The organism is Streptomyces sp. NPDC055287 (assembly GCF_053646035.1).
Window position 1 is genome coordinate 1 of the sequence record NZ_JBSHNE010000039.1, and the last position, 43,333, is coordinate 43,333.

The following is a 43,333-nucleotide window of genomic DNA, read 5'->3' on the forward strand; positions in this document are numbered from 1 at the left end:
CTCCGGATACGGAGACTTGCGTCCCACCTGGACATCCCTCCCTGGACCATCAAGATCCATTGTCAGGGTGTCCACTCCAAAGGATCAGCCTCACTTCCCCTCGGTGAGCAGCCGGTGGACGAAGCCGTAAGACCTGTGGTGCATCTCGGCGATGGCCCGGATCGTGGCACCGCCGTCGTACTCCCTCGCGACGTCTGCGGTGAGCTTTTCGCGTGCCGCGCCGGTGATGCGCTTGCCCTTGTCCATGATCTGGAGTCTCCTTCGCATTCGAGGGGTTTCTGTCCGGTAATCATTGCTCGGGAAGCGGCCAAGTTCATGACGTCGCGAATCCCTGCGACTCCACGGCCGCCACGGCCGGATCCTCCCCTCTGGGAGTTGATGACCGGCCAGGTGGGGTCTTTGGACAGCCACGCCCTGGTCGCCTCCTGGCCCGACGGAACCGGCACCATCTCGCCGGCTCAGTTCGTACGCTGCGCCCCAGTGCTGCAGATGCCCGAGGACGTACTTCTCGCATGCCTTGGCGGCGGCCGCGACCGCTACTACTGGCCGTTGCCCCAGCCCGATCCGGACCGGCTCGGATCCGGCGGCTGAAGCAGGATGGAAGAGCCGCAGGACGTGGCGGCCGCCGGTCAGCAGGCGCGTACGGGGAAGCCGCCGTGGCACCCCGTGCGCGGCGGCGGCTCGTCGTCGGCGAGCTGGACACCGGCGATCGCCGCGAGCGCGAACAGGCCGACCGCGATCGCGCCCCGGGTACTGAGCCTGAGGCCGTCCCAGCGCGCCCGCAGAGACGAGCGTGACGGCTGCGCTGCGAAACCAGGAGCGGCCGGCCGTATGCGCGGCGCGTGCCGGGTGTTCGCATGGGTGAGACCGACGTTCGCGTGTCCCGCCTCTTTGGCGTGCGCGGCGGCCGACCGGATCTCGCGGCCAGGCTCGGCCCATACGGACTCGCCGCACAGCGTGCAGACGTAGGCAGGCATCCCCGCTCCACCCAGGTGACGCAGACACGCCTGCCGTGCCGTCGCGTACGGCGGAAGAGCCCGAGCTGGCCGACGGCCCGCCCAGTTGGACACTCAGTCGCGACCGGCCTCGCGCGAAGCAGCGCCGCATCGTCCGCCGACAGCGGCTTCGTGAGGCGAGTGCGCTCGCTGGGCACCTCCGGCTCGGCGTTCTCCGCGAGCGCGACGAGCAGCTACACGTGCGGCTCGTCGTCGGTGAGTCCGTGCGTCCCGGTCTAGGCGATCACCTCATCCGGGATCGTGACGCCGGCGTATCCGGGTTCCACAGCGCGGATATACGGAGACTCGCCGCAGACGACGAACCAGACGGCGGAAGCATCAGCATTCACAAGAGGCTCCAACAGGCTCCAGGGTGTCGCCGAGCTGGTGCTCGGGCCTCCGCCGATCTCTCGCAGTTTCCGCAGAAGCCGCTGGGTGAGGAGGCCATGGCCGAGCACCGAGGCGCCGACTGCCGCCCCTACCCCGAATATCACGGTGGCGGTGGATGGTGACGGCCGCGACGTCCGTGCCCGCTCGTTCCGGTCCTCGCCATCGGTTCGGCGATCCTCGGCTTGGGCATCTCGGTCGGTGCCGTTGCAGGGCAGCTTGATCGGCTACGCCATCGCCGCGGCGCTCTTGGTCCCGGGGGAGATTTGCTACAGCGTGGCCATCGGCGCTTACATCTCCACCGCGGCCCCGGAAGGCGCCACTGGCCGCCGGTACCAGGCAGTGCTCACTGCGGCGGCCGCGGTGGCCTCCCTTCCTCCGCTGGGCATTGCCCTAGCCCTGGAAGCCGGCGGACGCCCCTTGGTTGCTTCGAACCTCACCGCCTGCGCCCTCACTGCGGTCCTCGCCTGCCGCCCGCCTGCCCGTTCGCTGCGCCGCACCTCGGCCAATTCGTGAGGCGCTGCGCCTTCTGCTTCGCGACCAAGGGCGCGTCGTCGCGGCAACGGGTCTGTCGCGACAAGCGGGCCGCGTACGCATCATGGCGGGACGAACTCTGGCTAGAAATAGCGGCGGGTCGGGGCGGTTCAAAGTATGGGCGAAGAGATTCCTTGGCAAGTCCAGACGTGTTGCTCCAGGAGCGCGCAACCATCGTCAGACGCGGCGTTGACTCCGCGTCGTGCGGACTGCACGGGAAAGGTGAACCGGGCAGCAGACACGTGCCCCATACCGTACTCATGCCGCTTTGGTCGTTTTGCTGTTGCCGGGCTCGGTCCGCTCCTACAGTAAGGCGCCGGATAAGTCGGGGGCGGAGGCGGCATGGCGCGCGTCGTGGGTGTGCACGGGGTGGGAAAGCAACTACTCGGCGAAGAGGGTCTGTTGAAGGACTGGCAGCCGGCTCTTACGGACGGACTACGCAGATCGGGCGGCCCGGCGTTCGGCACGGGGGACATCGTGATGGCTTTCTACGGGGACCTGTTCCGGCCAGCTGGCCGGATGCTGGCGGTAGGTGACCCGCTATACACGGCGGCCGATGTGCAGGCCGGGTTCGAGCAAGATCTGCTGTTCGCCTGGTGGGAGGCGGCCGCGGCCCAGGACGAGCAGGTGGTGCCGCCTGACGAGGACACCCTGGCGCGCACCCCGCGGTCTGTGCAGAGTGCGCTACGGGCGCTGTCGCGGTCCCGGTTCTTCTCCGGGCTTGCGCTGCGGGCGCTGGTCTCCGACGTGAAGCAGACCCGCCGCTACTTGTGGGAGCCGCAGTTGCGGCAGGCTGCCCGGGACCGCGTTGGGGCTGCGATCGGGGAAGACACCCGTGTGGTGGTGGCGCATTCGCTGGGGTCGGTGGTGGCATATGAAGCGCTGTGCGCTCTTGACGGGCACGGGGTGCAGGCGCTGGTGACGATCGGGTCGCCTCTGGGTACGCGAATGGTCTTTGACCGGCTGCAGCCAAGGCCGGGGCCGACTGGGGCGTGGCCGGGCGGCGACAATCTGGTGTGGACGAACGTGGTCGACCAGGGGGATGTAGTGGCGCTGGTGAAGGACCTACGACCGCTGTTCGGCGACCGAGTGCGCGGTGTGGTAGTGCACAACGGTACGCATGCACACGACGCAACGGCGTACCTGACCGACGTCTGCACCGGGGCAGCCGTCGCCGCAGGTCTTGATGCTTGGTGAGCCGGGGCCAGGCCGGTTCCTGATCGCCACCGCAGTCACCCGCTACCCGAAGGCACCCAAACACCTGAGGTGGGACCGTCCTGGCCTATCTGACGCCTGCGACCGCGTCATCGGCCTGTTCACCGGGCAGCTCGGCTACCAGCACGCTTCCGCTCTTGGCCTGGACCCGACCGCTGGGCAGCTGACCGAGCAGCTGCGGGCGTTCTGTACATCGCCCGAGCGCCACCCCGAGGACTTGATTACCGTCTACATCGCCTCACACGGGGAAATCCTGGAGGATGGCGAGCACGTCCTACTCACCTCCGACACCGACCCGCAGGACATCGACGATGCCCTGCCGACGCTGACGCTGGCCCGAAAGATGCTGCGCGGTACCAAGGTGCGCCGACTGCTGCTGTTGCTGGACACTTGCTTCTCCGGGCAGGGAGGCAACGAGCTGGCGGCCTCTGCACTGACCCGCATGAACCGGCAGTGGGGCGCCGAGCCCGGAGCTGGATTCGTCGTCGTGACCTCCGCCCAACCGAACGAGCAGGCCGACACCGGGGCTTTCCCTCACCTGTTGGAGCAGGCCGTCAGCACGCTAGCCACCGCGGGGCACGGCCCTGAAACCTTGGCCCTGAGCACCGTGGTGCAGCAGATGAACGACCATCACGACCGGCCCGGCTACCAACGCATCGGCTGGAACGCCATCGGCCTGACCGGCACACTGCCACCCTTCCTGCCCAACCCCCGCCACGATGCCCGACTAACCGACGTCGACTTGGCCCTCCAGCAGCGGTTCGAGTGGGAACAGCAGGCCGAGCGCCGTGAGGTCGAATACCGCACCCGGCTGCTGGTCCGCGCAATGGGTCACTCCGACCCGGAGCGCCTGGGCTGGTGGTTCTGTGGCCGTCACGAGGCCCTGGCCGACATCACCGACTGGCTCAGGTCGGCCCCCGCCATGAAATCGGGTAGAGAGCCCGCCGTCCTGGCAGTTACTGCCGGTCCCGGGTCGGGCAAGACGGCTGTCCTCGGTCTGCTTGCCACCCTCACCGACCCTGAACGGCGGCGCACTGTCCCGCTGGGCAGTATGGGTCTGCCCCACCGCATCGTTCCCCCCGATGGCGCCCTCGACGTCGCCGTCTACGCCCAGAACCTCACCGACACCCAGGTGCTGCAGGGCATCGCCGCTGCCGCCCGCGTCAAAGCCTCCACCGCTGGTGAGCTCCTGGACGCCCTGGTTGATCGAACCTCCGACCGCGGCCACCCCTTCACGGTGATGATCGACGCCCTCGACGAGGCCGCCACGCCCGAAACGCTATGCAGCCAGCTCCTGCGCCCCCTGATCGACCACCATCAAGGCCGCATCCGGCTGCTGTTGGGCACCCGCCCCCACCTGCTGCCCCAACTCGGCCTGACCCGCGACCAGCACATCGACCTGGACGTAGACCGCTACGCCGACCCTGCCGCCCTCAGCCTCTACACCGTCCGCAACCTCATCGAAGCCCACCCCGACTCCCCGTACCTCACTTGCCCCCGCCCCCAGCGCCAAGCGATCGCCAACCAGGTCGCCACAGCCGCCGGCCGGTCCTTTCTGGTCGCCCGGATCACCGCCGGAACCCTTGCCGCCACCCCGGAGCTGCCCCACCCCGCCGACCCGGCCTGGCGTGCGAGCCTGCCCCGGCTGGCTGGCGAAGCCATGCACCGCGACCTCACCGAGCGCCTCCGCCACGACGCCGACCGCGCCGCCGACCTGCTCCGCCCTTTGGCCTTCGCCGAAGGCCAGGGCCTGCCCTGGGAAGACCTATGGGCACCCCTGGCCAGCGCCCTCTCCGGCTACCCCTACGCGGATGAGGACCTACTGTGGCTGCGCCGCCAGGCAGGCGCCTACATCGTCGAAGCCACCGAAGCCGACCGCTCCGCCTACCGCCTGTATCACCAGGCCATGGCCGAGCATCTCCGCAAGGAGACCGACCCCGCCGCCGTCCAATCCGCCTTCACCCGCACTCTGATCGCCCGCGTCCCATACCGCTCGGATGGCACCCGCGACTGGCCCCGCGCCCACCCGTATACCCTTCGCTACCTCGCCAGCCACGCTGCCCACGGAGGCTTGCTGGGAGGGGTAATCACTGACCCCGAGTACCTCGTCCATGCTCATCCCGACAACCTCATGCCTCATCTGCACACCATCCAGAGCGACCCCGCCGGGCTCCCCGCCACGGTCTACCGCACCTGCATCGGCTCCCATCGGCACACCATCCCGGCAACTCGCCGCCAGGTCCTCGCACTGGGTGCCGCCCGCTACAACAGCCCACCCCTGCTCACCGCCCTCAACGATCAGGCCGACAACCACGCCTGGATACCGGTGTACGCCACCGGCGGGACGCTTTCCCCCGCGCTGCGCAACACCTTCGCCGGCCACACAGGCCCTGTGCGCGCGTTGGCGTGCACGACCCTGGACGGCCTACCCGTGGCTGTCACGGGCTCTGCAGACCGCACGGTGCGGGTCTGGGACCTCACCACTGGACGCCAAATCGGCCACCCCCTCACCGGTCACACCGACACGGTGAATGCGTTGGCGTGCACCGAACTGGACGGCCGTCCCATCGCCGTCACCGGGTCCGACGACCGTATGGTGCGGGTCTGGGACCTCACCACCCGGCAACCCCTCGGCCGGCCCCTCACTGGCCATGAGCGCTCGGTTAATGCGGTGGCGTGCACGACCCTGGACGGCCTACCTGTGGCTGTCACCGGGTCCGACGACCGTACGGTGCGGGTCTGGGACCTCACCACCGGACGCCAAATCGGCCGGCCCCTCACCGGCCACACCAGCAGTGTGCGCGCGTTGGAGTGCGCGACGCTGAAAGGTCGGCCCGTCGCCGTCACCAGCAGTGGGGATCAGAAGTTGCGGGTCTGGGACCTCACCACTCAGCAGCCCCTCCGTCCTCACAGGTGGGGCCTGTGGGACTCCGCTGGGCAATTCCTCAGCTGGGAATACGGCACGGATTTGGCGTATACCACCCTAGAAGGTCGCCCTGTCACCGTCACCGGCAGTTGGAACCACAGGGTGCGGGTCTGGGACCTCACCACCGGACGCCAAATCGGCCACCCCCTCACCGGCCACACCGACACGGTGAACGCGGTGGCGTGCACGACCCTGGACGGCCTACCGGTCGCCGTCACCGGCTCCGCGGACCACACAGTGCGGATTTGGGACCTCACCACCCGACGCCAAATCGGCCACCCCCTCACCGGCCACAGCAGCACGGTGATCGCGGTGGCGTGCACGACCCTGGACGGCCTACCGGTCGCCGTCACCGGCTCCGCGGACCACACAGTGCGGATTTGGGACCTCACCACCAAGCAACAACTTCCGGGCAATCCCTCTACAGGACATACCGGCCAGGTGAACACGGTGGCGTGCACAACCGTGGACGGCCGGCCCATCGCCGTCACCGGCAGCCGGGACCACACGGTGCGGATCTGGGACCTCACCACCAAGCAGCCCGTAGCCCGACCCCTCACCGGCCACAGTAAGAAGGTGACGGCAGTCGCGTGCACAACCGTGGACGGCCGGCCCATCGCCGTCACCGGCAGCCGGGACCACACGGTGCGGGTCTGGGACCTCACCACCAAGCAGCCCGTAGCCCGACCCCTCATTGTCAGTTCCAGTTGGGATCGCACAGCACATGTCTGGGACGTCACCAGGCAAGTCCTCGACGGGGGGTTCGTCTCAGATACCAGCAAGGTGACCGCAGTCGCGTGCACCGTGCTGGATGGTCGCCCGGTCGCTCTCATCGCCTCTCACGGTCACGCGGTGCGGGTCTGGGACCTCACCACTGGACGCCAATTCGGCCACCCCCTTACGGGCCACACCAACACGGTGAACGCGTTGGCGTGCACCGAACTGGACGGCCGTCCCATCGCCGTCACCGGCTCCGACGACAGTACGGTGCGGATTTGGGACCTCACCACCAGGCAACTCCTCGGCCGACCCCTCACTGGCCACAAGAGCTTGGTTTCGGCGGTGGGGTGCACCGAACTGGACGGCCGACCCATCGCCGCCACCGGCGGCTTGGACCGGATGGTGCGGGTCTGGGATCTCACTACCAGGCAACTCCTCGGCCATCCCCTCGCCGGCCACACCAGTCCGGTGAATGCGTTGGCGTGCGCAACCGTGGATGGCCGACCCATCGCCGTCACCGGCGGCCATGACTGCACCATGCGGATCTGGGACCTGGAACGTCTTGCCCCCATAGGAGTTCTGTACCTTCCGCACCCCTGCTCGGCTGTATCAGCCACGGACGAGGGACTCCTGATCTGCTGCTTCGGCAACGATGTCGCCGTGTTCTCGCAAAGACTGGTTGAGTAGGCAAGAATCAACTCAGCCCAAGCACAGGAGACCGCCGAGTTTGCTTCTATCCCCCTCTGCGCTCCGCCATAGCGTGAAGTTCCCCCAAGGCCGGGTAGTTACTGACTTCGGCTTGTCAGACCGCCGAGTTTGCTTCTATCCCCCTCTGCGCTCCGCCATAGCGTGAAGTTCCCCCAAGGCCGGGTAGTTAGGGCTTGCCGGGAAACAAGCCGTCGCTTCCGGCTCCGAGGCTCGTTGCCATGGTATGGGGAGTCCGGAGGGGATCGAGGCGGCTTTGGCCGCGAAGTTCGCGACGCTGTTCCCGCATCTCGACGAGCGGCAGCGGCGGCTGGCCATAGGAGCAGAAGCACGGTCGCTGGGCCATGGAGGCATCAGGCTCGTCGCTCGTGCGGCCGGAGTCCGGGAGGGCACCGTATCGTGCGGGGTGACGGAACTGGATGCCGGCGAGGCGCCGTTGGGACGGGTGCGCCGGTCTGGTGGGGGCCGCAAGCGTGCGGTGGACCTTGATCCGGGCCTTCGGCCCGCGTTGCTGGCCTTGGTGGAACCGGACGTACGCGGGGACCCGATGTCGCCACTGCGCTGGACGACGAAGTCGACCCGGCAACTGGCTGCCGAGCTGACCCGGCAGGGGCACCGGGTCTCCGCGGACACCGTGGCGGCCGTGCTGCGCGAGGAGGGCTTCAGTCTCCAAGGCAACACCAAGACCATCGAAGGGGCCCAACACCGGGACCGCGATGCGCAGTTCCGCTATATCAACGACCAGGCCAAGGACTTCCAGGCCGCCGGAGACCCGGTGATCAGCGTGGACACCAAGAAGAAGGAGTTGGTCGGCAACTACAAGAACGCCGGCCACGAGTGGCGTCGCGAAGGTGATCCGGTCCGGGTTCACACCCACGACTTTCCCGATGCCGATCTGGGCAAGGCGATCCCATACGGGATCTACGACCTGACCGCGGACACGGGCTGGGTCAACGTCGGCACCGACCACGACACCGCAGCCTTCGCCGTCGCCTCCGTCCGCCGCTGGTGGCACGCGGTCGGGCGCGACACCTACCCGCGGCTCGCAGCGTCTGCTGATCACTGCGGACGCGGGCGGTTCCAACGGCTACCGCATCCGGGCCTGGAAGTTCGAGCTGGCCGCGCTGGCTGTCGAGACCGGCCTGGAGATCACCGTGTGTCACTTTCCTCCGGGCACATCTAAGTGGAACCGAATCGAGCACCGACTGTTCTCCCACATCACGATGAACTGGCGGGGCAGGCCGCTGACCAGCCATGAAGTCATCGTGAACAGCATCGCAGCGACCACCGCCCGCACGGGACTGACCGTCCGCGCCGCACTCGACACCGCCATCTACGAGACCGGCGTCCGCATCAGTGACGGGCAGCTGAGCGCCCTGCCACTGAGCCGCCACGACTGGCACGGCGACTGAAACTACACCCTCCACCCCCAGGAACACCGCCGGGACGGCGTCCTTCCGATCCCGCCCCAGAACGAAGCCGGCCCCGGCCGCGACTGGCTGACCCATCCCGCCCTCACCGGCATCCCGCACGACCAGTGGGACTCACTGGTCACCGAGTTGGCGGCCGCCCGGACGGCTCAGCGGGAAGCAGACCTCCATCAGCGACGCGGCGGCGACCGGCAGAAGACCCCTGCCGCCGGCCTCTACACCGGCCGGCGCCCCGGCCTCACCCTCGTCGACCGGCTCCTGGCCACCATCCTCTACCAGAGGTTCAAGCTCCCCCAGGTAGTCATCGCCCCGCTCTTCACCGTGACACCCGTGACCCTCAACCGGGCCATCAGCCAAACCCGCCAGCTCCTCCACGACATCGGACACACCATCGAACCCGCCGAGACACAATTGGCCACCCTCACCGATCTCACCGACCTCACCGCACACCTCGGCATCCCCAAACCGGAGATCAAGACAGCGAGTTATTGATCGGCAAGCCCTTAACTCCGTGGCCTTGCGTCGATGCCGCGGTTCTTCAGCTCGGTGAACACGTGCAGCCAGTACTTCGCGCCCTCGCCGCCATCGTCGGCCCAGATCCCCAGGATGTCCCGGGTGCCCTCGGTGGTCACGGCCATGACGACGTAGATCGGGCGGTTCGCGACCTGGCCGTCGCGGATCTTGACGTGGATGGCGTCCACGAACAGGACCGGATAGACGCGGTCCAGCGGGCGGTTGGACCATTCCGCCATACCCTCCATCACCTTGATGCTCCTATCGTCGGTCAAGCAGCAGTGAGCCACTGGCGGTAGGCATCGGCGAAGGCGTCGTCGCGGCGGAGGCCGCGTTCGATGTTGGAGATGACGGCGGGCCACACGCCGAAGTGGTTGGCGGCGGCGGTGAGAGTGATGTTCTTCGTCTGCCGGGCCGGACGGAGGTCCGCGATCTCGGGGACTTGGACCTGGGTGGTCAAGAGCCGGAAAACCTCGCGGGCTATCGCGCGTTTGAGCAGCCGGATGATCTCCTTCTTCGTGCGTCCGGCGCCGGTCGGTCGGGCGACGAACTCGCGGGTGCGCCGGCATCGGGCCATCCTCACGAGCGCGATGCGGTAGAGAGCGGCGTTGGCCGCCCGGTCGCCGCCCCGGGAGAGCCGGTGCCGGTTCGTCTTCCCGCTCGACGCGGGGACGGGCGCCGCGCCGCACAGGGCAGCGAAGGAAGCCTCCGTGCGAAGGCGGGCCGGGTTCGCGCCAGCGGTGATCAGCAGCTGGGTGGCGGTGTCCGGGCCCACCCCGTAGGCGGCGCGCAGGCCGGGGTTGAGGATGGTGACCAGTTGGTCGAGCTCCCCGGTCAGGGTCGTGTGTTCCTCGGTCAGGTTCTGGACACGCTTGGCCAGCGTGCGCAGGGCTGTCAGGAGCGGGGCGTGCGCGGGGTCGCTGGCCGGCCGGAGCCGGGCGAGGGTGGTGACGCGCTTGTCACCGGACAGGGCGGTGTACTTGGCGCGGATAGCGTCGGGGGCGGTGATCAGGAGGTGCGTGATCTGGTTGAGCGTCGCGGTGCGAGCCTTGATCGCCGAGCGGGCGGCGGTCTGCAGGGCGCGTATCCCGACGATGGCCCCGTCCTTGGGAGCGCTGGTCGCGCGTCCGGAGACGACGGCGCGGGCCGCGGCGTAGGCGTCGATCGGGTCGGACTTGCCGATCCTGCGGCGTTCGGCCTTGTCGGGCCGGTTGACCTCGACGACGGCCAGGCCGGCCTGCCGGGCGGCTTGTGTGAAGCCGGAGCCGTAGGAGGACGTGCCTTCCACGCCGACGGCAGCGACGGTGCCGTGGGCCTGCAGGAAGGCGATCGCGGCGGCGTATCCGGCAGCATTGGTGGGGAATTGGGCGTCGGTGAGGTGCCCGCCCCGGTCGGTCACCACGGCGACGTGGATGGTGTCGGCGTGCGAGTCCACCCCGCCGACCACGACTTGGTCCCTCGTGTCCGCCGCCTCTGTGCCTGTCATGCTGGAGATGCCTTCCTTGCCGAAGGTAGCTCCGGCCGGAAAGGGCAGACAGGACAGTCAGGGGGCCTCTTGCCAGGCTCCTATGAGGTCATGCTCCGCCCGGCCGGAGCCCTGGGAACCGGGCCCCGGCGGTCGGACAGATCAAAGCAAGGACAGCCCAGCAGGACGTCAGTCAGTGATTGGGTCACGACCACCGGGGACCCGTGTACCACTATGACTGTCAGTGATCGTCGAGATGGTCTGCTTGGAGATTTCCGCGCCGTAGACCTCGGCCAGGTGCGCGGAGATCTCCCCGTGCGTGAGCCCCTTCGCGGACAGCGACAGCACCATCTCGTCCACGCCGGTCAGGCGCCGCTGCCGCTTCTTGACGATCTGCGGCTCGAACGTGCCGGCCACGTCCCGGGGGACCTTCACCTCGACCGGGCCGACGTCGGTCAATACGGTCTTCGCCCGGGTTCCGTTCCTGCTGTTGCCGCTGTTACGGCCCTGGGCGTCGTGCTTCTCGTATCCGAGGTGATCGGTGATCTCGCCCTCCAGGGCGGACTCCAGCACCCGCTCGGTCAGCATCTGCAACAGGCCGCCCTCGCCGGTCAGCTGCAGCCCCTCGGACCGGACCCGGTCCAGGAGCATCGCGACCAACTGCTCATCCGACGCGGCCGGCACCGGCGTGACCGCCGGCTTCTCCCCGGACTCCTGCTCGACAACGGTCTCGGTCATCTCTGGCGTCTCCTTGATCATCAGATCCGCCGTTGATTAGACACTCCCGATCAGAGCCGGGCGCGGAGGCTCAGGGTTGCCCGGTGCCTGGGTTTTGCGTGATCCCTGAGTACGGGCACGCCTTGGGAGACCAAGGCCGACACCTTCACCGTGGGTGCCCGGATCACCGGCCGCGAGAAGGGCCTGAAAGCCGTCTGCAAGCAATCCGGGAGCGGTGTGATCGGGACCGGCAAGGGCGAGGGCAGGCCGGGCGTGAACGGGACGTCGGAGAGCCACAACGGCGTCGGCATCAAGGGCGAAGCTCACGACGGCGCATCGGCCTTCGGTGTGCGGGCCCGCTCGCAGGAGGGCTATGCCGGCTTCTTCGACGGGAACGTCCACATCACGGGCGATTTCGAAGTGGAGGGCCAGCCACAAGAGCGTCGCGTTCCGGATGGAGGACGGGACGCACCGGCTTAAGTACGCGGTGGAAGCCCCGAAGAGCTGGTTCGAGGACCTCGGCTTCGGCAGGCTCGTCGACGGGCGTGCCCAGGTCACCCTGGACCCGGAGTTCGTCGCGGTCACCGAGGACGCGCCGTACCACGTCTTCCTGACGGAGTATGAGGCCCCAAGCGGGCTGTACGTGACAAATCGGACCACCACCGGCTTCACCGTCTACTCGACCGCCAGCGGCGAGACGCACAGCGAGTTCAGTTACCGGGTGGTGGCCCGACGCCGGGGCATCCAGCCCGAGCCGTTCGCGGTCCGGCGCGACCCATCGAAGCCCAAGCCGGTCGAACCGACGTGAGGCAGCGCTACTGGTGTCTCTCCTCGAGCGCGGTATCCCGTGAGGCGGCCCGGGCGACGAGTGCGGAGAGGGAACGGTCCGTCGGCTGGCCGATCAGCTCGGGGTGCACGAAGAACCCCTTCTCCTCCGCGGGCTTCTTCTCGTCGGTGGTGAGCGGGTTGGCCCGGGCCCAGCTGTCGCAGCGGACTCCGGTGATCTGCCAGCAGACCTCCAGTCCCGCCCCGCCCCCCGCGATCGCGAAGGTGTGATCGGCGAGGGGGCGGCTGACGTGGAGATCGGGGGCCGGGGCGCCGACGGCGGTGAGCTGATAGCGGAAGCACTCGTTCAACGACTCGAACCAATCGGGCAGTTCGACTGTCGCACGGCCGTCCTCGTCGAGGACGGCCGTGCCGTCGTAGACGTTCTTCAGCTCGGAGGAGGCGACCGACGCGTGGACCAGATAGCGGTCTTCGGGCTGGATCGGGTGGTCGATCCTCATGCGGCTCACGCCTTCGAACACCGTTCCGGTGATCTCGACGTCGCCCTCCAGGTAGGCGGCTCGCGAGGCCCCTTTCGCATACAAGCCGATGGCTCCGGCGGCTTTGACTCCGTAGCCCTGGGTGCTCTTACCGGAGACGCCCGGACCAAAGGTGCAGGTGCCTTCGACGCCGGGATTTTCCCCGCCGCCCTTGCCGAACACCCCGGCGTTCCCCGTACTGCTGCCGGACAGGCCGGGCCCGGCACCGCCGGTGCCCTGTACGCCGGGATTCGTGCCGCCGCCCTTGCCGGACACTCCCACGCCCTGCGTACTCGTGCCCGAGACACCGGTGCCCTGTTTGCTCGACGCGGAGACACCCGCGCCACTCGTGCTGTCGGCGAGGACGCCCGCACCGCTGGTGCTGATGCCCTTGAGGCCGGCGCCGCCGCTGCCGGTGCCGAGGACTCCGGGGGAGCCCCCTCCGCCGGTCCCGGTGACGCCGGCGCCCTGCGTACTGGTGCCGGACACGCCCGGGCCGGAGGTGCCGGTTCCCTCCACGCCGGCGCTCGCACCGCCGCCCTTCCCGGTGACGCCGACGCCCTGCGCACTGGTGCCGGACACCCCGGCGCCCTGAGTGCTCGCACCGAGCACTCCCGCGCCGGACGAGCCGACGCCTTCGACGCCGACGGAGGTCCCACCCCCGGTGCCGCGGAGACCGACGCCACTGGTGCTGGTGCCCGAGACGCCCGGTCCCGCGGTCGCGCGGCCCGTGACGCCCGCGCCCTGCTCACCGGTGACGCCGTGGCCCTTCGTGCTGCTGCCCGAGACGCCGGGGCCGTCGGTGCTCGTGCCGGACACTCCGGGCCCGCCCGTGGCCGTCCCGTCCACGCCCGGCGACCTACCGCCTCCCTGGCCGAGGACTCCGGAGCCTTGTGTGCTCGTTCCGGAGAGGCCGGGACCGGCGGTGGCGGTGCCGACGACGCCCGCGCCCGTGCCGCCGCCCGTGCCCGTGACACCGTCGCTGTGCGCGCTGGCCCCTTGGACCCCGGGGCCGGTGACACCGGAGCCCGTGACGCCCGGGCCGGAGCCCCTGCCCGCTCCGGAGACACCGGGGCCGCCGGAGCTCGTGCCCGACACACCGGGGCCGGCGGACGAGGATCCGAGCAGTCCTGCTCCGGCACCGGTGGTGATGCCGGACACGCCCGCGCCCTGTGTGCTCGTGCCCTCTACGCCGGGGCCGTCGCTGCCGGTGCCGGTCACGCCGGGGCTGCCGGGCCCGCCCTTGCCGGTCACCCCGGGCCCTTCGGCGCTCGTGCCTTCCACGCCCGGGCTTTTGGCGCCGGTGCCCAGCACCCCGGCGCCGGATCCGTTGCCGATACCCGACACGCCGACCCCAGCGACGCTGATACCCACGACGCCCGTGCCGCCCAGGACGTGCTGGGAGCGACCCACGACTCCTACGGCGCCGTCCTTTTTGGTGTCGCCGAACACGCCGCCGACCGGCGCCGCCGACGTGCCCGTTTTCCCGGTGCTGCCGATGACACCACTGCCCGCCAAGCTGTCCCCCCACACGCCGAACTGCTGCGGACGCGTATACGTGCTCTGGACATCCTGTCCCTCGACCTGTGGCATGGCTGTCTCCTCTCGGTGTACCGAAGTGCGTTCCGGACGGTCACTGATAGGAGAGCTGGACGCAGAAGACTTGCACCGTGCTGGCCGCATCAGCGCCGTCCAGGTCAACCGTCACGTAATAGCGGTGCGTGTCATTCAAGATCTTCACCTCGGCCTCCGGCCGAGCAGCAGTGCCCAGCGTCGTGGACTGGATGCAGAAGTCGGTGCCGCCTCCGGCTTTGTTGATGTTGCGGGCCACGAGGGACACGTGCAGCGTGCCTTTGCTGGAATTATTATTCCCGGTCGCGAGCAGCGACCGCACGAGGGCACCGTCCGGCAGCACGATGTTCATGAAGCCGTGCGCCTGCTCTATCCCCGGCGGCTTCTCGACCATGTCGATGCCCTGGAACCAGGGCGGCACCTCGCCTCCGGCGCTGATGCAGCGCATCAGGGCGGGGGTGAGCGTGAGATGTGTCGTCGACGCGCGCGAGTCGATGATCGGGTTGATCTGGTTCTCCGCGAGCCCGGCGAACTCGTTCTCCAGCAGATGGAAACGGTGGTTGAGTCCGTCCCTACCGCCCGCCTGGACGCGGTCCTGGTTGTCGATCCAATCCTTGTGGCTGAACTGGGGCTTGTAGCGCTCAATCATGGTGGTCGTCCTTGCGCAGGTGGATGAAGGGGGACGAGAAGGGATCCGCGACGTGGTAGGTCGGGAAGGTGTGCAGGCGCGGCCGTTCCGTCTCCTCGTGGTCGAGACCGGCCAGGGCGCGCAGGCGGTCGGTGCGGCATTCCACGCCGAGGGGGTGGAACCAGTTGAGGACGTTGAGGATCCGGTCGAACTGCTCCTTCGTGACGGCCGCATAAGGATTCGATTCCAGCGTGCATTTGAGCCGGACCTCGCACTGATAGGGCCGCAGCCCCTCAGCGGGGAGATACGTGGCCCGGATCGTCACCCGTCCGGGCGCGACGCCGACGACCGTGCACACCGGGGCGTCGGGCGTCGACGGTTCGGCGGTGCCGTGGCCGTCCGGGGTGCACGACCATGCGAGCACCTCGCCCATACCGGTGCCCAGCGGCAGCTCGGCGTCGAGCCGCGGCGGGCCGGGCGGGTCCTCGGCGAGAGGTGCGGGATCGGCGAGGAGCACGGTGCCGCCGTGCCGCGGAGCCATGACGAGGCAGGGCGGGTACGGGGCGCCGGAGGGGCTCGCGGCGAGGGCGGGCCCGCCTCGTCCCGGGCTGAACACCTGCGGCAGGCGGACGTCGGTGGCGACGTCGACGAGGTGCACCCGGCCGACCGCCGAGGGTGAGCCTTCCGTCGCGACGTAGAGCAGCTTCCCGTCACCGCTGAGGCTGAGCGCCACCGGCTCGGCGCCTGCGGGGAGTCCGTCGATGGAGGCCGTCGGATCCTGGCTCGGCGGGCGGTAGACCAGGATCCTCGCGCCGCCGACCGGGCCCGGTCCGGGGCAGATGACGTACAGCTTCTTCCCGTCCGCCGTGACGGCGACGGAGTGGGCCTTCGGGTCGCCCGTGTCGACGGTCTCGCGCAGGGTCAGCGTCGCGCGTTCCACGCGGCACCATCGGCCGTCGTCCAGGACGGCGTACAGGGAGGGGCTGCCAGGGGCGACCGCGAGGGACCTCGGTGCGGCGGGCAGTTGCAGCGGGGGCGCAGGCTCGCCGGTCGTGAGGGCGAAGGCGCGCAGGGTCTTGTCGCCGCAGCCGACGTAGAGCCGGTCGGTGCCGGTCGCCAGGGCTGTCGGGCGGGGGCAGACGATCTCCGGTGAGGTGGTGGCCGGCATCAGGTCCGCCGGGTTGAGGACCGCGATGCGGCCGAGCGGCTCGTGCGCGACGAAGAGGTGTCCCGCGCCGAAGGCGAGGGCTCCGGGAAAGGGTTCCACCCTGCGTGAGGTGTCCCAGCGGATCCGGGGAGCCGGGCGCGGGGGAACCGCCTTAAGGGCGAAGGAGGTGATCTGGTGCGTGCCCGGCTCGGCGAGGAAGACCTTTGAGCCGTCCGCGGCGAAGCAGGCCGCGGTGGGTTCGGCGGCGGGGATGACCTCGACCGGGACGGACTCGCCGGCGTCGACCTCGCTCGGGCCGGTCACCGTGAGCTGCTCGCCGGGGGCGACGGCGACGCGTACGGTCTCCGGACCGCCCGGGTCGGTGGGCGGGGGCGGGTCGATCCGGATGTGGTCGAAGCCCGCCGCGAAGGCCCGCGCCGCGAGGGCCGAGGCGGTCAGCGTGGAGTGACGGAGCCGCAGGGCCCGGCCCTCGGCGTGGAGGGCGGCGTCGGGGTCGGTTTCCGTGGGCTCGCCCGGGGGCGGTTCGCCCTCGGCCTTCAAAATGTACGACACGAGCACCATGAGCTTGCCGGCCGTGCCCGCGAGCAGGTCGAGCAGCCGGTCGAGGGCGTCCGCGGTGACGCGTTGCATCATCCGGCTCTCGAGCTCGGTGCGGTACTCGACGAGGCGCGGCGGCCGACTCAGGTCGTCGGTGCGTACCCGCAGCGTGCTCGGGTCGAAGTCGTCGGTGGGCGGGCCGGCCGCGGCCACCTCGTCGGCGTCGAGGCGACCGGTGCCGCTGATGCTCTGTCCGGCCGTGAGGGAGGTGTCGGACAGGCCGATCCGGATTTGGCGGGTGCCACTGCCGACGTGGCCACGGCGCACGACCTCGACACGGACCGAGACGTCGCCGGCGGCGAGGGCGTGCAGGGCACCCGGCTCGCGCGGCCGGAAGACGGCGTCACCGGATCCCGAGCGGAGGACGGACCACCGGATCTCGGCGTCGGTGAACGGGGAGGGGTCGGGCTCGATGCCGAGGACGAGCACGCCTTTTTCCGTGATATCCGGCGGGCCGGGGGAGTCGTCCGTGGTGGCCGTGGTGATGCGGAAGGCCTCGCCTCGGGGCTGGGCGGCGTAGATGTGGCCGTCCCTGGTGTGGTGGACCCAGCCGAATCCGGCCGCGTGGGCGAGCGCTCCCAGCCGTTCGGGGCCGATGGTCGGCTCGTGGGTGAGGAGGACGGCGCGGCCCACGCCGTGCAGGCCGGTGGCGGTGGCGTCGTACGCCTTGAGGACGTGCAGTGAGCCGGTGGCCGTCGCACCCGGATCCGCGGGGTCGCCGCCCGTGGGGCGGTCCAGTCCGGCGAGGCGGTCGCGGAGGGCGTCCAGGGTGTCGACGACGACGAGTTGCATCCTGCGGCTGTCCTCGTCGTCCGCGAAGGTCAGTCCGGGCCGGTCCGGGTGGCTGATGAGCCAGGCGGGGTCGAAGTCGGGTTCGTCCCGGGCGGCGCTGCCGACGGCGGCCTCCTCGGGCGTGCCGAATTCGCCTGCGGAGGTGACGGACTGACTCACCAACAGCTTTGTCGGCAGGACGCGCAGGGGCTGGCCGCCCGTGGCCACGGTCTTGGTCGGCCGGTTTGTCGCTGCGGCCGTGGCCGCGCTGGTCGATGGCGATCGCCCGGTAGCGCTCCGGGTCTGTTCCCGCACCACGAACGGCTCGAGGTCTTCCGGGGCGACGGTAATCGCTCCGGCCGCCGTGTTCACCGCGGCCTGGAGTCGGTCGGGGGTGGGCAGGAGCCAGCGGTGGAAGATCTGGAGCCGGCGGCGGTACTGCTTGTCGGCTTCGCCGGTCACCGGGTCGAAGGTGTCACGGGCCGCGCTGGAGACCCGTACCTCTTCGATCAGACCCGTGTACTGTGCGGCGATGGTCTCGTTTCCCCGGACCTCCGTTCCACTGCCGATCACGAGGTTGGCGGTGCTGGTCAGCGCGCCGAGGGGTGCGTCGGTGACGCGGGCCACCTCCTGTCCGTCGAGGTGGAGCAAGACGGTGGAGGTGCCTCCCTCGCGGGCGAGCGCGCCGGCGATGTGGTGGAAGGCTCCGTCGCCGAGGTCGCGGTCGGCGAACAGGTCGACCTCCGTGCTGCCGTCGGAGAGGGAGTAGCGGAGGTTGTGGTCGATACCGCGGAAGGTACCGACGGTCAGGGCCCAGCCCTTGTCCTCGCGGGTGTTGAGCTTCTCGCGTTTCGCGACCACGGCTCCGGTCGTGGCGATCCGGTCGGGCCGCACGACCGCTTCGACGGTGAAGTCGGCGTCGGCCGGGAGGGCGAAGGCCGTGGCGTTGTCGACGCTGATGAAGCTCTCGTCCGGCCCGAAGCCGAAGCCGAAGGCGTGCGCGAAGCGCCCCGTCCGGCCGCTGCGGGCGCCTGTGTTGTCCCCCGGGCGGGTGGGCGCGGCGGCGTCGACGACGGTGGTCACCTCCGCGTCGGGGTCTGGGACTCCGTCCTCGTCGGGCGGGGGGACGTCGTCGAGGTGGAAGAGCGCGATCGTGGCGCCGTCCACCGTGTGCGGACGGGGCGGGAAGCGGGGTGCACCCAGGTCGAGGCCGAGGAGGTCGAGGCTGACGCCGTGGGCGGTGTCGGTGTTGCGCTGTGCCGTCACGTCCCGGAGGTGTTCGGCGATGAGTTCGTGTTCCGCGCAGATGACCCAGAGCAGTTTGGCCAGGTTTCCCAGCAGCGCGGTGACCTCCCAGGTGACGGTCCCGAAGGTACGGGTGGGGGCGACGGGGGCGAGGCCAACGAGCTGCAGCTGGTCGGTGACGTCGGCCGCGCTGCCGGGGATCGGGACCGTCACGGCGCGTCCGGCCGGGTGGCCCGCCGGGATCCGCACGTCCACGTGCTCCGCAGGCGCGTCCTTGACCCGGGTGAAGGAGACCCGGACGGTGAGGGGCTCGGTCACGTCCTGCCGGGGGGCGAGCAGATAACGGGGGGAGGCGGGCGGCTGGCCGTAGAAGCGCTCGTAACGGTCGAAGTTGTAGTCCCGGACGGTGACCGCCGCACCGCCCTGTGCGGTGCAGAGCGGAACGGTCATGCGCTCCATGCCCCGGTCGTACGTGGCGGGGAGGGCGTCCCGCATGACGGCGAGGGCGCCGCCCGCCAGCGGGTCGCGGAAGCGGGGACATCCGCAGGGTCGTGTCGTGCTCATGTGACCACGACCTGGAGGTCGGCCATGGAGGTGTCCACGGAGAAGCGGGCGATCTCGTCGGGGGCGAGGTCCAGGTTCTCGCCGACGGACAGTTCCTGGGATCCGCCGTAGGTGCCTCCGCCGTAGGAGGTCTGCCCGAAGGCGGGGGCGAAGCGGCGCAGTCGCAGGTTCTGCACGTCCACCACGCCCGCGGCGGTGCGGGCGCTGAGGACGATGTCGGAGTGGAGCACGCCGTGTCCGAGCCGGAGCCGGTTGACGGAGGCCCGTACGGCGTCGAGGATCGCGCCTTTGACGGCTTCCTCGTCGTGGCCCGCCTCGACGACGAGGGTGGCGCGTATCCCGACGTCGACCTGGTTGGCCGCGAGGATGTCGGGGAAGATCGACACCGGCCGCCACTGCCGTACGGCGTCGAGGACCTCGTCGTACACGCCGGATATGAGCGCCTCGCCGTTGTTCCACGGCCAGCCGGGCTCGGCGGCGACGACGATGTCGAAGAAGTAGGGGGAGCCGGTCTGGTGCTCCCTGGAGAAGGCGCGGCTGCCGAAGCGGAACGTCCCGAAGGCGCGACGGGTGGCCTCGACGCCGCCGAGCGGGTCGAAGATCGCCGCGTCCCGCACGCCGTTCACGTCGAGCACCTGGGCGAGCAGCGCTTCCTGGGTCCACACGGTGCGGGGGACGCCGAGCAGGCGTGCCCGGTAGACGGCGTCGGATTCGCCGACGTCACCGTCGTGGAAGGTCTGTTGCGCGACGGCCTTGACCTCGGCGGCACCCAGGTTGAGGTTGTGCCGGGCCCATTCGGGGTCGAGTCGCATCTTCGTGCCGGCGGAGATGTTCCCGTCGTCACCGCGCGCGACGGCCTCGACCTCGATGGTGGCGGTCTTCTGCTCCGTGGAGAGGATGGCTGCCCGTGTGCTCCGGAAGGCCAGGACGGGCTGGTCGGCCGGGGGCTCGGTCACGATGACCGTGCCCTGCGGGAGGGCGTAGGGGCGGTCGGGATCCTCCTTCCCGGTCGTGAGGAAGACGGGTCCGCGGGCCCGCAGTTCGCGGCGGCGCAGGCCCAGGTCGCAGCCGAGCAGGTCCAGACTGCGGCCCTGGGCGGTGGTGATGAAGGTGCCGTAGTACTGGGATTCGAGGGCCCGCCACAGTTCGTGGGTGTCGAAGGCCACGGCGTCCAGGACCTTGCGCAGGGCGCTGCCCGAAGTGAGGTCGACATCGTCGCCGAACATGGCTCGGGCGCGGGTCTGCTGGTCGGCGATGATCCGGTCGATGCCCTTGACGACGAACCCGTCCTCGGCGACGCCGAACCGTTCCTCGGAGGTCATGGGGTCCCCCTTGCTCGGAGGGTGACAGTGGTGTTCGCGACGGTGTCGACGATGGCGTAGACCGCGTAGACGCGTGCCGCGTGCGCGGCGGCGACCTCCCGGCGGTGGGTCTCGTCGTCGAGTCCGGGCAGCAGCTCCAGATAGCGCGGGTCGTCGTCGAAGAACACCTCGCGCACGTCGGTGACCCGAAGGTCCGAGCTGAGGCAGCGGACGAGTTCCATCGTGAGGAACTGTTTGCGGGTGGGCAGGTCGTGGGCGTAGGCGCCGATGGCCAGGCGGTCGAAGCCGAACTGGGTGTTGAGCCGGTCGCTGCCCTTCTGGGTGGCGACGCCCAGCTCCAGTGCCTGGCTCAGGGCGTCGGCGCCGATGACGAGGGCGAGGTCGTGGGAGCGTCCGTCGAGGACGAGGTCCCCCTCGTCAAGGGCGAGGCTGCGGCCGAGGCTCGGAGCGCCTTCGGGCGGGGCGTCGCCGGAGACGTACGTGCGCATCGCGGCGTTGGCCAGCTCCGATCCGGCCGACGAGACACGGAAGGCGGTCGCGAGGGGCGTGGCGGGGGGTGAGGGACCGGCCCTCAGGGAGTCTCCGGTCTGTCCTCCGGGCCGGTCTCCGGGCAGGAGACCGGCTTCGCCACCGCCGGCGGGACGGACGTCGCGCGGTTCCAGCGGTTCGTTCCCGGACATCAGCGGCTCTCCAGCAGGATCTGGCCGGGGTCGGCCACCGTCCACCGTCCGGGGCCCTGCCCGCTCACGGTTACCCCGGAGGCCGTGGCCAGCAGCACCGGGGTGCCGCCGACGGTCAGCTTCTTCGACCATCCGTCGGAGGTCGCCGGTGTGATGGCGCAGGGCTGGGGCACCCCGGCGGGAGTGGTCGCGGCGCAGGGGGAGACCATGCCCGGTACGGGGGTGGCCGCCGAGCCGAACACCAGGCCGTTCTCCTTCCCGGCGAGGATGACTCCCTTGCCCTTGACGGAGACCTGGAGGTCGCCCGCGGCGAGCTTGAGCCTGCCCTGGTGGGTGCACTGGATGATCGCGCCTTGGACGAGTACGAGGGACATCAGCTGATCGCCACCTTTCCCTTGCCGATCGTGAGGGTCACTCCCTCGGACTTGAGCACCACGTTCTGCGTTCCGCCGTCGACGGTGACGTTGCCGTCGGAGTCGATCGTGACGGTGGTCCCCGACTTGTGGGTGAGCAGGAAGACTTCGGCGTCCCCTTCGGTGGGCCGCTTGCCGACCGGTGAGCAGACTTCGTCGCCGATCGCGATCTTCAGCCCGATCGCCTCGACGACCCGGCGGCCGTCCGCGGTGATCAGGTCGTTGGCGCCCTTGCCCGTGGGCTTGGGCTCATTGCCGATGGTGAGATCGGTGGGCAGACAGAGCCACCAGTCGCCATCGTGGGACTCGGGACGTTCCATCTCGGGATCGTTGGCCCACAGGAAGCCGGTCACCACGGCGTCGTCGGGGTCGTCCCTGACCTGGTTGAGGAGGGCGCGCATGCCCGGGTACACCGGGACCGACAGACCGACGTTGTGCCAGGCGAACGGCGACGCGACGGGCCTGTCGTACCGTTCCCCGTTCCCTCCGGTGACCGGCACGTCCACGCCGGGCGACGCCTTGGCGTAGTCGGACCGCTGACCGACGGACACGCTCGCCACCCGCTGGTCCGGCTTGGCCTTGTCGACCTGGCCGACGTCGACGGAGGGGGTGGCGGCGGCACGCTCATGGGCCTTGCCGGCGATCAGGTCCGCGATCGAGTACGGGGTCGCCTTGCGGGCGAGCTCGCTGCGCCGGTGGTTGCCGCCCACGCCGCTGAACTCCACGGCGCGGCCGGTGCAGGTGTACCCGGTCCGCGGCGAGAACGTGTGGGTCAACTGGAGGACACGGAAGTTCATGATCGGCTTCTCGTAGCCCTCCACTCCGGCGGCCACCATCTGGCCGGCTCGTAGGGAGGGGACGCCGAGCACCGTGAAGTCGAAGAGCTCCACCTTGTTCGGGTCCGCCTTGTCGGTGACCACGGCCTGTTTGCCGACCGCTTCCAGCTGGGTGGGTTTGAACTCGGCCAGCCGGGCCACGGTCATCGTCTTGTACTCGACGAGACAGTCCTCGGCGAGCATCGCGGCCGCGAGCAACGCGTCCGGGGGAATGAAGGGGAACCTGCTCTCGGTGGGCGGATGGCTGAGGGTCAACCCGCACTGGACCGTCCCGTCCTGGACGAGGATCTCGTAACCGAAGTCGGAGGCCATTCCCTTGAGCAGCGCGAAGGAGTTCTTGCCGGACCTGTTGATCGGGCGTTCGGGGGCGTCGGGTTCTTCCGGCCCCACCAGGTCGACTCCGGCGAGCCCGACGATGTACTTCGCCGCGTCGTAGGGCGTCGTCTCGGACTTCGAGATGGCGGCCATGGGCGGTTTGCTGCCCGGGTCGGTGTGGTTGAGCAGCCGGTACGCGGCCTCCTCGAACCCGGTGAGGCGGATGCCGAGCGGAGGGAACCGGGTTGCCGACTTGATCGCGTCGACCCTGCCCGACAAGACCACTTCCCGCCCGGAGGGGTCGTCCAGGTAGCCGAGGTGGATGTCGACGTCGACTCCGCCGTCGGGGCCGGGCTTCTCCGCGAGCGCGCTCGTCAGCGTCTTATGGACGGCGAGCGGCAGGTTCTCGAAGGTGATGTCGAACGTTGCCGGTTCACCGATCCCGTACTTGATCACGACCTCGGCATCGGCCAGCACCGATCCGCTGCGGACGTCGTTCGAGATCTTCTGCCGCAGGATCGGGAAGTCGAGCTGGTACCAGAGGATCACTCCCATCGCCGTGCCACCCCGATCACGATCCGGGAGCCGAAGTGGCCGACTCCGTTGAGGTTGCCCCGGGCCACCGTCGCCTCAACGAGCTTGACGGCCAGCGGGCCCGCCACGTGGACGAGATCCGGCTCGGGCACGAGCTTGCGCAGGAGGAGGACACGCGGGCCGTCGGGGCCCGGGCCGATCACCCTGAGCACCAGGTGGCCGGGGGGTACGGGCTGGAGGTCGGGGTCGATCGGCTGCGGGAGGCGGCTCCACGCCGCGAGGTCGTACAGCGTCTCGGGAGGGTCGTCCTCGCCGCCGTCGAAGTTGGCGTACAGGGCGAAGTCGTAGGTGGTCTCACCCACCGGGCACCGGAAGAGCTGCGGAAGTCCCGCGTCGGGCTCGACCGGCAGTCGTTGGAAGAGCAGTTCGGCGGTCACAGTCCACCTCCCAGCTGGCGGGACGGCGACCCCGTCTCGCTCACGGTGGGGATCGCGACGGAGCCGGCGGCGAGCGCGAGGTCCATGGCTTCCCCGAGCACCGCGGTCAAGCTGGAGCGGGGGACCTGTTCGAGGCTGATGGTGACGTCCACGGCGTCCCGCTTTTGGTTTGACTGGGTGAAGCGCAGGCTGGTGATCTGCATATCGAGGCTGACGGTCATCCCGCAGACGACCGGCAGCCCGGCCACCTTCATCAACGGCGCCGTGGAACCCGCCAGCGCACGCGAGGTGAGCGCCATCGTCTCCAAACCCTTCTTGGACGGGAGACGGGTCCTGCCGACGAGTACGGCCTCCACGCTGATCGTTCTGGTCGTCGGCGCCACGAGCTGGGTGAGACGGCTGCCGGCGATCCTGGCCACCTGGTACCCCTCGCTGAGGGACAGGCTGGTGACCGTGAACAGCGGCACCGCGCCGATCAGGACGGGAACGTTCACACCGGCTGGCATGGCCCGCACCTACCTTCCCTGGTCATCTCCCCGGCCTCCTTGCTTGTTCGCGCGCTTCTTCTTCCGCTCCGGCTTCGGCGCGTCCTCGAAGACTTCGTACAGCGGTTCGCCCAGCACGTCTTCGTCGACTTCGGGGGCGACACGGGTGGGGGGAGTCGGGTCGACGCGGTAGCGCGGTTTGGGCTTGCGACGCTTGCGCGGCTTGCGGTCGACCCGGATGCGGGGGCCGGCCGTGGCTGCCGCCACGGGGTCGTCCTCGATGTCGATCCGCGTGCGTACGTCCGGCTCGGGCAGGGGCTCGGGCTCGGGCGTCGTGGTCGCGGGCTCGGGCTTGACCTCCGGCTTGGGCTCGGCCTTGGGCGTGGCCTCGGTCCTGGGCTTCACCTCGCGCTGGGCCTTGGCCGTGGCCTTGGGCTTGACCTCCGGCTTGGGCTCCGCCTTGGGCGTGGCCTTGGCTTTGGCCTTGGGCTTCACCTCGGCCTCGGTCTTGGGCTTCACCTCGGGCTTGGCCTTCGCCTTCTCAGGGGGCCGGTGCTGCGGTGCCGCCTCGGGTACTGTCGCCCTCGGACTCGCCTTCCGGAGCACCTTTGGTGCCTGCTTCTTACGCGGTGCGGCCCTCACCCTCTCCAGCAGGTCGAGCTGCTCCGCTTCGGTGAGCCACTCCAGGTTGTGCCTGTACTTGGCAAACCACTCGGCGTAGCTCTCATGGGCCACGCCCGTGTCAGGTGGCAGTTTCATGACGCCATCGATGAGCTCCTTCTTGATCTTGGACATCTCGTGGACCACCCCGTCCGCCCCGCTCTGCTTCCTCGCCTCGACCAGTCGCCTCGTTATCTCCTTGTAGTAGTTGTCCGTGTGCAGCCCCTGGTGACGTGTCGCGGCCTGGGGGATGATCTTCGGATCCATGGAGGTCCTGGGCAGGTAGACGCCGTTCAGCGGGTCGTCGACGGGGTTGACGCCCGCCCATTCGAGGATGTCCCTGACGGGCTCGCCGCGACGGTCCCCGGCCGCTGCCTCGTGGTGCGCCTCCTCCCCCAGTCCCTTGTGCTGGCCGATGCCCTCCATGGACCCCTCCAGTCGGTTCGCGGGCGACCCTGCCTCCCCGGTCTTCGACTTGAGCTCGTCGCGGGCACTGAGCCCCTGCGCCGGCGCCTCATCGGGCTCGTGATGCAGGGCCTTGGCCTCCCGGCTCGCCTTCGCCTCCGCCTCCGCCACGATCTCGGCGACGTGGCCCTCGGTCGCGCCCTCGGCCTTGAGCAGGTCCTCGAACTTCTCCAGGTGCTCCATCGCCTTCGCGGGGTCGGTCTCGGACGCCCGCGCGATCTGCCGTAGCGCGTTCTCCATCGCCTTCGGGTTCTTGACCCTGTGCTTCGGGAACCGCTTGCGTAGTTCCTTGATCCGCTGCTGCACCGGGGCGCGTTCGACGGGCGTCGCCTTGACGCGGGGTGCCTTGGGCGGCCCGTCCACCCGCCGCCAAGCCCCCTTCTTCCCTTGGCTGAGCTTGTCGACGAGCTCGCTGAACTTCACTGCCTTGCCGTCGGCCATGTGTTGCGCGCGGATCTTCTCGAGTTTCGCGATCATGGCGTCGAAGGCCTCCGCGCTTCCGGCGGAGCGGGCGTGCATCTGGCCCACGACGGCGATCCCGTACTGGTGCACGGCCTCCATGCGCCGGCCGTCCCCGGCCAGCATCGCCAGCAGGTCCGCCTTCACCTGGGCCTGGGCCCCGATCCGGCCGAAGCCGATCTGCTCCAGCATCTTGGCGAACCGGGCACCCTCGCCGTCCTGGAGCACCTCGACGACCTTGGAGACCTCGGCGATCTCGAAGCCGTCCTTCCCGGTCAGCCGGGCGAAGGTCTGCGCCAGCTCCGGTGTCAGACCACCCGACTTGGCGCCCAGCACCCGCAGGACCTCAGCCTTCGGCTGGAGCTCGGCGAGCACGGGGCCGAGCCGGGGATGTTCCATCAGCACTGCCAGGTGGGCGCCCTTGGGCACGTCGACTTCCTGCAGGGCGGCGCCGAGGCGGATGCCGTCCTCCTCGGGCAGCATGAGCATCAGCTCCACGACCGCGTGCTCGTCCTTGAGCCCCTTCAGTACGGCGCTGCCCGCGTGCAGCGCCTCGGCCAGCCGGGTGAAGCGTGCGGCGATCCGCTCGCCTCCGAACACCCTGAGCATCTTGAGGAAGCGCAGGATGGCGACGAACTTCTCGATCTTGGCCAGTGCCTTGACGGCGGCCTGGATCTCCGAGATCCAGGTGAGCGCCTCGATGATCACGGCCCACTTGATCCTCGTGAGCACGCGCGGGCCGACCCCGAAGAGTGCGGCACCGCGCAGACCGTCGACGAGCATGGGGCCGACCTTCTCGATCAGGACCTTCAGTTGCCTGGTCGACACGGGGTCGCCGTAATAGGCCAGGTGGCAGGTGACCGCGAGTGTGTGGAGTTCCCATAGCCCGGAAAGGATCTTCTCGGGCTGGGTCAGCATGATCTTGAGGGATCCGAGCGTCCCCAGGACGAATCCCATCACCGCCCTGATGGCTTCCTCGATCTCGATCATCGTTTTGAGACCGAGCACGGCGGTCTGCTCCTGCTCGACGTTCCGACTCAGCCCGGCGTCGTGCTGCATCGTCAGGTTAAGCGCCTCGGTCACGAACCCGATGAACTCCCGCACCGTCAGGGCCTTGTTGTCACCGAACTTCTTGCCGACCGCCGTGAGCAGCTCCCAGAAATCGCTTCCCATGTCGGCGAAGAGCTGTTCGTACAGGCCGGCTTGGATCAAGCGGTCCCGGACCGCCTGCAACTGGGCCAAGCCGTCCAGCGAGATCATGATCTGGGTGATCGCGTGCCGCTGTTCTTCGAACGTCCACGCCTTGATCAGGATCTCCAGATACTTCTCTCTCGTCTTCTCGTCCACCAGCGCGAACGCCTTCGCGTTCATCTCGGCCAGCTGAGTGGCTGCCTTCCCCAGGCTCTCGCCGTTCCCGGCGAGGCCGGCGTCCACCAGGCGGTCGAGTTCCTGGAAGGTCAGGGCCTTCAATTCCTCGGCCGAAAGCCAGAATTCCTGAGTCGACTTGCTCAGCTTGATCCAGCGTTTGCCCTCATCCACGTCTCCCCACACCCAGCCACGTTCCTTGGTCCACAGCAGATTCACCCCGTACCGGTGACCGTCCAGCGTGGTGACGAAGGGCAGGACGCGGAAGCCCGTGAAGGTGCTGATCTTCTGGCCTTCGAGCTCCCAGTTCGCCACCGGTTTGCCGATGGTCTCGTTGGTGACGGTGGGTGCGGTGGCCACGGCCAGGTAAAAGCTCTCGGCCGTGCCGAGCGAACCCTCCAGAACGACGAAGGAGCGGGCGCCGAAAAGGTGGTCGCCGAGTTGGACCACATGGATGAGGCTGCGTGAGCGCGCGTAGCGGGTCGCCTCGCCCAGCATCACGAGCTGGGTGGCGCCGATGACCATCACGGCGCGTCCGTCGACCGGGCTCGGTCCCTCGATGACCTCGCTTTGCGGATCCGTCACCACGGTGACGCTCGTCTGCCTCCCGGAGCGCGCCCTGGCAGCCGCGCTCACGTCTTCGGCCCCGCCCGGCGCGACTGCGGCTGCCGCTTCCGGCGACACCCATGTGGCCATGGCGGTGTCGGGGGCGGGTGCCCCGGGATGGGGCGATGTCTGCTCAGCGGTGGGGGCGGTGCCGGCGGTGGTGGCGGTGTCGGCCGATGCGGTGGTGGCCGTGGCCGTGGTGGCGGCCGGCTCGGGGGTCTGTCGTGCGTCGGCCGGCGGCACGCCGGGTTCCGCGGTCTCCTGTGCGCCCTCCCCTTGGCTCTCGCCGGGGGCAGCTCCGCCCGCCCCCTGTCCGGCACCGCCCTTTCCCTCCTTCCTGTCCTCCTCCTCGCCGTCTCCCGCGCCTTCTTCCCCTCCCTCGTCCGCCTCAGCCACGGCCATGGCGAAGGTGAGATGGGCGCGACCGCCCGGAGTGGGCTCCACCGGCGCCCCGGCCGCCGTACGGTCGCCTGCCGATGGCCACCCCGGCCGCGGGCCGGTGATCCCCGCACTCTGGTCGTCCTTCTCGATCGCCTGGGCGACCGCGCGCAGCAGCAGCGCCTCCAACCGTGCTTCGTAGGCAGGCCGTTCGTCGTCCCCGGTGAACGCGACCGACGTCGGCAGATGCAGTCGCCGGTACGCCACGCCGCTTGCCGCCGTCTCCGCGGCGGTGGCCGGCGTGACCACGACGGGCGCGTTCACGGCGCCGCCCGCGAGCGGTCCGCGGCGTCGGCCGGGACGATCTCGGGGAAACCCGCCGCGGCGACCTTCGCCCGGGCGAAGCTCAGGCGTGCGATCAGCGCCTGCTCGACCACCTCGCCCAGGTGTTCCAGGGCGGCGGGCGAGGGAGTCCCCGTGATCCTGACGGTGATGGGGAAGTAACAGGTGATCTTGGTGGGCATGGGAACGCTCCGGGCCGCGCGGTCAGCTGAGGGCCTCGTGCAAGGCCTCGTAGATTCCCGAGACGAGGTCCCGGCGGGTCTCCTCGGCGATGTCTCCCGCCAGGACCACCTCGATCGGGAAGTGGAAGTGGAGTTCCGCCCCCGGACCGGAGACCACGACGGGCTCCGGTCCCATGGCCTCGGGCAGCGCGCCCTGTTGCTCGATTTCCTGGTGTGACATGGGGTCCTCCGCACTCCGGTCAGGTGGTGGGGGTGACTTCCAGGCAGACGCAGTTGAAGGTGGTGGTCGGCACACCGTCGATGAGGACCGTGGTCGCGACGGACGTGATGAAGCATTCGCTGAACAGGATCTGCTGGAACGTCCAGTCGGTACCGGAAGCTTCCTGGAGCCCGATGTTGAAGCTCTCGTGGTGCAGAGCCATGTCGGTGAGCCTGGCGACCACCGGGCCGATCGCCTTCACCGCCATGGAGAAGGTGAACGCCTTGGGCTGGACGATGTGGGCGACGTTGTCGGCCTCCAAGGAGTGCAGGGGCTGCACCGGACTGTTGAACGTGGGGCTGAAGGAGTCGATGGGGGTGACCGGCGTGGTGCCGAGCATCACCGTCAACCGGGTGTCCCACTTGACCTCGGGCATCTCATCGCTCCTTAACCCTTGAGAACCAGCTTGACGGCGATCTGGTGGATCACGCCCGCGTAGACGACCGAGACCTCCATGTCGACGATCCGGCCGCTCCGCCCGTTCCTGATCTGACCGAGCTCCTCGGCGTTCAGAGTGGCGCGCTCGCGTTCCAGGAGCACCAGCAGCGGGATGTGGATGGCGTAGTCCTCGATCACGCCGCGGGTCACCAGCGGCGAGAGCACGCTCTGGACGAGCGTCACGACCGTGCGCAAGCCCGGGCGGTCGATGCGGAGGTCGCCGATGGCCTCGATCAGCGCGGCCTTGACGCGGAAGCTGATGTCGTCGAGCGTCCGCACGATGTCGATGTACGTCTTGTTGCCGCTCGGGCTGGCGGTGAGTCCCTCACCCAGGTACAAGGCGTGGCCGGGGAGCAGCACCGGGCTCGTAACCCAGTTGATCGCGTTCTTGTAGTAGGTCTCGATCTCGGCGGCCGTGAAGAGGTCGGTCATCTTGATGGAGACCGGCTTGAGCAGGAGGGAGATGTGGGGTTCGTGGCCCGCGATCACTCCGGCCACCGCCGCGGCCACGTCGTCCTCCGATTGGTGGGCGACCAGGACCATCCGGTTGTCTTGGATCGCCCCCTTGTTCAGGGTGATCTGCTCGTCCTGCGTCAGGGTCCGGTCCAGCATGGCGACCCCGATCCGTTCGTTGCCGTCTCCGCCGCTGTTGGAGACCTCGATGACGTGCTTCGCCAGCAGTTCGACCGGGTGGCTGCTGCTCGGCTGGTCGTTCAGCGGGGTGTTGGCGAGCACCACGATCTGCGCCGGGACGTCCTTCGCCGCAGTGAGCGCGGCAGACCAGACAGGAGCGCTGTAGGCCACCTCAAGGCCCCAGACCCGCGTCGGGGGCGGGGTCTGTCGGAAGGCCAGCGAGATGGCGGCGGCGAGGTCGCTGAGGCCATGACCGACCACCGGGTCGTTCGCCGCGTGGGCGGTCTTCAGCTTCTTGTCGAGAGTCAGGGTGAAATTCTTGCCCGCCGCGTCGGCCGCCGTGATCGTGCGGACCTCGACCGCCCCCTCCTTCCCGATCGCGACGTCGGATCCGGCCGGAAACTTCGCCGCGGTGGTGGCGGTGGTTGCATCGGGGTCGACTTTGTCCGTCAGCTTCGTCGCCCCCTGCGGGTACGCATTCACGGCGTCGCCCGGGTAGGTGAACGGCTGGGCGGCCGACGCCGCACTTTCGATGGCTCCCGTGCCGATGACGAGGATGTCCCCGAAAGCTCTGGTGGCGGGCGCGAAGAGATCACTGCTCGCTGTGACAGTGACGTAGTTGAACGGCATCGAATGCTCCTCACCGTGTGCGCGCCCGGTCTCCGGGGAGGGGGCGCGGTTGGTGCCCGCCGGGCCTTCAGGGCGCCGCCTCGAAGGCGGCGACGAATCCCTGGGTCGCCAGCAGATCGCCGACCAATTGCTCGGTCGTCTGTGACGGTTCATCAATCGCGGTGGCGGGGAAGACCGCCAGCCACGCGCTGGAGGCGAGCACGGTGGCGCCGTCGTGGACGTCCGGCTGCGGGCTCACCGCGTCGACCGCCCGTTTGGCCTGGCTGAGCCGGCGCAGCGCGTCGACGAGGTCGAGACGGTCGAAGAAGAGCGTCGACACCCGCAACGGGAGACTGCGGGCCGGCGCTGTCGGATCGAAGGGGGGTGGATCGGCGTACTGGAGTCGGTAGTGCCGCTCGAACTCGTCCTGCCGTGCCCCGGCGCCGTCGGCCGCCGCCCAGGCGTCCGCGTCCACGGAGGCGAGGAGTCTGCCGACCGGAGCCGTCCTCACCGTGACCACGGTCTCCAGCGACATGTCGATCCAGTGCACCGGGGGTGTCGCGGGGATCTCGACGGTGGCACGGGCCTGTTCCGTGGTGGGAATCGACTTGTCCCATGATCCATGGACGGCGATCGTGGCGTGGACGGCGCTCTGGAACTCCGTGCAGTCGACGCGGACGGACTCCACCGACTTGATGCCGAGGTATGACGGATCGTAGACGGAGACCAACAGCGACCGCACGCGCTTGCGCTCCGGGTCGGTGGTGGGAAGTAGCAGCGCCTCCACGTTCTCCGGCCGTAGGTACCGGAGCATCAGACCGTCCGCGAAAGGATACGTCGCTGACATCTCGCTGTCACCTGTTCCAGTGTATGTATGCCGCGATCGGGTCATTTCGGGCCGGACGGCCTCGTTCTCCGCCCGCATCAGCCGGTATTGAACTGGGGGAGGCAGTAGGTGCAGCCGTTGTAGCCGTGCGCCACAGCCAGCTCTATGCGCGGGAACGGCTCCTTGCTTGTCTCGCTGATTTGTCCCCAGAAGGGACAGGTGTCGATGTGCACCTCGTGGGTGTTCCTATTGCCGAAGAACCAATCGTGCAGGTCCTTGACCGCGGTGATCACGATGGTCAGGCGTCCGGCCACCAGGTGGTCCTGGACCTGAGTGGCGATGAGGTTGTAGTGCTGCATGTGCACGGCCTCGTGGGCGAAGTCGATGGTGAGGTCGGCCGACACCTCGTCTCTGGCGTCGAGCCGGAAGCCGTCGACGACCGCCGTGTCGCCACCCTTCATCTGCATCGTGGAACGGACGTCTCCGGTCTCCGTCACCTCGATATGGCTGAGGGTGGAGGGCTTGACGATGCGGCTTAGGGTCCGGATGGTGATCTGGGTGTCCGACGGCATGGCCGTGGCGTCCAGCTCCCACGAGCCGTCCGTCGCCGTCGGCGCGCCATTGAGCTTGACCGTCATCTTCGTCTGACCGCCGAGGATGGAGTGCCGGGGGCACACGTTGCGCTGGCCCACGTTGTTGTCGAAGCGTACGAGCCGGTCGTGGGGCACCGACTTGCGCCGCGAGGTGGCGACGACGGCGGGGTCGCCCGCGCCGTCCACGAGGGCGATCAGGCATTCGTGATCGAGGATGGTCGGTGTCCAGAGGAAGGGTCCGACGCGCACCGATCCACCGGGCGGGATCGGTGTTTGGATCGCCTGCGTATCGATCTTGGTGAAATGGTCGGGCCACGTCATGCCGGTGCCTGGGGCGGACCAGTACGTCTCAACGTTGAACTGGTCGGCCCTGGCCTCGTCGGTCCCGCGGTTGTGCACGCGCACGTACAGGTAGTTCGGCCGATTCATGATGGGTTCCTGGTGCCCCGCCTCAGGGTCGTCCCCGGGGCCGATCTCGTTGCGGACCCAGATGTCGGGCGACGTCCAGAACGGGTCCGTGTCGCTGCCGCTCGGCACGAGGCCGGTGTCCCCCGGCCTGTCCGCGATGAAGACGTCGACGTCGGGCTTCGCAAAGAGTCCCTGGCGGACGAACGCGTCGTTCATCAAGTTGCGGTGCAGACCGCCGTTGACCGTGACGTCCGCGGCGATGAGGGTCTCGGCCAGGTGGACGGCGTTCTTCTTGCTCTGTGTGGTGTCCGCCCACAGGCGCGGCACCATCGCCAGCAGGGTCTTGATCATCTTGTCGGCGGCCTTCTGCCGCACGACACCGTCTTTCGACCTCCCACCCATGCCGAGGTAGCACTGCCACAGCGCCGAAGCCAGCATGGAGGCACGCAGGTCGGCGGTGTAGTCGTCGAAATCCGCGTCGTCGAAGCGCTGCGTCAGGTCGAGCCGACGGCCCTGGCTCCACTCGTCCTGCAGGTTGTTGTCGAAGGGGAACGTCTCGGTCCGGCGGTACCCTGCGGGGTTGAACCGGTCCCGGTAGATGCCGGCCATGGCGTCGCAGATGCTGTGCTCGAACTCCAAGGGGCCCGTCGCGCCGGGCCGGAGCCATTGCACGACCCCGTGCGTGTACTCGTGCACAATGATGCCGAGGTCGGCGGCCCCGGGCACGAGCCTCATGTCGAAGCGCATCCGCGGGGGTGTCGTCGTGCCGATCCACTCGCTCCTGTCGGTGCTCTCGGCTCCCTGCGGGTCGACCTCGACCTGGACCATACGGGCGTTGAGCGCCGCGTTGCCCAGGCTGCGGAGATAGCGGGCGAAGGAGTCGGTCCAGTAGTAGGCGTTCGCACTGAGGAATGCCTTGTCCTTGGGTTTGGGGTGGGTGCCGAACACGAAGGTGGCCGAGTCCGATTCCGGCTGGGGGAATCCCGAGGCATCCCAGTCGCTGCAGCGGCACCACTCTCCCTCGAGGTGGAACATTCCGTAGCCGTCGGCCGGAGCGATCTCCGTCTGGACCTCGTGGACGAACGGCTCCAGCTTGTCGTCGCCCGACAAGGAACTCAGCGAGCCGTCGTCCGACTCCGTCACGGGGTCGGGCACGTAGACGTTGAGCGTCGCCGTCACGTACTTTCCCGCGACCTCGATCCAGAGCAGCTTCCCGCCGACGGCGTCGACAACGACCCGGAAGTGCTCGAAGGGCCCGGTGGTCTCGACGATGAGGTCGTGGACAAGGTGTAGCTTGCCGTCCGGGCGCCGCTTCCCCTGCCTCAGGAGCGCAACCGAGGCGGTGGGGCGGTCAGCCTCCGGCAGCGCGGGCCTCGACGTGTCCCGCAGGTAGACCAGGTTGTCGCGGACGACGGCAGCGGCTTCGTACCCCTCGCTGAAAGGCGCCAGCGCGCTCCTCTCGACGACGTCGAGGGCCTGGGCCTCGCTCACGTCGGGGGCGTCGGCGACGTCGAGCTCCGTCGCGTTCTCGACCTGCACGACGGCCGCCTGCCCGGTGTCGGCCACCATCTGGAGCGTGGCTCCCAGGATGGGCACGTCCTGGTGGAATTGCTGGTAGTGGACGTTGAGCGTCTCCGTGTCCTGGTCGGCGTCGACCTCACGGAGGTCCGCACCGTCGGTCCCAAGCTCCTTCGCCCGTTCCCGTACGAAGGTGTTGACGGCCCTGCGGGCGGTCGGCGCACGGAAGAGTGTCGCGCCCGGATCGACGTATCTGCGCAGGACGCCGTCGGCGCCCCTGTGCTCACCAACCCCGGGAACCAGCTTCAAGGGCTGGCCGGGCAGCGGGCCCGGGTCGTTCCTGTGCCTGCGTTCCTCGTTCCGGCCCATGACGAACTCCTCTGAGCACTCGGATCGGTACCCCCCGGCGGCCCATCCCTCGGTGAACGGTGCCGTCGCACGGACACGGCAGTCGGTCGGCCCCGGCGGCGCGGATGACGGTGGGTTCATCAACAGGCCTCCGCAGAAATACGGTTCGGAATGGTCGGCAGGACGACGCGCTGCGGCACCGAAGCTAAGACGGGGCCGGAGCGGGCGATTGTCAGGAGGTCCGGCAGGGCGTACGGTTCCGCGGCGTCCAGGTCGACGGTGTAGCCGAACTCCTGCAGGCTCGCGACCCCATGGCCGCAGGGCCAACGAAGGTCGGATTGCTGACGGGGAAGTTCTTGCCGAGCCAGAAGTCGTCCCACAGGGTGCCGGATGCCCAACACATGGCCCATCTCGTGGGTGATAACTTCGAGACTGGTTCATCGCCTCTCCAGCCAAGGAGTTCGATGGTTGCAGACACGTGATGCTGTGCAGACGCGCCGGCCGTTCCTGTTGGCGGACTGCAATCATTAGCCGCGGTCCGTCGAACATGCCGAACGTCCGAGCAGGTTGACGACCGATCTGGCGCGACAGAAGTAGGTCGGACGACTGCCCGATCGGCTCTACGGCATAAGGCTTCTGCCACTCCCTGGGCCTGGACATTTCGATATACTGGCGTGGACGCGGCCGTGGAAAATCTGCGCATTCCCCAAGCGCTCATTTCCACACTGCCATTGGGAGCGCTCATTGGGCAACGGCATCGAGTTCTTCGCGGTGCATATCGCGTATGTGGATGAATCGACCGTCGAGGGCAGGGAGAGCTACACCTCACTTTCGGGTTGAGCGGCCCGGCGCATGGCGCTCGCGGTCGCCAAGGGACGGGCTCCCGATTCCAGCGGGTGACCGGTTGTTCCCGACGCCACTTCGACACACCAGGGACCCGATGCTTTTAGTGTGCGCCGGTCAGGCAGGAGTCTCAACTGGAGGCCGCCCAGCGCACATGTCACCGCCCTCGATCTCTACAGGGTGTAGTTCCTCTGCGGGGAAGGGCTGAGCGGGCAGAACGCTGATCGGGGTGTGGGAGGGTAGGGGTCCTTCTGCCGTGGCGGTAAAGGGGGCGTCGATGGGCTCGTTGTTCGAGGAGCTGGAGTTGCGTGAGGCTGCGGCTCGTGCTCGGGGCGAAGAACTCCAACCGGGGATCGCTGAGTTGACGGTGCGGCTGGAGGCCGAGCGTAAGAAGCTGACACGACTGGTGATCGCGCGGGGAGACCGTGGCCGAGCTGGTGGGCCGAGGTTGGCGTTCGGGAGCCGGAGCCGGCCGGAGCGTCAGGTCCGGACACGGCCGAGGCTGCGGCGTCGCCGTTCGCGGGGGCGGAGACGCCGGGTGGTGGGTGTGTGGGCAGTGCCCAGGTGGCAGCCGGGGCTGACGGTGGATGCGCTACCGAGGGTGTACCGGGACATTAGGTCCAGGGCGGCGGTCTCGGGTGCTGACAGCCGTGTTGCCAGCGACCTCACTGCTTCCATCGAGCAGGCAAAGGGGTCAGGGACATTGTGGGTGCCGTAGCGTTCCATCTGGGCTTCTTCCGGGTCGTTCGTGGTTGGCACCTACGAAGGCAGGAAGAAGAGCCCCTTGTACACCGAGAGTTGACTTACCGCGCCGAACCGGTCGCCGTCCGTCCGGCCGACGCAGCGAACAGTCCGGGTGTCTGTTCATCCAGCCAGCCCCGGTCAACCAGCCGCTTCAGTTTCGACCGCGTCCCCTCGATCTTCGAGGTCTGCGCGGGCAGGCCGATCCTCGGCACGACCTGCTTCGACTGCACCGGCTCGGGCGCGTCGTCGATCACGTCCACGATGTCGCGGTAGACCGCGCAGTCCACATGCGTCCCGTCTGTGCTCCGCGCCGCCGCCCGTCCACGACGTGCCTACAACACGGTCTCAGTGCTGCCGGCCTGCCAGATGGTAGTTGCGGCGATAACCCTCTGCGGGGCCAGTGTGCTGATTGCTGGACCGGCCCACCGCACGGCACCTCTGCCCACTGTGCGGGGCTGGGTCTGGCTGGTTGCGCAGCCCACCCCCCTATCCCGGGTCGGGCATTGGGAAGGCAGTCTGCTGGAACCGATGGTGTCGTCCGCGTCATGCGCCGTCGCCGACCGGCGCAGTAGCTGAAGCCGGGTGTGTCCCCATCGGTCTCACCCATGGCCAAACTCTCTCGCTGATACGAGCCATGCGGGTGGCGTCGTCAACTGACCCCGAGGACCCCCTGTCCTAGTGTCGCGTCGGGCCGGGCCGGCAACCGGCCCTGGTTTTTTTCGTTCTGACACTTTGTCGGCAAACCCGCTCTCACCTCGGACAACACCCGGATTCTTGTCAGGAAGGCACTATCGGGAGTTCGGATCGGCGGCGTTCGACTGGCACAGTCCCGTTATGCGTATCTCCACCAAGGGCTCCGTCGCTCTCATCGGGAGCTTCCGGCAGCACTACCCCGAAGTCCTGGCGGCCGCCCGGACCTTCGCGGACGCCGGACTGACCGTGAAAAGCCCGCCGATCTGCCGGATCGTTGACCGCGGGCGTGATTTCGTGCGCTTCGAGTCCGACCCTCCGGAGTCCTCGGACCACGACCTCCAGGTGGCGACCCTGGAGAAGATCTTCACCTCGGAACTGGTGTACGTCGTGAATCCCGGCGGATACATCGGCCGCACCACCGCGTACGAACTGGGGTGCGTCCACGAACGCGGCATGGCCGTCTACTACGCGGAGCCGCCGAAGGACCTGCCCATCGCCGTCCCGGAGGGAACAGTCGTCGATGCGCGCCGCTTGGTGGAGATCATCGCCGGGAGCGATCCGGGACCCGCTCCGGTCAGGCGGCCACGGGTCGCGGCGCAGCCGACGGCTGACATCGTGATCTTCACGATTGGCTCGGAACAACTGCGGGTCCTGCTCGTGCGGCGCGGCAAGAAGCCGTATCGCGGGATGCTAGCCCTGCCCGGTGGGTTCGTTCGGCCGGGAGAGTCCCTGGAGGACACGGCGAAGCGGGAACTCCGGGAGGAGACCGGGCTGAATGGCTCCGGGATCCGGCTGGAACAACTGCACACGTACTCGCGCCCGGAGCGTGACCCCCGGGGCCGCATCATCTCGACCGCCTTTCTGGCGGTCATGCCGGATCCGCCGGAGGTGACCGGCGCGAGCGACGCCCGCGAGGCCGACTGGGTCGAGGTCGAGGAATCGCTGTGGGGCCCCAACAGCAGCCTCGCCTTCGACCACGGCGAGATCCTCCGGCACGGGCTCGAACACACCCGGACCCGGCTGGAACACACCACCGTCGCGACCGCCTTCTGTGACGACCTCTTCACCATCACTGACCTGCGCAAGGTCTACGAGGCCGTGTGGGGCTACGAGCTCAACCCGGGGAACTTCCACCGCAAGGTCGTGGAGGAGACCGCGGGTTTCGTGGTCAGGACCGACAAGGTGCGCAGGTCAGGGCCCGGGAAACCGCCTGCCCTGTTCCGCCGGGGCACGGCGGACCTGCTGTACCCGCCGATGATGCGCGGCCGACGCACCCCCTAGAACACCGCGGCCCCGGACTGTGCGAGAGCCCGAGGCCGCGGCCGGAACACACCATGCAACCACCGGTGTGGAGAACACCGACGCTCACCAGACCTTGTGGAAGAGGCGATCTGGTGAGCATCCATCCTCAGGAAGGACAACACCATGCTGCCCCTTTCTTCTTCCAGCTCTTCTTCCGGCGCCGGCGATTTCTTCTCCTCCTGGACCTGGGGGGCGGTGATCACCCTCGTCGCCCTGGGCGTCAGCACCTGGCTCGTCGTCAACCACCGCCGCCGCGACCAGACCGTCCAGTGGCACCAGCCCGACTACGACACGGCGAGCGATGCACTCCTCGTGATGAACCGGTTGTCGCTTACGACGGCCGTCGAGGGCGTCACGGCCGAACTGCGCGAGCTGGTCGACGTGGTCAGCAGGCTCAGGATCGGCGAACAGCGCTCCCCGGACCTGCCGTTCGGCGTGATCGTCGCGGAGTTGGAGGGCTACCGGGCGAACGTGCTGCCGCAGAACCACGCCGACAAGCTCGCCGCGGACGAGAGCCTGCTGGACGACCACCTCTCGCTCGCCCGCGTGCAGGGGATCAGGCTCGAAGCCGCGCGCACCGCGATCGTCCACGTACAGCGGAAGATCGAGAAGCGGACACGCAATTAGGGTCATTCTTGTGGATCTCCGCAGGAGAAGGAGCGGCGTTCGGTGCGGCGAGAGGGCGTGCCGGGCATCGCGACGCCGCGGAGATCCATCAGAAGGACCCTAGGTCTGCTTCATCCGGAGCCATTGGCGAACGGGACGCGCAGAACTCGGAAGTGCGCCAGGACCCCGTGACCGGGCCGTGGCGCGCAACCGAACCTAACCTGCTGAAGGCGTGCCATTCGCCGCGGTCAATCAAGACCCTTCCGGCATGGGCTCTCCCAGGAGAAGGGATCGGGCTCGGGCCCGGAAGCCACCGGGCGCCACTGCGCGACCATATTGCGCATATGCGGCCGTGGCGCATCATCCTGCCTGCGCATAGGGGCCGGAAGCGGAAGAACGGGTACACCAGGGCGGCTACTGGACCAGGTGGGTAACTCGCCTGTTGGGATGAGACCGGCCGGTTCCGCTCGGCAAGTCGAGGACTGCCTAGCTCCCGGCGGTCGCAGACGCCGAGCAAACCGAACCGTATGGCAGACGACCGCTGCTAGGCTCCAGGAATCAGGCTGAGGCAACACGCCAGTACTGTCCCCAGAATTCAACTGGACTCTTCCCGCCTGGCAGACCTTCCCTATTGACTCCGCGTGTTGAAGCGGATCAAGAAGGGTGCCACCTGGGGGGTTGTGTGTGTTCTGAGTACTCCGGAGGCCGTCCGAAGCCGGGTTCGGGCCGGTGTCGAGCAGGGATGGGTCGACCTGCCGTCGTGCGAGGACACGGGGGCGTGATGGCCGACGATCCCATTCTGTCGCCCGCTCACCGTGTAGACCCCGTCCTCCTCTACGGCCAGTCCCGGCACCTTCCGCCGCTATGAAGAGGCATCACGCCGATATTACGCTCCGGACATCGCCCTGTTTCTGAACCAAGTGCAGCATTTCGCAGGTGCGGAGGGCACCTGTTTCCTACGCTTCGACGGCAGGCCAACGACAAACAGGAACGTGGGGGCGGGCGTAATGGCGCGTGTGATCGTGGTGCACGGAGTGGGGCAGCAGTTACTGGGGCGCCGTACCTTGCAACACTCGGTAGCGGCGGCGCTCCTGGACGGTGTGGAACTGACCGAGCCATCACTGGCCTTGGGCGAGCCGGACGCCGGCGTGGCGTTCTATGGCCACATCTTCCGGAAGGCTGGCACCAAGGGCACCGAGGCCCCTCGCAGCGCAGCAGACATCGCCGATGCGTTCGAGGTGGAGTTGGTCGAGCAGTGGTGGCGGGCCGCTGCGGAAGCCGAGCCGGACAGGGTGGCTGAGGCGGCCCGGGCAGGGGGAAAGGCACCCACTCCGGTGACGGTCCAGCACATGATCAACGCTCTGCTGCGGTCACGGTGCTTGTCCGCCGCCACGGCCGAGCGCTTCCTGCTGGGGGCGCTCCGGCAGGTACGGCGGTACTTCACCGAAGAGGAGGTACGGGCGGCAGCGGTCACGGCGGTCGCGGACCGCGTCAGCGCGGACACGCGGGTGCTGGTAGGCCACTCGCTGGGATCGGTGGTGGCATATGAAGCGCTCTGTGCGCATCCGCACTGGCCAGTGCGGGCACTGGTGACGCTGGGGTCCCCGCTGGGCATGCCCAGGCTGATCTTCAATCGGCTGCTGCCGACGCCGACCGCCGGGCGGGGGATCTGGCCCCCGGGCGTGGCGGCCTGGTCGAACATCAACGACCGACACGACGTCGTGGCCTCAGTGAAACAGCTCGGACCCTTGTTCAACAGCCCCGGACGGGCGGTGAACGATCTCACGGTGGACAACGGATGGAAGGTCCACGACCTCCTCCATCACCTGACGGCCCAACAGGTCGGACGGGCGATCGCCGATGCCTTGAAGACCACCCCGTGACCGGGCCGGCCGGGACGGGGCGCCGGTTCCTGGCCGCATTCGGCGCCTCGCAGTACACCGCAGAGGACCTGCCCGACCTCCCCGGCGTGGAGGCCGATCTGCCCGCCGTCATGGAAGCGCTCAGAGCCTGCGGCTACCGGGCAGCTGCCCCCTTCCCGCTGCTGAACCCGGACGAGCCAGGCCACGTGACCCGGCCCCTCCTGGACTGGCTCCAGCAGGACCACACCGAAGGCGACACCCTGATCGTCTACTACAGCGGACACGGCAACGATGGCTTCGATGCCCACTACCTGCTGTGCCGCGACTCGCGGACCAGCCCGGCCGAGCTCGAGGAAACCGCGCTGACCGCCACCCGACTAGTGAGCCTGCCAGCCAAGAGCGACGTCCAGCACCTGCTGCTGATCATCGACGCCTGCTACGCCGGGCGGGGAGCGGCGGAAGCCCTCGCCCACGCGGTCAAGCTCGCCGTCGCCGCTGCGCCGGGAGCCGATCTGCGGTTCCTGCGCTCCTTTGGAGTACTTGCCGCCGCACGGGCCGGGGAGCAGGCCCAGGACGGGACGTTCAGCACCGCGCTTGGGAACGTGCTGAGCGACCGCACCCGGCTGGGCAACCGTGCCAGCCACCTGACCTTGCCCGAGCTGGCGCGCGCGCTGAACGCCGAGTTCCGCCGCTTAGAGGTCGACCAGCACGCCGACTGGTCCCAACTCTGCGACGACACGATCGACGGCGATCAGGACACTGGCTTCTTCCCCAATCCCTACTACGTTCCCCACCTGCACAATGAAGGACGCGACTTCGACCTAGCCGAACAGCAGACCTACATCCATGCTCTCGAGCAGCGCGCCTCCGCAGAACCACACGAAGGCAACGGCCTCCACCTACCCATGCCCATGAGGGCGGTTGAACTGCGGAGCGAAGCCGCGCTGACCGAGCACTTCCTGCCTCGCGGATCCGGGCTGCAAAGCGTGCGCGACGTGGGTCACTTCTTCACCGGCCGCAGCACGGTGCTCACCAAACTCGCCGGCTGGCTGCGCGGTGACAGCGACCAAGCAGTACGGCTGATGGTGGTCACCGGCCCACCGGGAGTGGGCAAGTCCTCCGTTCTCGGAAGGCTGGTGGCCCGATCCCACCCCGACACCCGCGACGCTATCCCGCAGGACACCATCCTCGTCTCCACCGACGTGCCTGAAAAGATCATCGACGCCGCTGTCCACGCCCGGCACTACACACTCACCGAGCTGATCACCGCGCTCGCTCACGCCGCCGGACTGGACGCCGCCACCGAACAGGACCTGATCGAAGGCCTGCGGCAAAGGCGCCGCCGGTTCGTGGCCGTCATCGACGCCCTCGACGAGGCAGGCACCACAGCGGGCGAGGGGGCGCGCATTGCCGCCTTCCTGGCCCGCCTGACTGCGGCGGTGCCCACCCTGCGCGTACTGGCCGGCACCCGGCCCCAGCTCGTCCAGGCCATCACCGCAAACGAGGAACACCTGGCGATACTCGACCTAGCCGAGCCGCAATGGACCTTGGTGGGCGACCTGACGAGCTACGCCGAACAGCTGCTCCACGCACCCCACGGCCCGGGCAGCAGCAGCCCACTGCCCGACGCCTTCATCCGCCACATCGTCGGCGACATCGCACAGAACGCCTACCCGTGTACCTCAACGCCCGTCTGATGGCCCGCGGCATCGCCACAAGCACCCAGCACCCTGCCGACAACCGGCCTATCACCCTGCCCGCCCCCGCCGCCCAGGCCCCGAGCCTGGAGCACAGCGTCGGCACCACCTTCCGCTGGGCCCTCAAACAACACTCGGCCCCGAAGCAGCCGCCTACGTGCGCGCAATGCTCCGACCCCTGGCCTACGCCCGCGGCCAAGGGCTGCCCCTCCACGACATCTGGCCCGTCCTGGCCACCGCCACCGACGGCAGCCGCATCACCGCCGACCGACTACTCGAACTCCTCCACAGTGGTGAAGCCGGCCCCTACGTCGTCGAAGCACTCGATGACGACGGACGCTCCGTCTACCGCCTCTACCACCAAGCGCTCGCCGACGACCTCGCCCAAGAAGCACCCCAGAGCTACGAGAAGGCGCTGTACGACGCCCTGCTCACCACCATCCCCCGCACCTCGGCCGGCGCCCGCGACTGGACCCAGGCCGACCCCTACCTGTTACGCCATCTCCCTGACCATGCCAACGCCGCACAACGTCTGGACGACCTGGTCACCGACCCCGACTTCCTCATCCACGCCCGCCCTGAGACCCTCGTCCTCACCCTACGCACCGTCCGCACTGCCAATGCCGTTGCGGCCGCCACTGTCTATCGCGCATCTCTCGAGCAGCACCGCCACGCCACCCCGGATGCCAGACGCCACATCCTGGCCCGGGACGCCACCCGCTACCGACTAACCCATCTTCACCAGTCACTGGTCCACGGCCTGCCCGCGAACAGCTGGAAACCCATTTGGGCCACCGGAACCGAGGCCCCCTCACCAGCGCTGCTGGACACCCTCGTCGGCCACACCGCATGCGTGAGCGCGGTGACCTGCACCATCCTCAGTGGTCGCCCCATCGCCGTTACCGGCAGCTGGGATGGGACGGTGCGGTTGTGGGAGTTGGAGGTCGGCCGGGCAGTGGGTGAACCCCTTAGAGGGCATGACGGCCGGGTGGTCGCGGTGGCGTGCACCAAGGTCAACG

30 protein-coding genes and 4 pseudogenes are annotated in these 43,333 nt (G+C 68.8%); 12 read left to right on the forward strand and 22 right to left on the reverse strand.

Annotated elements, in window-relative coordinates; genetic code table 11:
- Positions 1 to 99 precede the first annotated feature (99 nt).
- A pseudogene (locus tag ACWIHY_RS33680) lies at positions 100 to 246 on the reverse strand (helix-turn-helix domain-containing protein); the annotation flags it as partial.
- A gap of 153 nt (positions 247 to 399) precedes the next feature.
- Between ACWIHY_RS33680 and ACWIHY_RS33685 the strand changes: the two are divergent.
- Complete coding sequence (locus tag ACWIHY_RS33685) at positions 400 to 591, forward strand: hypothetical protein (protein ID WP_454380143.1); 192 nt, start codon at positions 400 to 402, stop codon at positions 589 to 591.
- A gap of 38 nt (positions 592 to 629) precedes the next feature.
- Here the strand turns inward: ACWIHY_RS33685 and ACWIHY_RS33690 are convergent, their stop codons facing one another.
- Positions 630 to 977: a hypothetical protein gene (locus tag ACWIHY_RS33690; RefSeq protein ID WP_454380144.1), complete on the reverse strand. Its 348-nt coding sequence runs from the start codon at positions 975 to 977 to the stop codon at positions 630 to 632.
- A gap of 624 nt (positions 978 to 1,601) precedes the next feature.
- Here ACWIHY_RS33690 and ACWIHY_RS33695 point away from each other — a divergent pair.
- The 4 genes and pseudogenes from ACWIHY_RS33695 (at position 1,602) to ACWIHY_RS33710 (ending at position 9,404) form a co-directional block, all read left to right on the forward strand.
- Positions 1,602 to 1,898 (forward strand): hypothetical protein, encoded by a 297-nt coding sequence (locus tag ACWIHY_RS33695; protein ID WP_454380145.1) that lies wholly within the window; start codon positions 1,602 to 1,604, stop codon positions 1,896 to 1,898.
- Positions 1,899 to 2,258: 360 nt separating this feature from the next.
- Positions 2,259 to 3,113 (forward strand): hypothetical protein, encoded by an 855-nt coding sequence (locus ACWIHY_RS33700; RefSeq protein ID WP_454380146.1) that lies wholly within the window; start codon positions 2,259 to 2,261, stop codon positions 3,111 to 3,113.
- Positions 3,103 to 7,464: a hypothetical protein gene (locus ACWIHY_RS33705; RefSeq protein ID WP_454380147.1), complete on the forward strand. Its 4,362-nt coding sequence runs from the start codon at positions 3,103 to 3,105 to the stop codon at positions 7,462 to 7,464. The genes ACWIHY_RS33700 and ACWIHY_RS33705 overlap by 11 nt, the downstream gene beginning before the upstream one ends.
- 244 nt (positions 7,465 to 7,708) lie before the next feature.
- Positions 7,709 to 9,404: pseudogene (locus tag ACWIHY_RS33710) on the forward strand (ISAzo13 family transposase).
- A 32-nt stretch (positions 9,405 to 9,436) separates the two neighbouring features.
- Here the strand turns inward: ACWIHY_RS33710 and ACWIHY_RS33715 are convergent.
- From ACWIHY_RS33715 to ACWIHY_RS33725, 3 genes and pseudogenes are all read right to left on the reverse strand, one after another.
- A pseudogene (locus ACWIHY_RS33715) lies at positions 9,437 to 9,679 on the reverse strand (transposase); the annotation flags it as partial.
- Between the two features lie 17 nt (positions 9,680 to 9,696).
- On the reverse strand, positions 9,697 to 10,911 hold the full coding sequence (locus tag ACWIHY_RS33720; protein ID WP_454380149.1) for an IS110 family transposase: 1,215 nt from the start codon (positions 10,909 to 10,911) through the stop codon (positions 9,697 to 9,699).
- Positions 10,912 to 11,130: 219 nt separating this feature from the next.
- Positions 11,131 to 11,541, reverse strand: a pseudogene (locus ACWIHY_RS33725) (transposase); the annotation flags it as partial.
- Between the two features lie 237 nt (positions 11,542 to 11,778).
- Between ACWIHY_RS33725 and ACWIHY_RS33730 the strand changes: the two are divergent.
- The gene (locus ACWIHY_RS33730) at positions 11,779 to 12,087 is read left to right on the forward strand and encodes a hypothetical protein (RefSeq protein ID WP_454380151.1); all 309 of its coding nucleotides are present in this window, start codon (positions 11,779 to 11,781) and stop codon (positions 12,085 to 12,087) included.
- The gene (locus tag ACWIHY_RS33735; RefSeq protein WP_454380153.1) at positions 12,062 to 12,415 is read left to right on the forward strand and encodes a hypothetical protein; all 354 of its coding nucleotides are present in this window, start codon (positions 12,062 to 12,064) and stop codon (positions 12,413 to 12,415) included. The genes ACWIHY_RS33730 and ACWIHY_RS33735 overlap by 26 nt, the downstream gene beginning before the upstream one ends.
- 7 nt (positions 12,416 to 12,422) lie before the next feature.
- On the opposite strand, the gene ACWIHY_RS33740 is transcribed toward ACWIHY_RS33735, so the two are convergent.
- From ACWIHY_RS33740 to ACWIHY_RS33820, 17 genes are all read right to left on the reverse strand, one after another.
- Complete coding sequence (locus ACWIHY_RS33740; RefSeq protein ID WP_454380155.1) at positions 12,423 to 14,504, reverse strand: hypothetical protein; 2,082 nt, start codon at positions 14,502 to 14,504, stop codon at positions 12,423 to 12,425.
- 40 nt (positions 14,505 to 14,544) lie between these two features.
- Complete coding sequence (locus ACWIHY_RS33745) at positions 14,545 to 15,132, reverse strand: hypothetical protein (protein WP_454380156.1); 588 nt, start codon at positions 15,130 to 15,132, stop codon at positions 14,545 to 14,547.
- A complete protein-coding gene (locus ACWIHY_RS33750; RefSeq protein WP_454380158.1) occupies positions 15,125 to 19,456 on the reverse strand; it encodes a LamG-like jellyroll fold domain-containing protein in 4,332 nt (1,443 codons plus the stop codon). The genes ACWIHY_RS33745 and ACWIHY_RS33750 overlap by 8 nt, the downstream gene beginning before the upstream one ends.
- Positions 19,453 to 20,778, reverse strand: coding sequence for a baseplate J/gp47 family protein (locus ACWIHY_RS33755; protein WP_454380160.1), 1,326 nt, complete (start codon positions 20,776 to 20,778; stop codon positions 19,453 to 19,455). Before ACWIHY_RS33755 ends, ACWIHY_RS33750 begins: the two co-directional genes overlap by 4 nt.
- Positions 20,775 to 21,458, reverse strand: coding sequence for a hypothetical protein (locus tag ACWIHY_RS33760; RefSeq protein ID WP_454380162.1), 684 nt, complete (start codon positions 21,456 to 21,458; stop codon positions 20,775 to 20,777). The genes ACWIHY_RS33755 and ACWIHY_RS33760 overlap by 4 nt, the downstream gene beginning before the upstream one ends.
- Positions 21,458 to 21,832, reverse strand: a complete 375-nt coding sequence (locus ACWIHY_RS33765) for a hypothetical protein (RefSeq protein WP_454380164.1) — start codon at positions 21,830 to 21,832, stop codon at positions 21,458 to 21,460. Before ACWIHY_RS33765 ends, ACWIHY_RS33760 begins: the two co-directional genes overlap by 1 nt.
- Complete coding sequence (locus tag ACWIHY_RS33770) at positions 21,832 to 23,577, reverse strand: hypothetical protein (protein WP_454380166.1); 1,746 nt, start codon at positions 23,575 to 23,577, stop codon at positions 21,832 to 21,834. Before ACWIHY_RS33770 ends, ACWIHY_RS33765 begins: the two co-directional genes overlap by 1 nt.
- Positions 23,568 to 23,993, reverse strand: coding sequence for a hypothetical protein (locus tag ACWIHY_RS33775; RefSeq protein ID WP_454380168.1), 426 nt, complete (start codon positions 23,991 to 23,993; stop codon positions 23,568 to 23,570). Before ACWIHY_RS33775 ends, ACWIHY_RS33770 begins: the two co-directional genes overlap by 10 nt.
- Complete coding sequence (locus ACWIHY_RS33780; RefSeq protein WP_454380170.1) at positions 23,990 to 24,499, reverse strand: hypothetical protein; 510 nt, start codon at positions 24,497 to 24,499, stop codon at positions 23,990 to 23,992. Before ACWIHY_RS33780 ends, ACWIHY_RS33775 begins: the two co-directional genes overlap by 4 nt.
- A 9-nt stretch (positions 24,500 to 24,508) precedes the next feature.
- Complete coding sequence (locus ACWIHY_RS33785; RefSeq protein WP_454380172.1) at positions 24,509 to 28,735, reverse strand: AHH domain-containing protein; 4,227 nt, start codon at positions 28,733 to 28,735, stop codon at positions 24,509 to 24,511.
- Positions 28,732 to 28,935 carry a hypothetical protein gene (locus tag ACWIHY_RS33790; protein ID WP_454380173.1) on the reverse strand — a complete coding sequence of 68 codons (204 nt, stop codon included), beginning with the start codon at positions 28,933 to 28,935 and terminating at the stop codon, positions 28,732 to 28,734. Before ACWIHY_RS33790 ends, ACWIHY_RS33785 begins: the two co-directional genes overlap by 4 nt.
- A 22-nt stretch (positions 28,936 to 28,957) precedes the next feature.
- On the reverse strand, positions 28,958 to 29,155 hold the full coding sequence (locus ACWIHY_RS33795) for a hypothetical protein (protein WP_454380174.1): 198 nt from the start codon (positions 29,153 to 29,155) through the stop codon (positions 28,958 to 28,960).
- Positions 29,156 to 29,174: 19 nt separating this feature from the next.
- Positions 29,175 to 29,570, reverse strand: a complete 396-nt coding sequence (locus ACWIHY_RS33800) for a hypothetical protein (RefSeq protein WP_454380176.1) — start codon at positions 29,568 to 29,570, stop codon at positions 29,175 to 29,177.
- 11 nt (positions 29,571 to 29,581) lie between these two features.
- Positions 29,582 to 30,895 carry a hypothetical protein gene (locus ACWIHY_RS33805; RefSeq protein ID WP_454380178.1) on the reverse strand — a complete coding sequence of 438 codons (1,314 nt, stop codon included), beginning with the start codon at positions 30,893 to 30,895 and terminating at the stop codon, positions 29,582 to 29,584.
- Positions 30,896 to 30,962: 67 nt separating this feature from the next.
- Positions 30,963 to 31,721: a hypothetical protein gene (locus ACWIHY_RS33810; protein ID WP_454380180.1), complete on the reverse strand. Its 759-nt coding sequence runs from the start codon at positions 31,719 to 31,721 to the stop codon at positions 30,963 to 30,965.
- A gap of 77 nt (positions 31,722 to 31,798) precedes the next feature.
- On the reverse strand, positions 31,799 to 34,588 hold the full coding sequence (locus ACWIHY_RS33815; protein WP_454380182.1) for a hypothetical protein: 2,790 nt from the start codon (positions 34,586 to 34,588) through the stop codon (positions 31,799 to 31,801).
- A gap of 1,625 nt (positions 34,589 to 36,213) precedes the next feature.
- Positions 36,214 to 36,414, reverse strand: coding sequence for a hypothetical protein (locus ACWIHY_RS33820; RefSeq protein ID WP_454380184.1), 201 nt, complete (start codon positions 36,412 to 36,414; stop codon positions 36,214 to 36,216).
- 574 nt (positions 36,415 to 36,988) lie between these two features.
- Here ACWIHY_RS33820 and ACWIHY_RS33825 point away from each other — a divergent pair.
- The 5 genes from ACWIHY_RS33825 to ACWIHY_RS33845 form a co-directional block, all read left to right on the forward strand.
- Complete coding sequence (locus ACWIHY_RS33825; protein ID WP_454380186.1) at positions 36,989 to 38,128, forward strand: NUDIX hydrolase; 1,140 nt, start codon at positions 36,989 to 36,991, stop codon at positions 38,126 to 38,128.
- A 144-nt stretch (positions 38,129 to 38,272) separates the two neighbouring features.
- On the forward strand, positions 38,273 to 38,776 hold the full coding sequence (locus ACWIHY_RS33830; protein ID WP_454380188.1) for a hypothetical protein: 504 nt from the start codon (positions 38,273 to 38,275) through the stop codon (positions 38,774 to 38,776).
- Between the two features lie 986 nt (positions 38,777 to 39,762).
- Positions 39,763 to 40,638, forward strand: a complete 876-nt coding sequence (locus ACWIHY_RS33835; protein WP_454380189.1) for a hypothetical protein — start codon at positions 39,763 to 39,765, stop codon at positions 40,636 to 40,638.
- On the forward strand, positions 40,635 to 42,314 hold the full coding sequence (locus ACWIHY_RS33840) for an nSTAND1 domain-containing NTPase (RefSeq protein WP_454380191.1): 1,680 nt from the start codon (positions 40,635 to 40,637) through the stop codon (positions 42,312 to 42,314). Before ACWIHY_RS33835 ends, ACWIHY_RS33840 begins: the two co-directional genes overlap by 4 nt.
- 166 nt (positions 42,315 to 42,480) lie before the next feature.
- On the forward strand, positions 42,481 to 43,333 hold an 853-nt coding region (locus ACWIHY_RS33845; RefSeq protein ID WP_454380196.1), incomplete at its 3' end, for a WD40 repeat domain-containing protein.

What these genes read in the sequence shown, in the direction of transcription:
- ACWIHY_RS33690 (WP_454380144.1), bottom strand. Translation starts at nt 977, where the DNA reads ATGCCTGCCTACGTCTGCACGCTGTGCGGCGAGTCCGTATGGGCCGAG.
- ACWIHY_RS33700 (WP_454380146.1), top strand. Translation starts at nt 2,259, where the DNA reads ATGGCGCGCGTCGTGGGTGTGCACGGGGTGGGAAAGCAACTACTCGGC.
- ACWIHY_RS33705 (WP_454380147.1), top strand. Translation starts at nt 3,103, where the DNA reads ATGCTTGGTGAGCCGGGGCCAGGCCGGTTCCTGATCGCCACCGCAGTC.
- ACWIHY_RS33720 (WP_454380149.1), bottom strand. Translation starts at nt 10,911, where the DNA reads ATGACAGGCACAGAGGCGGCGGACACGAGGGACCAAGTCGTGGTCGGC.
- ACWIHY_RS33735 (WP_454380153.1), top strand. Translation starts at nt 12,062, where the DNA reads ATGGAGGACGGGACGCACCGGCTTAAGTACGCGGTGGAAGCCCCGAAG.
- ACWIHY_RS33740 (WP_454380155.1), bottom strand. Translation starts at nt 14,504, where the DNA reads ATGCCACAGGTCGAGGGACAGGATGTCCAGAGCACGTATACGCGTCCG.
- ACWIHY_RS33745 (WP_454380156.1), bottom strand. Translation starts at nt 15,132, where the DNA reads ATGATTGAGCGCTACAAGCCCCAGTTCAGCCACAAGGATTGGATCGAC.
- ACWIHY_RS33750 (WP_454380158.1), bottom strand. Translation starts at nt 19,456, where the DNA reads ATGAGCACGACACGACCCTGCGGATGTCCCCGCTTCCGCGACCCGCTG.
- ACWIHY_RS33755 (WP_454380160.1), bottom strand. Translation starts at nt 20,778, where the DNA reads ATGACCTCCGAGGAACGGTTCGGCGTCGCCGAGGACGGGTTCGTCGTC.
- ACWIHY_RS33760 (WP_454380162.1), bottom strand. Translation starts at nt 21,458, where the DNA reads ATGTCCGGGAACGAACCGCTGGAACCGCGCGACGTCCGTCCCGCCGGC.
- ACWIHY_RS33765 (WP_454380164.1), bottom strand. Translation starts at nt 21,832, where the DNA reads ATGTCCCTCGTACTCGTCCAAGGCGCGATCATCCAGTGCACCCACCAG.
- ACWIHY_RS33770 (WP_454380166.1), bottom strand. Translation starts at nt 23,577, where the DNA reads ATGGGAGTGATCCTCTGGTACCAGCTCGACTTCCCGATCCTGCGGCAG.
- ACWIHY_RS33780 (WP_454380170.1), bottom strand. Translation starts at nt 24,499, where the DNA reads ATGCCAGCCGGTGTGAACGTTCCCGTCCTGATCGGCGCGGTGCCGCTG.
- ACWIHY_RS33790 (WP_454380173.1), bottom strand. Translation starts at nt 28,935, where the DNA reads ATGCCCACCAAGATCACCTGTTACTTCCCCATCACCGTCAGGATCACG.
- ACWIHY_RS33795 (WP_454380174.1), bottom strand. Translation starts at nt 29,155, where the DNA reads ATGTCACACCAGGAAATCGAGCAACAGGGCGCGCTGCCCGAGGCCATG.
- ACWIHY_RS33800 (WP_454380176.1), bottom strand. Translation starts at nt 29,570, where the DNA reads ATGCCCGAGGTCAAGTGGGACACCCGGTTGACGGTGATGCTCGGCACC.
- ACWIHY_RS33805 (WP_454380178.1), bottom strand. Translation starts at nt 30,895, where the DNA reads ATGCCGTTCAACTACGTCACTGTCACAGCGAGCAGTGATCTCTTCGCG.
- ACWIHY_RS33810 (WP_454380180.1), bottom strand. Translation starts at nt 31,721, where the DNA reads ATGTCAGCGACGTATCCTTTCGCGGACGGTCTGATGCTCCGGTACCTA.
- ACWIHY_RS33815 (WP_454380182.1), bottom strand. Translation starts at nt 34,588, where the DNA reads ATGGGCCGGAACGAGGAACGCAGGCACAGGAACGACCCGGGCCCGCTG.
- ACWIHY_RS33825 (WP_454380186.1), top strand. Translation starts at nt 36,989, where the DNA reads ATGCGTATCTCCACCAAGGGCTCCGTCGCTCTCATCGGGAGCTTCCGG.
- ACWIHY_RS33830 (WP_454380188.1), top strand. Translation starts at nt 38,273, where the DNA reads ATGCTGCCCCTTTCTTCTTCCAGCTCTTCTTCCGGCGCCGGCGATTTC.
- ACWIHY_RS33835 (WP_454380189.1), top strand. Translation starts at nt 39,763, where the DNA reads ATGGCGCGTGTGATCGTGGTGCACGGAGTGGGGCAGCAGTTACTGGGG.